The following is a 57,671-nucleotide window of genomic DNA, read 5'->3' on the forward strand; positions in this document are numbered from 1 at the left end:
CGGCCGGGGCCCTGCGGGAGGAGACCGCGCTGCTGCGCGCGTGGGGTGTCGGGCCCGGCGAGCGGGCGCGGATGCCGTACGACCGGCGGGCCCGGCTCGCCGAGCGGCTGCGCTCCGGCCGGCTCGCCCGGTGGGCCGAGCTGATCGGCCGCTTCCGGCTGATGGCCGACGGCGAACGCGCCCGGAAGGTGGCGGAGACCACCGGGGAACTGGTCGGCGTCACGCTCGGCGACGACCTCTCCCGCGTGCTCCCCTCCGAGCTGGCGGGCCTCGGCCTGCCCGCGCTGCGTGCGGTCTTCGCCGTGCGCTACGCCGCCGGGGAGCTGATGCTCCACGACAGCCAGGGGGAGCGGAGCACCGGGCAGGGCGCCGTCGTCGCGTGCGTCGACACCTCGCACTCCATGTACACGGAGGGGCCCGGCGGCATCACCCGGGAGGCGTGGGCCAAGGCGTGCGCCCTGGCGCTGCTGGACCAGGCCCGCCACGCGGGGCGTGACTTCGTCGGCATGCTGTTCTCCGCCGCCGACCGGCTCCAGGTCTTCCGGTTCCCGGCGGACCGGCCCGCCGGGACCGCCCAGGTGATCGACTTCGCGGAGAGCTTCCTCGGCGGCGGCACCGACTTCCAGCGGCCGCTGACGGCGGCCGCGGAACTGCTGGCGGAGGAGTTCGACGACGCCGCCCGCGGGCGCGGTGACATCGTCCTGATCACCGACGAGGAGTGCGACGTCACCGAGGAGTGGATGCGCGGCTGGAACGAGGCCAGGCACCGGCTGGACTTCCGCGTCTTCGGTGTGGCCGTCGGCATCCCGCGCGCCGCCGGGGCCGGGGCCGGCTCGGTCCTGGACGCCCTGTGCGACGACCTCCGCTTCGTCGAGGACCTCACCGACGTCCGGGCCGCCGCCGACCTCTTCCGCGTCATCTGACCCGACCCGCGCTCTCCGGCCCCGGACGGCGGACGGGACTACTGGGTGACCGCCCTGCGCATCCGCCGCCACAGGCCCGGCGCCGCGCTGATCACCAGCGTCAGCAGGACCGCCGCCAGCACGCCCTCCCAGGGCTCGTGGAACAGGGAGCCGCCGAGGATGCCGATGAGCTGGTAGGTGACGGCCCAGGCGAGACAGGCCGGGAGGTTGCCGCGGGCGAAGCGGCGCAGCGGCATCTCGGCCATCAGACAGGCCAGCATCACCGGGATGCGGCCGGCCGGCACCAGCCGGGACAGGACCAGGACGGCCACCCCGTGGTCGTGCAGCTTCCCGCGGGCCTGCTCCAGCCGGTCCTCCGGGGCCCGCCGGCGGATCGCCTGCAGCCAGCGCGAGCCGTTCTTCGAGTGCATCCCGCGCCGGCCCAGCCAGTACAGCGCCATGTCCCCGAGGAACGCGGCGCAGGACGCCACCCCGAAGAGCAGCAGCAGCGAGAACGGGGACGACTCGTGGAAGGCCACCACGGCGGCCGTGCTGACCAGCGCCCCGGTGGGCACCACCGGCAGCAGCGCCCCGACCAGCACCAGCAGGAACAGCGTCGGGTACCCGATCGCCTGGTGCGTGGCCACGACCGGGACGGCCGGGTCCGCGGCGGAGAGGAATATCACGCGGTGCCTCCCGCTGCGGTCACGGCCGGTGCGAGGGTCCGCCCCGGGGTGCGGCGCGGACGACGGCTCACCGCGTCACCTCCGGGCGTACGGACTCCCCGTGCGCCGGCCGGTACACCGTCACGCCGGGCGCGTACGCGGCGGCGTGCCGCACGAACTCGTCGCCCGGGGTGTGGAACTCGTGCGGGCGCACGGCGTCCATGCCGATCGGCCAGTACGTGCCGTAGTGCACGGGCACGGCGCTGCGCGGCTTCAGCAGGGCGAGCGCCTCGGCCGCGCGCCCCGCGTCCAGGTGCCCCTCGCCGAGGTGCGGTCCCCAGCCGCCGACCGGCAGCAGCGCCACGTCGACCGGGCCGACCTCCTCGGCCATCGACTCGAACAGTCCGGTGTCCCCGGCGAAGTACGTCCGCGCGGTGCCCTCGATCACGTAGCCGAGCGCGGGGGAGAGGTGCGGTCCGAGCGGCAGCCGGCGGCCGTCGTGCCGTGCGGACACGACCTGGACGAGCAGGTCACCCACCCGGAACTCGTCCCCGGGCGCCACCTCGGTGAGCCGCAGGTGCGCGAGTCTGCGCAGCCCGGGCACCTGGCGCGGCGCCCCTCGGGGCACGAGCAGCCGGGTGCCGGGGGCGAGCCGTGCCAGCGAGGGCACGTGCAGGTGATCGGCGTGCAGATGGGAGACGAGCGCCACATCCGCCACGGCCGCCTCGGGAGGCGGCGGCGCCCCCCGGCGCCTGCGCAGATGCGCGAGCCGGCGTGCGAAGAGCGGATCGGTGAGCACGCGCGTACCGGAGTCCTCGACGGTACAGGTGGCATGACCCCACCAAGTGATCTCCACCGGCACTACCTCCGCCTCCTTCGCGCGACTCCCCCAGAGCCTACGGGCAGGAGTAGGGTCTGCGGCGAAACCCGGAGGCGAGGGGGGTCCATGGGAGACGTGAGCGACGCCTCCGGCAGGCCGTGCGGCGCGGACGCGGGCGCGGTGCGGGTCGCGGCGATCGCCAGCCTGACCCCGCTGGAGGAGCTCGAGGCCGACCCCTTCCTGGTCGACTCCCGCAGCCAGCACGCCATGTGCGCCCGCTGGGCCGCCGAGCGCGGCTACGTGGTCACCCGCGAGCTCCTCGTCCGCGCCCTGCGCCCCGACCACACCGTGCTCTGGTCCGATGTCGAGGCGGGCTACGTCGACCTGTTCGTCGCGCCCAGCCGCCGGGTGCTGGAACGGGCGCTGGCCTCGGTCGAGGAGTTCACCGCCGAGTGCGTACGGCGCGGCGTACGGCTGGAGACGGTCGGATCGGCGGAGCCGGCGTACGACGCCCAGATGAAGGCCCGGGTGCACCGGCGGCTGTCCATGCCGACCGCCGGGTACGACGGCCGCTGAACCCTGCGACGGCCCCCGAGCCCCGGCACGGACGGTCCCGCCCGTTGTGACAGGCTGGGGCGAACCCGCAGATCGGGCGGGCCGGGACGTGAGGTGCATGGGGCGTGGGCGACGGACGATGGCGACGCGTGGTGAGCGGGGTGTGGCGGAGCGTCACCGTGTGGGCCGTGTCCACCGTGACCATGCTCCTGCTCGCCGGTGCCCTCCCCGACTTCCAGCTCCAGTCCGACAACGGTGACAGCGCCACCACGATCGCCGTCACCGCGGCCTTCGGCGCCGGCGCCTTCGGCCTGCTGTCCTCCCTGGTGTGGCCGCTGCTCGTCCGGCTGCTGCTCCTCGTCCCCGCGCTCGTCCTCGGCCTGCTGGTGTTCTTCCTGAACGGTTCGCTGCTGCTGCTCGCGCTGCGGCTCAACCCCTCCGGGCGCGGCGCGGTCGCCCCGGAGACCGCCGTCGTCGTGGCCGCCGTGATGTCCGCCGTCGCCTCCGCGACCGGCGCCGCCCTCGCCGTACGGGACGACGACGCCTACCGGAAGCGGCTGTACCGCCTCGCCGAACGGCGCCGCCGGCGCCCCGTCGGCGAGCGCTACCCGGCCGGGCCGGGCATGGTCTTCCTCCAGCTCGACGGCGTCGGCCACGACGTGCTCCGCTCGGCCGTGGCCAGGGGCCTGATGCCCACCGTGGCCGGCTGGCTGGGCCAGGGCTCCACGGCGGGGCTGCCCACCCACCGCCTCACCCCCTGGCGCACCGACTGGTCCAGCCAGACCGGCTCCAGCCAACTGGGCATCCTGCACGGCACCAACCACGACGTCCCGGCCTTCCGGTGGTACGAGAAGGACACCCAGGAGGTCATGGTCAGCAACCGGCCCTCCAGCGCCGCCGAACTGCAGCGCCGCGCCGTCGAGCGCACCGGCCACGAGGGCCTGCTCGCCGACGACGGCGCCAGCCGCGGCAACCTCTTCAGCGGCGGCGCCGAGCAGCTCGCCCTGGTGCTGTCCATCGCCGCGCGGCGCGACCGCAAGACCCGCTCCCGGGCCGGTTACTTCGCCTACTTCAGCGATCCCGCCAACGCCGTCCGCACCGCCATGTCCTTCGTCGCGGAGGTCTTCCGCGAGATCGGGCAGTCCCTGGGCGCCCGGATGCGCAAGGAGCGCCCGCGCGTGGGCCGCGGCGGCCTCTACCCGTTCATCCGCGCCTTCGCCACCGTCGTCGAGCGCGACGTCGTCGTCGCCGCCGTCATCGGCGACATGCTCGCGGGCCGCTCCGCGGTCTACGCCGACCTGGTGGCCTACGACGAGGTGGCCCACCACTCCGGCCCCCGCAGCCGGGACGCCGAGAAGGTCCTCGAACGGCTCGACCGCTCCCTCGCGCTGATCGCCCGGGTCACCGAGCACGCCCCGCGCGCGTACCGCGTCGTCCTCCTCTCCGACCACGGCCAGAGCCCCGGCGAGACCTTCCTCGGCCGCTACGGCCTCACCCTCGGCAACCTGGTCCGGGCCGGCTGCGGACTGCCCGTGCCGCGCCGGGCGCGCCGTACCCACAGCGGGGCCGAGGCCCGGGCGGCCGTCCGCGCCGCGCTGCGCCGGCCCGTCGAGGAGAGCGAGGGTGAGCACCGGCCCCCGCGCCACTCCGAACCCGTCGTGCTCGCCTCCGGGAACCTGGGACTCGTGTCCTTCCCCGACGTGCACCACCGCATGAGCAAGGAGGAGATCGACCGGCGCCACCCCGCCCTGCTCTCCACCCTCGCCAACCACCCCGGCATCGGCTTCCTCCTCGTCCGCAGCGAGGAGCACGGCGGGGTCGTCCTCGCCGCGCACGGCGTGGAGGTCCCGGTGGACGAACTGGACGACGACCACCCGGGCCCGCTCGCCGACTTCGGGCCGGGCGCCGCCGCGGCCGTACGGCGCACGCACGGCTTCCCGCACGTCGCCGACATCATGGTCAACTCCTACTACGACCCGGCCGACGGGGAGGTCCTCGCCTTCGAGGAGCAGATCGGCTCCCACGGCGGGCTCGGCGGCGCCCAGGGCCGCCCGTTCCTGCTGTCGCCCATGGCGCTGTCCGCGCCGGTGGAGGAGGGCGGGGAACTCGTCGGCGCGGAACACGTCCACCGTGTCCTGCGGCGCTGGCTCGGCGAGTCGGACGGCCCGCAGGTGCCCCGCGCCACGGTCCGCCGGCGGGACCAGCCCGCGGCCTGAGAGCCCGGGTCACGTCCCCGGCCGGGCGCGCGGGCCGCTGTTCCGCGTCCGGTACCCCCCTGTTGCGCGTACGGGCATCCGGGATGTGATCGGATGGGACATCCGGATACCCGACACCCGGGCAACGGACCCACACGCGAAAGGATCAACCGTGGCCACCACGCGCTCCGCACACACCGTCTGGGAAGGCAACCTGACCGAGGGCAAGGGCGTCGTCACCTTCGACTCCTCCGGCATCGGCGAGCAGCCGGTGTCCTGGCCCTCCCGCGCCGAGCAGGCGAACGGGAAGACCAGCCCCGAGGAGCTCATCGCCGCCGCCCACTCCAGCTGCTTCTCCATGGCCCTCTCCAACGGCCTCAACGGCGCCGGCACCCCGCCCACCAAGCTCGTCACCTCCGCCGACGTGACGTTCCAGCCGGGCGAGGGCATCACCGGCATCCACCTCACCGTCGAGGGCACGGTCGAGGGCCTCGACGAGGACGGCTTCGTGGCCGCCGCCGAGGACGCCAAGAAGAACTGCCCGGTGAGCCAGGCCCTGACCGGCACGACGATCACCCTGACGGCGAAGCTCGCCTGATCCGCCCCGTGCCTGCCGGTGCCGCGGTCCGTACGGGCCGCGGCACCGGCGCGTCAGGGACCGGCCGTCCGCGCGCCCCTCGGCTCATCGTGCGCCCTTGACAGACGGGCACTCAAGTTTTGTGCTGGGAGTCAGGAAGGGCACGGCGGACCGCAGGCGGAAGGGGACAGCGATGGCACGTGCGGTCGGGATCGACCTCGGTACGACGAACTCGGTGGTGGCCGTCCTGGAGGGCGGCGACCCCACCGTCGTCGCCAACGCGGAGGGGGCGCGGACCACACCGTCCGTCGTCGCCTTCGCCAAGAACGGCGAGGTCCTCGTCGGTGAGGTCGCCAAACGGCAGGCCGTGACGAACGTGGACCGCACCGCACGCTCCGTCAAACGCCACATGGGCGACGCCTCCTGGCGCTTTCCGGAGCAGGGCACGATCGACGGCACCCGGTACCGGGCGCAGGAGCTGTCGGCGCGGGTGCTGCAGAAGCTGAAGCGGGACGCCGAGGCCTACCTCGGTGAGGACGTGACGGACGCGGTGATCACCGTGCCCGCCTACTTCGACGACGCCCAGCGGCAGGCCACCAAGGAGGCCGGGGAGATCGCGGGCCTGAACGTCCTGCGCATCATCAACGAACCCACCGCGGCGGCCCTCGCCTACGGGCTCGATCGCGGCGACGAGCAGACCGTCCTCGTCTTCGACCTCGGCGGCGGCACCTTCGACGTGTCCCTGCTGGAGATCGGCGACGGCGTCATCGAGGTCAAGGCGACCAACGGCGACACCCGCCTCGGCGGCGACGACTGGGACCAGCGGATCGTCGAGCACCTCGTCAAGCGCTTCAAGGGACAGAACGGCATCGACCTCGGCAACGACAGGATGGCCCTCCAACGGCTGCGCGAGGGCGCCGAGAAGGCCAAGATCGAGCTGTCCAGCTCCTCCGAGACGACGATCAACCTGCCGTACATCACCGCCTCCGCCGAAGGCCCCCTCCACCTGGACGAGAAGCTGACCCGCGCCCAGTTCCAGGAGCTCACCGCCGACCTGCTCGACCGGTGCAAGAACCCCTTCCACCAGGCCGTCAAGGACGCGGGCGTCAAGCTGTCCGCCGTCGACCACGTGATCCTCGTCGGCGGCTCCACCCGGATGCCCGCCGTCACCGACCTGGTCAAGGAGCTCACCGGCAAGGACCCGCACAAGGGCGTCAACCCGGACGAGGTCGTGGCCCTGGGCGCCGCCCTCCAGGCCGGTGTCATCCGCGGCGACGTCAAGGACGTCCTCCTCCTCGACGTCACCCCGCTGTCCCTCGGCATCGAGACCAAGGGCGGCATCATGACCAGGCTGATCGAGCGCAACACCACGATCCCCACCCGGCGTTCGGAGATCTTCACCACCGCCGCCGACAACCAGCCCTCGGTCGGCATCCAGGTCTACCAGGGCGAGCGCGAGATCGCCGCGTACAACAAGAAGCTGGGCGTCTTCGACCTGACCGGGCTGCCGCCCGCGCCGCGCGGCGTGCCGCAGATCGAGGTGGCGTTCGACATCGACGCCGACGGGATCATGCACGTCTCGGCCAAGGACCTCGCGACGGGCCGCGAGCAGAAGATGACGGTGACCGGCGGCTCGGCGCTCCCCAAGGACGACATCGACCGCATGATGCGCGAGGCGGAGAAGTACGCCGAGGAGGACCGGGAGCGGCGCGAGGCGGCCGAGGCGCGCAACCAGGCCGAACAACTCGTGTACCGGACGGAGAAGTTCCTCGGCGAGAACGACGAGCGGGTGCCGGCGGAGACGAAGGGCGAGGTCGAGTCGGCGGTCGCCGAACTGAAGCGGCTGCTGGAGGAGGAGGCGGGCACCGCGCCGCTGCGCGCCGCGACCGACCGGCTCGCCACGGTGAGCCAGCGGATGGGGCAGGCGATGTACGCGCAGGACCGGCCGCCGTCCGGCTCCGGGACGCCCACCGGGGGCGCCCCGGAGGACGAGGGCGTGGTGGACGCGGAGATCGTCGACGAGGAGAAGGACGGGGAGAAGGGCGGGGACGAGCGCAAGGGGGGCGCCGCGTAGCGACGGCCCTCGGCTCAGTACCCGTCGCGGTACGCCCGCAGCACCTCCCTGGTGCGCTCGGCCGTCGCCGCGTGGGCGGCCATGTGGTCCAGCACCTCCAGGTGCGTGGCCACCTCCTGGCGCGAGTCGAGGTACAGCGCACCGGTCAGGTACTCGCTGTAGACCATGTCCGGCAGCTCGGGCTCCGCGAAGCGGAACAGGACGAACGGCGCGTACGTCCCTGGGTGCGGGCCCGCCGCGAACTCGGAGACCTGGAGGGTGACGTGGGCGCGGTCCGTCATGCCCAGCAGCTTGTCCATCTGGTCCCGCATCACCTCGGGGCCGACGCCCACCGGGCGCGCCAGTGCGGTCTCGTCCATGACGGCCCACAGGTGCGGCGGGTTCTCCCGGGTCAGCAGCTTCTGCCGGTCCATCCGCAGCGCGACGTGCCGCTCGATCGCCTCGGTGCCGTCCCGGCCGGCCGTCCCGGCCCGCAGGACGGCGCGCGCGTAGTCCTCGGTCTGCAGCATGCCGGGCACGTAGTGAGGCTCGTACTGCCGGATCACCCGCGCCGCGCCCTCCAGGCTGACGTACAGGCTGAACCAGTCGGGCAGCACGTCGTGGTACCGCTGCCACCAGCCGGGCTGGTTGGCCTCCTCGGCGAGCGCGACGAAGGCGGCGGTCTCCTCCTGCGGCACCCCGTACGTGGTCAGCAGTATCTGTATGTACGGGATGCGCAGCGCGACCTCGGCCGACTCCATGCGCCGGACGGTCGCCGGGGCCACCCGGAGCACCTCCGCCGCCTGCTCACGCCGCAGCCCCGCGGCCTCCCGCAGTTCCTGCAGCCGCTTCCCGAGTACCACCTGGCCCACGGTGGGGGCCAGCCGTCGCTGGCTCATGCCCCGCCTCCCCGCGTCCGCAGGTACGCGGCCGTCGCCGGGTCGGCCGGGAGGAAGGTCTCGACGGCCAGTTCGGCGACGGTGACGTCCATCGGGGTGTTGAAGGTGGCGATCGACGACACGAAGCTCAGCACCCGGCCGTCGTGTGCGAGGCGCAGGGGCAGCGCGAAGCCCGGCAGGTGCCCGCCGGACCCGCCGGGCCCCGCGCCGTCCGGGCCGGGATCCGGTTCCGTGTCCCCGTCCGGTACCGGATAGGCCGCGACCTCCTCGTACAGTCTCCGTACGGCCTCCGACCGCTGGAGGGCGAGCTGCCGGGTCAGCTGGGCGAGCAGGTGGTCCCGCCAGGCGCGGAGGTTCCGGATGCGCGGGGCCAGGCCCTGCGGGTGCAGCGACAGGCGCACGACGTTCAGCGGGGGCGTGAGCAGGGTGTCCGGGACGCCCTCCAGCAGCATCTCGACGCCCCGGTTCGCGGCGACCACGTCGTGCACGGCGTCGACGACCAGCGCCGGATACGGCTCGTAGCCGCGGATCAGGTGCTCCAGGCCCTCGCGCAGCGTGTCCATCGCCGGGTCGTCCAGCGGCGTCTGCGGATAGTGCGGAGCGTAACCGGCCGCCAGGAACAGCTCGTTGCGCTCCCGGACGGGGACGTCGAGGTGCTCGGCCAGGCGCAGCACCATCTCCGCGCTCGGCCGGGCGCGGCCCGTCTCCACGAAGCTGATGTGCCGGGCCGAGGAGCCGGCGCGCAGCGCGAGGTCCAGCTGGCTGACCCCGCGCCGCTCCCGCCAGGCCCGCAGCAGTGGACCGGCGCCGGCGTCGGTGCGGGCGGTGGGGAGCGGAGGGGAGGCGGGGGACATGGCGGCGGGAGGGGCGGAGGGGACGGAGGCCATGGCGATCACGGTAGTCGAGAGCGGCGCTCCGGTGCCGCCCTCCGTCCTTTTCGGGGCCCGGCCGCGACACGGCCGAAAAGCGTGCCCGGTGGGCGCCACGGCCCGTCCGACCACGTCTGACCAGGGACGACAACGGCATGCCCGTGGCACGCTGGGAACGGACGGCGACGGAACGACTCGAGGAGCGCGCTCATGCCCGTGGTACCCCTGTCACAGAAGGACGTCGAGGACCGGCTGGCGGAGCTGCCGGGCTGGTCGCTGGACGGGGACCGCATCGCCCGCTCCTACCGGCTGGGCTCCCACTTCGCGGCCACCGCGATGGTCGTCCACATCGCGCAGGTGCAGGAGGAGCTCGACCACCACTCCGACCTCACCCTCGGCTATGACACGGTCTCCCTCACGGTCCACACCCACAGCGTGGGCGGCGCCGTGACCGAGCGCGACTTCGAGCTGGCGCACCGGGTGGAGAGGCTGGCGCCCGGTCACGGCGCGGTCTGACCTGCCACAAGTACACGCGGCAACCTCCCGGCGAGCGGCGGCGACTGGGGGGGGAACGGAACCCCGTCCGTCCCCCTCTCCGTCCCCCAGGAGGTACCTCGTGCAGCACCCGCGCAAGCACCGCAGACGCCGGGCCGGCATCGCGGCCACGGCCGCCGTGGCGGCGCTGGCCGGTGCCGGGCTGACCACGCTCTCCACGGACACCGCGGAGGCGGCCACCGCGAGACAGGTCGAGAAGCTCGACCGCGGTGTCGTCAGCGTCCACACCGGCAGCGGCAACCTGGTCAGCTGGCGCTGGCTCGCCACCGACCCGGCCGACGTGTCGTTCAACGTCTACCGCGGCGACGGCAAGGTCAACGCGTCGCCCGTCACCGGCTCCACGAACTTCTACCACGCGGGCGCGCCCAACTCGGCCGACTACCGGGTCCGCGCCGTCGTGAACGGCGTGGAACAGGCCTTCTCCGAGCACGCCATCCAGTTCCGCACCGGCTACAAGGACGTCCCGATCTCCGCGCCGGCCGGCGGCACCACCCCCGACGGCGTCTCCTACACCTACGAGGCCAACGACGCCTCCGTCGGCGACCTCGACGGCGACGGCGCCCTGGAGTTCGTGCTCAAGTGGCAGCCCACCAACGCCAAGGACAACTCCCAGTCCGGCTACACCGGCAACACCATCGTCGACGGCATCGAGCTGGACGGCACCCGCCTGTGGCGCATCGACCTGGGCCGCAACATCCGCTCGGGCGCGCACTACACGCAGTTCCAGGTGTACGACTACGACGGCGACGGCAAGGCCGAGGTCGCCATGAAGACGTCCGACGGCACCAGAGACGGCACCGGCGCGGTCATCGGCAGCTCCTCCGCCGACCACCGCAACTCCGGCGGCTACGTGCTGTCCGGCCCCGAGTACCTGACCATGTTCAACGGCCAGACCGGCAAGGCCATGAGTTCCGTGGACTACGTGCCGGCCCGCGGTACCGTCTCCTCCTGGGGCGACAACTACGGCAACCGCGTGGACCGTTTCCTCGCGGGCACCGCGTACCTGGACGGTGCCCGCCCCTCCGTGATCATGGCGCGCGGCTACTACACGCGCAGCGTCATCGCCGCCTGGGACTGGCGCAACGGGCAGTTCACCCGCCGCTGGACCTTCGACACCAACTCCTCCACCAACAGCGGCAAGGGTTACGACGGCCAGGGCTCGCACAGCCTGTCCGTCGGTGACGTCGACAACGACGGCAGGGACGAGATCGTGTACGGCTCGATGGCCGTCGACGACAACGGCAACGGCCTGTGGACCACGAAGACCGGACACGGCGACGCCCAGCACCTCGGCGACCTCGACCCGTCCACCGGTGGCCTGGAGTACTTCAAGGTCTCCGAGTCCACCTCCCAGCCCTCCGAGCTCTACATCAACCCCGCCAACGGCTCGGTCCGCTGGAAGCTCGACGCCTGCTGCGACAACGGCCGCGGGGTGGCCGGCGACATCTACGCCGGCAACGACGGCGCCGAGGTGTGGTCGGCCTCCGACACGAACATCCGCGACGAGGCCGGCGCCACCAAGGGCCGCGAACCGTCCTCGGCCAACTTCCTGGCCTGGTGGGACGGCGACACCACCCGTGAACTCCTGGACCAGACCCGTATCGACAAGTACGGCACGTCCTCCGACACCCGGCTGCTGACCGGCTCCGGCGTCGCCTCCAACAACGGCACCAAGGCCACCCCGGCGATCTCCGGCGACATCCTCGGCGACTGGCGCGAGGAGGTCGTCTGGCGGACCAGCGACAACAAGAACCTGCGCATCTACTCCACCCCGCACGAGACCAGCACGAAGATCACCACCCTGCTCCACGACACGATGTACCGCACGGGTCTGGCCTGGCAGAACACCGCGTACAACCAGCCGCCGCACCCGAGCTTCTTCATCGGTAACAAGATGCCGACGGCTCCGCGCCCTTCGGTCTACACGCCGTGAGGTGCTGACACGGACGGAGGGCGCGTGCCGTACGCGGCACGCGCCCTCCTTCCGTGTCCCGCCCGGTGCGTCAGTTCACCGCGCAGGAGTGGTCACCCAGCTGGAAGGCCGCCGGTCTGCCGTTGCTCCCGGTCCAGCTTCCCGTGAACCCGAAGTTCACCGACGAGCCCGCCGCCACGCCCGCGTTCCAGGCCACGTTCTTCGCCGTGACCGATCCACCGGACTGCGCGTGCTCGGCGTTCCAGACCTGCGAGACGGTCTGGCCGTTCGGGAAGGCCCACTTCAGCGACCAGCCCGACCAGGCGCTCGTCCCCGTGTTCGTGAGCCGGACGTTCGCCTGGAAGCCGCCCGACCACTGGTTGGTGACCGTGTACGTCACCGCGCAGGCACCGGTCGGTTCCGGGTCGGGATCGGGGTCCGGGCCGCCCCCACCGGTGTCGGACGGGTCCCCGTAGACGATCCCGCGCCCGTTCGTCGCCACGTACACCCGCCCGTAGACGCGCGGGTCGCCGGTGATCGACGCGCCCGTCCAGCCCCACTGGTGGGCGTCGTCGTTGATGCGGGTCCAGGTCGCGCCCTGGTCCGTGGAGCGGAAGATGCCGCGCACGCCGCCGATCTTCGCGCTGGTGTAGAGCGTCTGGTACGAGGCGCCGGGCGCCGCCTTGCCGAAGCCGACCGCGTCGGCCTGCTCGACGTCGGACAGCTTGGTGAAGCTCGTGCCGCCGTTGGTCGAGTGCCACAGGCCGTACGCGCCGTCCGGGGCCCCGCCCGCGAGCCAGATGTCGCCCTTGGCGCCGGGCAGTGCCTTGAAGCGGACGCTGTCACCGGAGGGCAGTCCCGTGGCGTTCGAGGCCGTGAAGGTCGCGCCGCCGTCCGTGCTCACGTAGAACTTCCCCGACTTGAAACCGTAGAAGGTCCGCGGGTCCACCCGGTCCGACTCCACGATCGCGCCCGCCGGGATGCCGCTCGACGCCGACCAGGAGTTCCCGAAGCCCGTCGCGTGGTGCACCCCCGCACCCTCCGGGCTCCACACGAAGCGGCTGCCGTCCGCCGCCGCGGCGACCGTGCCGCCGCCGCTGACGCCCGAGGGGTCGGTGCCCGCGAACCAGTTGGCACCGTTGTCCGTCGAGAACGCGACGTGCGGACCCGAGTCCAGGTTGCCCACCCGGACGACCGTGTTCGGGTCGGTCTCCGCGTAGTCCAGGCTCGTCGTCGAGGTGAAATTGGGTGAGGTGAACATCATCGACGGGACCTTGGTCAGGTCCGTGTGCCGGAAGCCACCGATGTCACCGAGCGCGCTGAGCAGCGGGGCGCCCGACGGGGGCGAGACCAGGTCGTTGACCGCCGTCTCCTCCAGGCCCTGCACCATGGGCCGGATGGTGAACTTGCTCCCGGAGTCCCAGTTCCCGAGGTTCTCCGTGCCGTAGATCGTCGCACCCGTCCCGTACATCATCCGGTCCGGGTCGAACGGGTCGATCTCCAGCGCCTCGGTCATCCAGCCCAGCTTCGGGGTCTGCTCGGGCGGGGACGGGTTCACGCCCCAGGTCAGCCACGGCGAGGACGAGACGTCCATCGTGTAGCGGTTCTCGCGGTTCGGGTACGAGGTGTAGTCCCACGCCTGCGTCCAGCTCGCGCCGCTGTCCGTGGAGCGGAAGATCTGGGTGTCCGGCCACCAGGAGCTGTACGCCGTCGCCATCACCGTGCCCGGGTTCTGCCGGTCGACGGTCAGGCCGCTGAAGCCGAAGTAGGTGTCGGCCTCCGCGACGGGGCTGATGTCCGTCCAGGTGCCGGTGGCCGTCGCGTACCGCCACAGCGCGCCCTTGCCGCCGTCGTACGGGCCGCCCTTGTCGCTGTAGGCGAGGTACAGGTAGCCGTTCTCCGCGTCCAGGACGCCCTTGTGGGGGAGGTACCCGGTGGGCTGGCCGGCCAGCCGGGTCCAGGTCGCGCCCGCGTCCGTCGAGCGGTAGACAGCGTTGTCCTTGTCGGCGACCCCGACGTAGATCGTCCGCGTCGCGCTGCCGGCGGTGCCCGTCGACTCGTCGAAGGTGACCCAGGCGATGCCCTGGTTGTCGGCGGCGTACCCGCTGCTGTCGGTCGGGTCCTGCACGTAGTTGCCGGGGTTCGGGAAGCTCGTCACCTGCGACCACGACGCGCCGGAGTTCGTCGACCGCCACAGGCCCTTGCCACTGGGCGCGCCCAGGTACAGCACGCTGTTGCGGTGCGGGTCGACCGCGAGGCGCTCGCCCATGCCGCGCCCCGGCATGTTGCCGCCCAGCTTGAACGGCAGGTCCGCCTTCTGCCAGGTGGCGCCCCGGTCGGCGGACCGGAGCACGGCGCCGTTCCCCGGGTCCCAGTCGTTGGTGTACGTGCCGACCGCCGCGTACACCCGGTTCGGGTCGACGGAGTCGGAGGCGACGCTGATGACGCCCGTGTGCCCCCAGTCGTCCCAGCCGACGTGGTCGAGCAGCGGCGTCCAGGTCTTCGTCGACTGCTGCCAGCGGTAGGCACCGCCGATGTCGGTGCGGGCGTACGCGAGGTTCTTCTCGGTGCGGTTGAAGACGATGCCGGGGACGAAGCCGCCGCCGTCGATGCGGGCGTTCTTCCAGGTGTAGGTGTCGGCGGCGATCGACACCTTCGAGTCGGAGCCGACGGCGGTGTCGGCGGCGGCCAGGGCGGGCGGACTGCCCGCGAGCAGGCCGGCCGCGAGCGCGAGCACGACCGTGAGGATGCGGGTTCTTCGCACGGTGGGTCCTCTCCGTGACTGCGGGGGGAGGGAGGGGAGACGGGCGAGCAGGGGGAACGGAAGGAGCCGGGCGGGCCCGATGGGGGCGGGTCCGCCCGGCGTGGTCCCGCCGTCTCGTGGCCGGCGGGACCGGTGTACGCGGAGCCGTGGCGGGGACTTATTCGAGGAGCTCCGCGTACGCACCCATGGCGGTGGCGATGTCCACCTGGGCCCAGAACCGGTGGTACGTGAAGGTGGGCGCGGCACCGCCCGCCAGATAGGACTCGATCTTCGACCAGGCCGGGTCGTCCTGGTAGAAGGAGCGGATCGACTCGAAGGTGGACGAGGAGTTGATCACGTCACCGTTGGGCATGGTGCCGGTCCAGCCGCTGGGGACGTACACGGGGTCGTCGAAGCGGTTGTAGTCGGCGCGGGTCTCCGGGACGGAGATGCCGAGGTCGGTGCGGTGGTTCTCCCACATGCCGTCGAGCAGCGCCTTCGCCGTCCGGGCCGCCTCGGTGTCACCGGAGCGGTCGGCGTAGTACGTCAGTGTCTTGGCGTACGCGCCGGCCACGCCCACGTCGTTGGTGTAGTCGGCGACGGTGACGTGCAGGCCGCTGTTGGCGCCCGGGTTCGCCGCGTTCCAGGTGTCGGGGGCGCCCGACCACTGGAGCGTGGACGGGATCCGGAAGGTGCCGTCCGGGTTCACGGTCGTCTCCGACAGCGCCCAGTCCACCCACTTGTCGAGGACGGCCTTGGCGCTCGCGTTCCCCGACTGCTGGTAGTACTCGGCGACGCGCTCCATGGACCACGCCTGGAAGCCGAACCACTGGTTGGACGGCGGGTCGTGGTACACGGGCTTCTCGTCGTAGTACATGCCGTGGAAGGTCGGCTTGCCCGCCGGCGGGGTGGCGTACCGGCCCGCCCAGCTGTTGGTCGCGCCGCCCGCGATGCCGCCCTCGTCGGACTGGAGCCAGCGGTAGAACTCGATCTGCCGCTCCAGCGACTTCGCCCAGTCCGCCTGCCCGGTCGCCGACTTCGGCTTCAGCGCGGCGTACTGGCTGAGCGCGTACGCGGCGAAGGGGTTCTGGTAGCCGCTGTGCGCGTGGCTGGAGCCGATGCGCCAGGCCCAGCCCGCCGAGGTGTCGACGGCGCCGCCCCAGGCGTAGTACCAGGACAGCAGGTAGTGCGAGGAGTCCTTGCCGGTGCCGGCCGGGCAGGAGGTCGGGCCGACGCAGTTGCCGATCTTCTTGAAGTACTTGTCGAACATGGCGTAGCGCAGGTAGTCGCCCATCTTGGCCGCCTTGGAGACGGTCCCGGAGACCTCGCCGCCCTTGCCCTGCTGCTTGGCCCACACGTCCGCCCAGTACGCGGCCTGCACGGCGCGCGCGTCGGCGTCGGGCGCGTTGGTGTACTTCCACTGCTTGGCGTAGGACGCGTCACGGGTGAACAGGTCCTGGTAGCCGTTGGGGCCGCCGTACTTGAAGGCGTCGCAGGTCGGGTGCGGGATCGTCTCCCACACGGACTCCTGCGGGCCGCGCTGGAAGGTGTTGATGTACGACGGTCCGGTGTCCGCAGGGCCGGCCTCGCACTTGCCGGGCGAGTTGCCGTAGCCGTAGACGTTGTCGACGTCCTGCAGCCAGTGCATGCCGTACACGTCGTCCGTGCCGTACGCGCTCTTCAGCTCCGCCGCGATCGGGTCCGGACCGACCGGGACCGCGCCGTCGAGCGCCGACGGGTACTCGTTCGGGGTGTCGTACTCGGACGCGTACGTCGCGGGCTTCGAGGCGTTGTAGGCGGAGTTGGTCGGCTGGTCGGCGTGGGTGGGGATCATGTACTTCTCCATGAGTTCCCACGCGCCGTTGAACCGCGACCAGTCACCCGTCACCTTGCCGTACATGGCCTGGAGCCACAGCAGGTAGCTGTACGCCTCCGAGGTCGTCTCGTGGCCGTGGTCCGGCGCCTCGACGATCAGCGTCTCCACCGAGTGGTAGGGGATGCCCTCGGGGGAGAAGTAGCCGCTGGCCGGGTCGGTGATCTGCCCGTACAGCTCCAGGAAGCGGCCGTCGTACTCACCCTCCGCGCCGAGCTGCGTCACGGTCACCGAGGCCTTCGCGTGCCCGGTCGCCGTCGAGTCGAAGACGGCCGTACCGGTGCCGGACGAACTGGCCGCGACGGTCACCCGCTGCGCGGTGTTCCAGTTCGACGGGGTGAAGGTGAGGCTCCCGCCGCCACTGACCGTGAGGCCGGTGGTGCCGCTCGCACGGGCGGTGGTGACCGTCACGTTCGACGCCGGACGCGTCGAGAGTTTCACGTCGAAGGTGCCCGACTCGCCCTGCCGCACTCCGAGTTGGGACGGCGAGGCGACGATGGCGGGGCCCGAGGCGACCGTGATGCCGACCGGCGTCGAGTTCGCGGACGCGCCCAGGCTGTCGTACGCCTTCGCCGTCAGGGAATGACTGCCCACGGTCAAGTTGGAGACCGAGAGCGCGTAGGGCGCGCTGGTGTCCGTGCCGAGCAGCGTGGTGTCGTCGTAGAACTCGACCTTGGTGACGTTCGCCCCGTCCGCCGCCGCCGCGGTGGCGGCCAGCGGCACCGCGGCGCCCTGCGTGTAGACGGCGCCCGCGGCCGGGCTGGTCAGCACGGCGACCGGCGGCTGGTGCGCGCCGGCGCAGGTCGTGCCGTTGACCGCGAAGGCGGTGGGGGCGGCGTTGGAGCCGCTGTACGTGAACTGGGCGCCCGTCGTCACGGCGGCGCCCGTGGCGATCGTCCCGTTCCAGGAGGTGTTCCGCACGGTGACGGTCCGGCCGGACTGCGACCAGGTGCCGTTCCAGCCGTTGCTGAGCGTCTGGTTGCCCGCGTAGTCGTAGGTCAGGGTCCAGCCGGAGATCGCCTCCGTGCCCCGGTTGGTGAGCGTGAGCTCGGCGGTGAAGCCGGAGCCCCAGTCGTTGGTCCTGTAGTCGACGCTGCACTGGACCGCCGCCGCCTGTGCGGGGGGCGAGCCCGTGCCGAGCATCGTGAGGGGCAGGGCGAGGGCCGCCGCGACGGCGGTCCACCACCGTCGTACGGCGCTGTGTCTCCGTCTCCGTCCAGTACGCATGCGCTGGTCCTCCTTGCGGATCGGAGGGGGGGTGAGGGGGAGGAGCGACAAGCCTTGAACCAGTGGGAGCGCTCCCATATTGAAGAGGGGGGTGGGAGGGGTCAAGGCTTGTGGTGAGTCGAAAAGATTCGACGAACGCACGCCTGCAGCACCCCTGTTCTTTACCGTCACTTGGCGCTACCTTCGCCTGCACCAGTGGGAGCGGTTCCATCAGTCGGCGCGTCCGTCACGGCGCGCCCGAACTGCAAGGAGTCGCTCATGCGACACCCCCCGCGTTCAGGTCTTTTACGCGTTGCCGCCCCTGCCCCCTGCGCCTCGGGTGCGACCGGCGAGCACACCTGCGTCCGTTCCGTGATCAGCGCTTACGACGGTACGTCCCTGCCGTTCGGCACCGGGCCGCGCGAACTCCCGCGCGCCCTCTACGGATAAGGAACCCGCACCATGAGCCGTATCAAACCCGTGTCCCTGAGCCGCATGAGCCGTGCGCGGAGGAACAGAACCGCAGTGCTCGCCTCGCTCGCCCTGGTCGCCGGCAGCGCCGGGTCCGCGCTCGCGGCCGTCCCCGCCGACGACGTCGGCGTCGCGGCCGTCCCCTGCACCGTCGACTACAAGGTGCAGAACCAGTGGAGCACCGGCTTCACCGTCGCCGTCACGGTCACCAACAACAGCGCCGCCAAGTCCGCGTGGGCCGTGAAGTGGGCCTACGCCGGCAACCAGCAGGTCAGCAGCGGATGGAACGCACGCTTCGCGCAGAGCGGCGCCGACGTGACCGTCTCCAACGAGAGCTACAACGGCACCCTGTCGACCGGCGGCTCGGTCAGCTTCGGCTTCAACGGCAGCTACAGCGGCACGAACGCCATCCCCTCCTCCTTCACGCTCGACGGCGTGACCTGCAACGTCGACGGCGGTGGCGGCCCGGGCCCCGACCCGGACCCGGACCCGGGAACCGGCGCGAAGGTCAACAACCCGTACTCCGGCGCCAAGGTGTACGTGAACCCCGAGTGGTCCGCGAACGCCGCCGCCGAGCCGGGCGGCAGCCGGATCGCCAACCAGCCCACCGGTGTCTGGCTGGACCGGACCGCCGCCATCGCCGGCGCGAACGGCAAGATGGGCCTGCGTGCCCACCTCGATGAGGCCCTGCGCCAGAAGGGCTCCGGCGAGCTGGCGATCCAGCTCGTCATCTACAACCTGCCCGGTCGCGACTGCTCGGCCCTCGCCTCCAACGGCGAGCTCGGCCCGACGGAGATCGACAAGTACAAGACGCAGTACATCGACCCGATCGCCGCGATCCTCGCCGACTCCAAGTACGCGGGACTGCGGATCGTCACGACCGTCGAGATCGACTCGCTGCCGAACCTGGTCACCAACGTCACGCCGCGGCCGACGGCCACTCCGAACTGCGACGTGATGAAGGCGAACGGCAACTACCAGAAGGGCGTCGGCTACGCGCTGAACAAGCTCGGCGCGATCGGCAACGTCTACAACTACGTGGACGCCGGCCACCACGGCTGGCTCGGCTGGGACGACAACTTCGCCCCGTCGGCCGCCATGTTCAAGGAGGCCGCCACCACCGAGGGCGCGACCCTCAGCGACGTGCACGGCTTCATCGTCAACACGGCCAACTACAGCGCGCTGAAGGAGGACAACTTCACCGTCGACCAGACGATCAACGGCACCTCCGTGCGCCAGTCGTCGTGGGTGGACTGGAACCGGTACACCGACGAGCTGTCGTACGCCCAGGCCATGCGCAACCAGCTCGTCTCGATCGGCTTCGACTCCAACATCGGCATGCTGATCGACACCTCCCGCAACGGCTGGGGCGGCACCGCGCGGCCCACCGGGCCGGGCGCCACGACCAACGTCAACACCTATGTCGACGGCGGCCGCTACGACCGCCGCATCCACCTCGGCAACTGGTGCAACCAGTCCGGAGCCGGGCTCGGTGAGCGTCCGAAGGCCGCCCCGGCCGCCGGGATCGACGCGTACGTGTGGATCAAGCCCCCGGGCGAGTCGGACGGGTCCAGCTCGGCCATCCCGAACGACGAGGGCAAGGGTTTCGACCGCATGTGCGACCCGACCTACACGGGCAACCCGCGCAACAACAACAACATGTCCGGCGCCCTGCCGAACGCGCCGGTCTCCGGGCACTGGTTCTCGGCGCAGTTCCAGGAGCTGATGAAGAACGCGTACCCGGCGCTGTGAGCCCTGCCGGATGACGTGGAGGTGAACCACCCCGTGTGAGGTCCGCCGGGGGCCGGGCATGTGCGTGCCCCGCCCCCGGCGGACCGCGTCCGGCGGGAGAGCCACCGAATAGTTGCCGTAACGGCAAGGTGGCTTGCCGTTCCCGGATGCACCGGCGCACTCTGGCCCGGCAACCGGACGAGAGGCGCGCCATGGGACAGCACCAGCACACGCACACCGAGGTCGACTGGGCCGAGATGGCCGCGCACCTGGAGGCCGAGGCGGAACTCTTCTCCCCGCTGTACGCGCGGGCCGCGGCCTGGCTCGCGGAGCGGCGGCCCGACCCGGGACTGGTCGTCGACGCGGGCAGCGGACCCGGCGTGGTGACCGGTGTACTGGCCGACGCGTTCCCGGGCGCCCGCATCGTCGCCGCGGACGGTTCGGGACCCCTGCTGGAACGGGCCCGCGACCGTGCCGGGCGCCACGGGTACGCCGACCGCTTCGGCACCCTGGCGGCGGACCTCCCGGACGGGCTCGACGGCCTCGAGTACCCGGCGGACCTGCTGTGGGCGAGCCGGAGCGTGCACCACCTCGGCGATCAGCGGGCGGCCCTCGCCGGCTTCGCCGCGCACCTCGCCCCCGGCGGCACCCTGGCCGTCCTGGAGGGCGGTCTGCCCGCCCGCTACCTGCCCCGCGACCTCGGCTTCGGGCGCCCCGGCCTGCAGGAGCGCCTGGACGCCGTGCAGGCCGAGTGGTTCGGCGCCATGCGGGCCGCGCTGCCCGGCGCCGTCGAGGTGGCCGAGGACTGGCCCGGCCTGCTCTCCGCGGTGGGGCTGCGCGACACCACCAGCCGTACGTTCCTGCTCGACCTGCCCGCACCGCTGCCGGACGAGGCCCGCGCCTTCGTCGTCACGGTCTTCCGGCGCCTGCGGGAGTCCTTCGCCCCCTCCCTCGACGCCACCGACCTGTCCACCCTCGACCGGCTCCTGGACCCGGACGACGGGGCGAGCCTGTACCGCCGCCCCGACGTGTTCGTGCTGACGGCCCACACCCTGCACGTGGCACGGGCCAGGCCGTGAGCCCGCATGCCGGGTGCCGCCGCCCGCACGCGGCGGGCGGCGGCACCCGTCGTGGGGTCAGTCGTTGACGTCCGCCGGGTTCGGGCCGATGCGCCGGTCCTCGTTCAGGGCGGCGATGGCGGCCACGTCCTCGTCGTCCAGGGAGAAGTCGAAGACGTCGATGTTCTCCTTGATCCGGGACGGGGTCACGGACTTCGGGATCACCACGTTGCCGATCTGGAGGTGCCAGCGCAGCACCACCTGGGCCGGGGTGCGGCCGTGCTTCTGCGCGATGGCGACGATCGCCGGGACCTCCAGCAGCCCCTTGCCCTGGCCGAGCGGCGACCAGGCCTCGGTGGCGATGCCTCGCTGCGCGTGGTACTCGCGCGACTCCTGCTGCTGCAGGTGCGGGTGCAGCTCGATCTGGTTGACCGCGGGGACGACCGAGGTCGCGTCGATCAGGCGGTCCAGGTGCTCCGGCAGGAAGTTGGAGACGCCGATGGCCTTGGCGCGGCCGTCCGCGTACAGCTTCTCGAACGCCTTGTAGGTGTCCGTGTACGTGTCCTTGGCGGGCGTCGGCCAGTGGATCAGGTACAGGTCCACGTACTCCAGGCCGAGCTTCTCCAGCGAGGCGTCGAAGGCGCGCAGCGTGGAGTCGTACCCCTGCTCGGAGTTCCAGAGCTTGGTGGTGACGAAGAGCTCCTCGCGCGGCAGGCCGGAGGCGGCGAGTGCCTTGCCCGTGCCCCGCTCGTTGCCGTAGATCGCGGCTGTGTCGATGCTGCGGTACCCGGCCTCCAACGCGGTGGCGACGGCCTGCTCCGCCTCGTCGTCGGGCACCTGCCAGACGCCGAAGCCCAGCTGGGGCATCTCGACGCCGTTGTTCAGGGTGATCGGGGGGACCTTGCTGCTCACGAGCTCTCGATCCTTAGGTCGTAGGGTTGTGCTCACCATGGTCAACGAACACGGCACGCGCCGCATTCCTGACCGGTGAGTCGGGCCCCCGGAATCGTAGATCGGCCGGAGAGGGCCCCACTCACCCCTGCCGCATAACCAATCTCCGGGCCGGTGATGCCTGTGACGCCTGTGATTCCGGCGACGCCGCGGACGACCACCCGGAGACGCCCTATCCGGCCCGCCCCCGGTGCAGCCGGTCCCCGCCGGTCAGGATCGCCGCCGCCAGCGCGTCCGCGGGACCCTGCGCGGAAGGGCGCCGGCGGCCGTGGACCAGGACGAAGTCCACCTCGCCCAGCTCGGGCAGGCCCGCCCGGTCGGGCACCCGCACCAGACCCGGGGGCACCAGTCCGTGGGAGTGCGCCATCACGCCGAGACCGGCCCGGGCCGCCGCGACCAGTCCGCTCAGGCTGCCGCTCGTGCACGCCACGCGCCAGGCACGGCCCTCCCGCTCCAGCGCCTCCAGGGCCAGCGCGCGGGTGATCCCCGGCGGCGGGTAGACGATCAGCGGCACCGGACGGCCGGGGTCCAGGCGCAGCCGCTCCGCGCCGATCCACACCAGCCGGTCGTGCCAGACCAGCTCGCCGCGCGGGTCCTCCGGGCGCCGCTTCGCCAGCACCAGGTCGAGCTTGCCCGCCGCCAGCATCTCGTGCAGGGTCCCCGACAGCTCCACCGTCAGCTCCAGGTCCACCTCGGGGTGGTCGCTGCGGAAGCGCTCCAGGATCTCCGGGAGGCGGGTCAGCACGAAGTCCTCCGAGGCGCCGAAGCGCAGCCGGCCGCGGAGCCGGGTACCCGTGAAGAACGCCGTCGCCTGCTCGTGCACCTCCAGGAGCCGGCGCGCGAAACCGAGCATCGCCTCGCCGTCCTCCGTCAGCTCCACGGAGTGGGTGTCCCGGGAGAACAGCTGCCGGCCGGTGGCGTCCTCCAGGCGCCGCACGTGCTGGCTGACCGTGGACTGGCGCAGCCCCAGCCGGCGGGCGGCCTGGGTGAAGCTCAGCGTCTGCGAGACCGCGAGGAAGGTGCGCAGGTGGGAGGGGTCGTACACGCGGCCCAGGCTACCCGGCCATCGTGATCCGTGATGACAGTCAGAGCGGTGTACCGGATTCCCGATCAAGGCGGACGGGAGGACCATGGAGAGGGCACGTCCCGTCCGTCCACGGACGGGCCCCGCCCGACGAGTGACGAGCGACGAGCAAGTGGAGCACCGTGAAGCGCCTGCAGTGGCCGAGCCGGCTACCGATCGACCCGTACATCCTGTTGTTGCTCGGGACGGTGGGCCTCGCCGCCCTCCTCCCCGCGCGGGGTACGGCCGCGGACGTCACCTCCGGGGCGTCCACCGCGGCGATCGCCTTCCTCTTCTTCCTCTACGGGGCCCGGCTCTCCACCCGTGAGGCACTCGACGGGCTCAAGCACTGGCGGCTCCACGTCACCGTCCTCGCCTGCACCTTCGTCGTCTTCCCGCTGCTGGGCCTCGCCGCGCGCGGCCTGGAGCCGGCGTTCCTGACGCACTCCCTCGCCACCGGACTGCTCTTCCTCACCCTCGTCCCGTCGACCATCCAGTCGTCGATCGCCTTCACCGCCATCGCGCGCGGCAACGTGCCCGCCGCGATCTGCGCGGGCTCCTTCTCCTCCCTGGCCGGCATAGTGATCACCCCGCTGCTCGCGGCGGCCCTGCTGGGCGGCAGCGCGGGCGGCTTCTCCGCCGACTCGATCGTGGAGATCGTGCTGCAACTGCTGGTGCCGTTCGTCGCCGGGCAGGTCCTGCGGCGCTGGATCGGCTCTTTCGTCGCCCGGCACAAGAAGGTCCTCGGGCTCGTCGACCGCGGCTCGATCCTGCTCGTCGTCTACGTCGCGTTCAGCGAGGGCATGGTGCGGGGCATCTGGTCGCAGGTCAGTCCCGGACAGCTCGCGGGCCTGCTCGCCGTGGAGGTGGTGCTGCTCGCGGTGATGCTCGCGCTCACCTGGTACGGCGGGAAGGCGCTGCGGTTCGACCGCGCGGACCGGATCGCGATCCAGTTCGCCGGCTCCAAGAAGTCCCTCGCCGCCGGGCTGCCCATGGCGAGCGTGCTGTTCGGCGCGGACGCCTCGCTCGCCGTGCTGCCGCTGATGCTCTTCCACCAGATGCAGCTCATGGTGTGCGCGGTGATCGCCAAGCGCCGCTCCCGCGACCCGCTGGAGCCGGACGAGGTCACCCCGGAGCCAGCCGCAGCGACACGAACCGCGGTCGGTACAGGGACACGTTCCGGCTGAGGTGCGCCTGGGCCGCCGTGGCGTCGGCGTCCAGCCGGTTCACGTCGTAGCTGAGGACCAGCCGGCCGCCGGCGGGCGCCCCGTGGGCCTGCGGGTTGTACGCCGCCACCCCGCCCTCGGGCAGCGGCGGCCGGAAGCCCTCCGCGGGCCCGTGCCAGGGACCGGTGGGGGAGCAGGACCAGTACGAGGTGACCGTCGTCAGGCCCTCGGTGCCCGCGGCCATCGTGAACAGCACGAACGTCTCCCCGTCGCGCACGACCGTGAACGCGCTGCCCACCCCCGTGCGCCGGCCGTCCCCGAGCACCGGCTCCGGCCGGCCGCGCACCGTCCAGCGCGCGCCGTCCCAGTACTCCCACGCGGCCTCCTCGCCGAGCCGGCCGCGCGGCACCCGGGCCACGTACGCCTCGGCCACCGGGTGGGAGGCGGTCCGCGCGTCGTTCCCGCCGAACACGTACGTCCACCCGCCCGCGTCCACCGCCGTCGTGCCGAACAGCACCCGCCGCACCGGATCGGTCACCGGCCGCTGGTCTAGCACCGTCGTGACACCCTCCAGGCGCAGGTCCGGCAGGGAGAGCGTGGCGACCTCGGTGGCCGCGGGCAGCCCGTATATCCAGGGTGCCCCGCTCGTCGTGCGCGTCCACAGCAGCACCCGCACCACCTGCTCCGGCGAGCCCGGCGCGCGCGCCTCGACCCGGGCCGCGACCGGCCAGCGCCACTCCCCGGGACCCGGGTCGGGGAAGAGCGGCGCGGGCAGCGTGGACAGCAGCCGGCCCTCCTCGGACATCAGCACGGCCGTGTTGCGCACCAGCGGCGTCGCGGCGTCCCGCCAGGCCACGGACTCGCCGGCCGGGTTGGGCGGTGCGTGCACCCGGCCGAGGAAGGTGTCGGAGAACAGCCACAGCACCCGCCCGTCCGGCAGCCGCACCGAGTGGGTGCCGTCCCCGCCGGTCCAGTCGTCCGTGCGCGTGGCGTCGTCGCCGTAGCGTGCGAACTCGCCGGTCAGGGCGGTGTGCTCGGTCCACGACCGGACCGTACGGGGCGTGCAACGGCCGCCGCCCTCCCGGTCGTCCGGGAGGGCGGTGAGCAGCACGGCCGCGAGGACCAGGACGAGCAGGAGCCCGAGCCCGGTCCCCGTCCGCCGTCGTGCGCGTATGTCGTCGGGCACGGACGGGACGTTAACGGCCCCGGCGCGCACGGTCCATGGGCGGCCACGACCCGCCACGCGCCCACGGCCGAATGCGAGCAGTTCACGGGCTCGTCGATCCGGATTTCCGGTACGGACGGCCGACGCGGGCTAACGTTCCGTCATGACCGCACCGGACACCGAACCCCGCCTGGCGCTCGACCCCGCGCGCACCGCCCTCGTGCTCGTCGACCTGATGGACCGCATGGTCGGGCTGCCCCTGGTCCCCCGCACGGGCACGGACGTACTCGGCGCCGCCGAGCAGCTGGCGCGGGCCTTCCGCACGGCGGGCGCCCCCGTCGTGCTGATCCGTGTGGAGCGTTCCGGGGTGGCCGAGCAGCCGCCGGGCAGCGGCCTGGCCGCCGGTCTCGCCGCGGACGGCGACCTGGAGATCGTGAAGCGGACCATCGGCGGCTTCCAGGGCACCGGACTGGACGAGCGGCTGCGCGAGCGCGGCGTCACCACCCTCGTCCTCGGCGGCGTCGCCACCAACCTCGGCGTCGAGTCCACCGCCCGCGCCGCCGCCGACCTCGGGTACGACCTGGTCTTCGTCGAGGAGGCGATGTCCGCGTTCACGGCCGCCGAGCACGAGGCCTCGGTCCGGCTGGACTTCCCCCGGCTGGGGACGGTGGTGCGGGTGGCGGACGTGCGCTTCGTGGCGGGGTGAGCGGGGCGGCGCCCTGGGCCGGGCCCGGCCCGGCGCCGCACCGGGGCCGTGTCGAGGCGGGGCTCCTACGGCGCAGGGGGCGCTCCCCGCCGGTCGGAGCCCCGCCGCCGTGCAGCGGGGGAGCCTCAGCCCTGGGCGGCCGCGGCCCGCAGGGCGATGCGGTGCTCACCCGCGTACACGTTCATGGAGGCGCCCCGCAGGAAGCCCACCAGGGTCAGCCCCGTCTCGGCCGCCAGGTCGACGGCCAGGGAAGACGGCGCCGACACCGCGGCCAGCACCGGGATGCCCGCCATCACGGCCTTCTGGGCGAGCTCGAAGGAGGCGCGGCCCGAGACCAGCAGGACCGTGCGGGACAGCGGCAGCGCGCCGTTCTGCAGGGCGCGCCCCACCAGTTTGTCGACCGCGTTGTGGCGGCCCACGTCCTCGCGGACGTCGAGCAGCTCCCCGTCCTCGGAGAACAGGGCCGCCGCGTGCAGCCCCCCGGTCCGGTCGAAGACCCGCTGGGCCGCGCGGAGCCGGTCGGGGAGGTCCGCGAGCAGCCCGGGCTCCAGCAGGAGCGGGGCGAGCTCGCCGCCACGGGTGTCGTCGACGGTCCACCGGGCGGTCGTCCGGACCGCGTCCAGGCTCGCCTTGCCGCACAGGCCGCAGGACGAGGTGGTGTACACGTTGCGTTCCAGGGTGATGTCCGGGATCACGACGCCCGGCGCCGTCGACACGTCGACCACGTTGTAGGTGTTCGAGCCGTCGGCGGTGGCCCCGGCGCAGTAGACGATGTTCCGCAGCTCGTCCGCGCCGCCCAGCACCCCCTCGCTGACCAGGAAGCCCGCCGCCAGCGCGAAGTCGTCACCGGGGGTGCGCATGGTGATCGCCAGGGGCTTGCCGTTGAGCCGGATCTCCAGCGGTTCCTCCGCCACGAGGGTGTCCGGGCGGCTGGAGACCGCGCCGTCCCGGACGCGGATGACCTTGCGTCGTTCCGTGACTCTTCCCATGTCCCGATCAGCCCCGGTTCCTTGCGTGCTGCGGCCCTGACGGCCCTTGCTGTGCGTGCGATCGCCGCGGGGCACCGGAGCGTCGAGGGGCCCGGTGACCCACCCGGTCATTGTCCTGCACTCCCGGGGTGACTCGAGGGCTCGTACCCCTCGGACCGAGAGCCATGTAGCCGAAATACTGTGTACAGTATGGAAGTTGGGGCAGCAAGGTTCCGCGCACCATCTCGACGGCGCCCCCACCGGGGCCGCCGCAGTCGCGCTCGTCGCCGTGGACCTTCTGCCCAGTGATCCGCCAGGGTGAGCTGTCCCGGCCGAATCTCGCCCTCCTGCACGGGCACCTGCTGATGAAGGCGCAGCTGTGGAGGTGGGGGAGCGACCGCTCGTCGGCTGAGAACGACCGTTCGTCGCATCCTGCATACCGTTCACCGCATACGGTCGACCATTCGGACAAGCCGACTTCCCAACCGGGCAACCGGTTCCTATCGTCCGGATCATGAGTCCCCCCGTAGCGCCACCCGGCTGGAGCCGCTGGCTCGTCCCGCCCGCTGCCCTGTCGGTGCACCTCTCCATCGGACAGGCCTATGCCTGGTCCGTGTTCAAACCCGCCCTGGAGTCCGCCCTGGACCTCAGCGGCACCCAGAGCGCCCTGCCCTTCCAGCTCGCCATCGTGATGCTGGGCCTGTCCGCCGCGTTCGGCGGCACGTTCGTGGAACGCAACGGGCCGCGCTGGGCGATGACCGTGTCCCTGGTCTGCTTCTCCTCCGGCTTCCTGCTGTCCGCGCTGGGCGCCTTCACGGAGCAGTACTGGCTGATCGTGCTCGGCTACGGCTTCGTCGGCGGCATCGGTCTCGGCATCGGCTACATCTCGCCCGTGTCGACGCTGATGAAGTGGTTCCCGGACCGTCCCGGCATGGCCACCGGCATCGCCATCATGGGCTTCGGCGGCGGCGCGCTGATCGCCTCGCCGTGGTCCGCGCAGATGCTGGACTCCTTCGGTTCCGACAGCACCGGCATCGCGCAGGCCTTCCTCGTGCACGGCCTCGCGTACGCCGTCTTCATGTCGCTCGGTGTCTTCCTGGTCCGCGTGCCGCGGCCGAAGGAGTCCGCCGACGGCACTCCGGCACCGCTCCAGGGCGTCCAGGTCTCCGCCAACAGCGCGCTGCGCACCCCGCAGTTCTGGTTCCTGTGGATCGTGCTCTGCATGAACGTGACCGCGGGCATCGGCATCCTGGAGAAGGCCGCGCCGATGATCCGGGACTTCTTCGCGGACACCTCGACGCCGGTCTCGGTGTCGGCGGCGGCCGGGTTCGTGGCGCTGCTCTCGGCGGCCAACATGGCCGGCCGCCTCGGCTGGTCCTCGGCCTCGGACATCATCGGGCGCAAGAACATCTACCGCCTCTACCTGGGCGTGGGCGCGGTGATGTACGCGCTGATCGCGTTGTTCGGGGACAGCTCCAAGCCGGTGTTCATCGTCTGCGCGCTGGTCATCCTCTCCTTCTACGGCGGCGGTTTCGCGACCATCCCGGCGTACCTGAAGGACATGTTCGGCACCTACCAGGTGGGCGCCATCCACGGCCGGCTGCTCACCGCCTGGTCCACCGCGGGCGTCCTCGGGCCGCTGATCGTCAACTGGATCGCGGACCGGCAGGAGGCGGCGGGCAAGACCGGCGCCAACCTCTACGGCACCTCCATGTGGATCATGATCGGGCTGCTCGTGGTCGGCTTCGTCGCCAACGAGCTCGTCCGTCCCGTCCACGCCCGTCACCACGTCAGCGCCGAGAAGAAGAAGGAGGCCGTCGATGTCCAGCAGTGACACCAGCCCGCCCGACCGGCGGGGACTCGTCGTCCTCTCCTGGGTCTGGGTGGGGGCGCCGCTCGCGTACGGTCTGTACGAACTCGTCCGCAAGGTGACCCAGCTGTTCACCGGCTGACGACCGCCGTCACGGGCGGGCGGTCACGTACCGCGACGCCGCCCGGCACCGCCAGGACGTCGTCGGGTCTGACAGAAGCCCACAACCAGGGAGGTCCAATCCTGTCTCCCTGCACGCCCTCGTACCCGTGAGTCACTGATCAGACTGGGGGATCCCGTTACCCAGGCAACGAGGGGATCCCCCATGAACGGCTCGCGCATCGCCGCCGTCGGCCACTACCAGCCCGCCAAGGTCCTCACCAACGAGGACCTGGCGGGCCTGGTCGACACCAGTGACGAATGGATCCGGAGCCGGGTGGGCATCCGCACGCGCCACATCGCCGGACCGGACGAGCCGGTGGACGAGCTGGGCGCGCACGCCGCCGCCAAGGCCCTGGCGGCGGCCGGCCTCACCCCCGACGCCGTCGACCTCGTCGTCGTGGCCACCTCCACCGCCACCGACCGCTCCCCGAACACCGCCGCCCGCATCGCCGCGCGCCTCGGCATCCCCTCCCCGGCCGCCCTGGACGTCAACGTCGTCTGCGCCGGCTTCACCCACGCCCTCGCCACCGCCGACCACGCCGTGCGCGCGGGCGCCGCCACCCGGGCCCTGGTCGTCGGCGCCGAGAAGATGTCCGACGTCACCGACTGGAGCGACCGCACCACCTGCGTCCTCGTCGGCGACGGGGCGGGTGCCGCCGTCGTCGAGGCCGCCGACGAGCCCGGCATCGGGCCGGTGCTGTGGGGCTCGGTGCCCGAGATGGGGCACGCGGTACGGATCGAGGGGACGCCCCCGCGCTTCGCCCAGGAGGGCCAGAGCGTCTACCGCTGGGCGACCACGAAACTGCCCGCCATCGCCCGCCGGACGTGCGAGCGCGCCGGATACGCTCCCGAGGACCTCGCCGCGGTCGTGCTGCACCAGGCCAACCTGCGCATCATCGAGCCCCTCGCGGAACGGATCGGCGCGGTGAACGCCGTGGTGGCACGCGACGTCGTCGACTCCGGCAACACCTCCGCCGCGAGCATCCCGATGGCCTTCTCCAAGCTGGTCGAGCGCGGTGAGATCCGCAGCGGCGACCCTGTCCTGCTGTTCGGGTTCGGCGGCAACCTGTCGTACGGCGGGCAGGTCGTCCGCTGCCCCTGAACGAGCCTCCCTCCGTTCCTCCAGGGCCGGTGACGGAGTGATTGCGCACCGTAGACTGTAGACGAAAGACAATCCATACTGACCGGACCGCTTCGGCCGGCCACCGCGCCGCCGCTGCCCTGGAGGGGGACCGCGATGCTGTCGACAGGACTGCCGCAGGGGGCGGTGCCCAGGCTGGAACGCCCCGGTCCGTTGCGTGACCGCGTCTACGAGGCCCTGCTCGAACTCATCACCACCCGCGCCCTGCAGCCGGGCCAGCACCTGGTCGAGAGCGAGCTCGCCGGTCACCTCGGGGTCTCCCGGCAGCCGGTGCGCGAGGCGCTGCAGCGGCTGAACACCGAGGGGTGGGTCGATCTGCGGCCCGCCCAGGGCGCGTTCGTGCACGAGCCGACCGAGGAGGAGGCCGACCAGCTCCTCACGGTGCGCACGCTGCTGGAGGCCGAGGCGGCCCGGCTCGCCGCTGCTGCCGCGGGCACGGCGGGCATCGCGGCCCTGGAGGAGCTGTGCGCCGAGGGGGAGCGGGCGGTCGCCGCCGACGACGTGGACGGCGCGGTGGCGACCAACGCCCGCTTCCACGCCAAGGTGATGGAACTCGCGGGCAACGCGGTCCTCGCCGAGCTGGCGGGTCAGGTGGACCGCCGGGTCCGCTGGTACTACACCCCGGTCGCCCGGCAGCGCGGCAGGCAGTCCTGGATCGAGCACCGCGAACTCATCGCGGCGATCGCGTCCCGTGACGAGCAGCGCGCCACCGAGGTGATGCGCGACCACACGGAGCACACGCGGCGGACCTACCACGCGCGTTCGCGCACGTAGGGGCGGCGGCACGGCACCCGGACGCGCGGAAGGCGCCCACCGCTCCGGTGGGCGCCTTCCGCTTTCCGTCGTCCTCTCCCGCACCCGCCTTTGTCCTGCGAGTGGAAAAAGTCGCGAGCAATTCCTGTGCAACTTCTTCCCACTCACGGCACCCACTGCTACGTTCCCCTCGAAAGCAAGCCACACCGGAGTGTCTTGAACACGACACTCGCCGTACGCAGCCGATCGGGGCAGGGAGGGGCACGTGAGACGCATGACGGCCCGACCCGCCAACACCCACCAGGCCCGGCTGCTGCGGCTGCTCCGTGACGGCGGCCCCAGCTCCCGGGCCCAGCTGGGCGACCAGGTCGACCTCTCCCGGTCGAAGCTGGCCGTCGAGGTGGACCGGCTGCTGGAGACGGGCCTGGTCGTGGCCGACGGACTCGCCGCCTCGCGCGGCGGCCGCCGCTCCCACAACATCAGGCTCGCGCCCGGACTCCGCTTCCTCGGCATCGACATCGGCGCGACCTCCGTCGACGTCGCCGTCACCAACGCGGAGCTGGAGGTCCTCGGGCACATCAACCAGCCCATGGACGTCCGCGAGGGGCCGGTCGCCGTCTTCGAGCAGGCCCTGGCCATGGTGGCCAAGCTGCGGGCCTCCGGGCTGGCGGAGGGGTTCGACGGCGCCGGCATCGGCGTCCCCGGACCGGTCCGCTTCCCCGAGGGCGTCCCGGTGGCGCCGCCGATCATGCCGGGCTGGGACGGGTTCCCGGTCCGCGAGGCGCTCAGCCAGGAACTCGGCTGCCCGGTCATGGTCGACAACGACGTGAACCTGATGGCGATGGGGGAGCAGCACGCGGGCGTCGCCCGTTCCGTGGGCGACTTCCTCTGCGTCAAGATCGGCACCGGCATCGGCTGCGGCATCGTCGTCGGCGGTGAGGTCCACCGCGGTACGACGGGCAGCGCCGGCGACATCGGGCACATCCAGGCGGTACCGGAGGGGCGTCCCTGCCCCTGCGGCAACCGGGGCTGCCTGGAGGCCCACTTCAGCGGCGCCGCGCTGGCCCGCGACGCCACGGAGGCGGCCCAGCAGGGCCGTTCCGCGGAACTCGCCGCACGGCTCCGGGCGAGCGGTGCCCTGAGCGCCGTCGACGTCGCCGCCGCGGCCGCCGCGGGCGACGCCACCGCGCTCGACCTGATCCGCGCGGGCGGCGCCCACACCGGGCAGGTCATCGCCGGACTCGTCAGCTTCTTCAACCCCGGCCTCGTGGTGATCGGCGGCGGCGTCACCGGCCTGGGCCACAACCTGCTCGCCGCCATCCGCACCCAGGTCTACCGCCAGTCGCTCCCGCTCGCGACCGGCAACCTCCCCATCGTGCTCGGCGAACTGGGGCCCACCGCCGGCGTCATCGGCGCGGCCCGCCTCATCAGCGACCACCTGTTCTCACCCGCGTAAGACCGTCACCCCGCACGGCACCACCAGGTACGTCAGCTCGGCACCACCAGGTACGTCAGCCAGGCAACACGTGTAAGTCAGCCCGCGCACCGCCCTGCCCGACAGCAGCTCCTCCCTGACCGCACAGCAGCCCCGCCCCGCCTGAACAGCACCTCCGCCCCGCCCGACAGCGATTCCAGCCTGCCCGCACAGCATCCCGCCCTGCCCGCACGCAGCTCCGCCCTGCCCTGGAACCGGCCCGCACGCCCGCCGAGGGGAACGTCATGGCACCCGAACCACCCCTGCTCACCATGTCCGGCATCACCAAGTCCTTCCCCGGCGTCCGGGCCCTGGACGGCGTCGACCTCGACGTCCAGGCCGGCGAGGTGCACTGCCTGCTCGGCCAGAACGGAGCCGGGAAGTCCACCCTCATCAAGGTTCTCGCCGGCGCCCACCAGCCCGACGACGGCACCATCACCTGGCGCGGCGACCCCGTCACCCTGAAGTCCCCGATCGCCGCCATGCGCCTCGGCATCGCCACCATGTACCAGGAACTCGACCTGGTGGAGCACCTGTCGGTCGCCGAGAACGTGTACCTCGGCCACGAACCCACGGCCGCCGGCTTCGTCGTACGGGGCAGGGCGGCGAGGGAGTCGGCGGCGGCGCTGCTCCGGCGGCTCGGGCACCCCGAGGTCGACCCGGGCCGGCTCGTGGGCGACCTGTCCGCGGCCCAGCAGCAGATCGTCTCCATGGCGCGGGCGCTCTCCCACGACGTACGCCTCATCGTCATGGACGAGCCGACCGCCGCCCTCGACCCGGACGAGACCGACAACCTGTTCCGCATCGTCGGCGACCTGACCGCCGACGGGGTCGCCGTCATCTACATCTCGCACCGGCTGGAGGAGATCCGCCGCATCGGGGACCGGGTGACCGTGCTGAAGGACGGGCGCTCGGTGGCGGGCGGACTGCCCGCGGAGTCCACCCCGACCCGCGAGGTCGTGGCCCTGATGACCGGCCGCAACGTCGAGTACGTCTTCCCGCAACGGCCGTCCGCGCCCGCGGAACCGTCCACCGGCACCCCGTTGCTGGAGGTGCAGGGCCTCGCCCGAGACGGGGAGTTCGAGCCGTTCGACCTCACCGTGCACCCCGGCGAGATCGTCGGACTCGCCGGCCTGGTCGGCTCCGGTCGCTCGGAGATCCTGGAGACCGTCTACGGCGCCCGCAAGCCCAGCGCCGGCCGGGTCCTCGTCGACGGGAAGCCCCTGAAGCCCGGCAGCGTGCGCGCCGCCGTCGCCGCCGGGCTCGGACTCGCCCCCGAGGAGCGCAAGGCGCAGGCCCTGCTGATGCTGGAGTCCGTCACCAGAAACGTTTCCGTGTCGTCCATGTCCCGCTTCTCGCGCGGCGGCTGGATCGACCGGCGCGCCGAGTCCGGGGCCGCCCGCACCGCCGTACGGGAGCTGTCGCTGCGCCCCGACAACCCGGACGTACCCGTGCGCACCCTCTCCGGAGGCAACCAGCAGAAGGCGGTGCTCGCCCGCTGGCTGCTGCGCGGCTGCAAGGTCCTGCTGCTCGACGAGCCCACCCGCGGCGTCGACGTGGGCGCCCGCGCCGAGCTGTACGCGGTCGTCCGCCGCCTCGCCGACGAGGGCCTCGCCGTGCTGCTGGTCTCCAGCGAGGTGCCCGAGGTCCTCGGCCTCGCCGACCGCGTGCTCGTCCTGCGCGAGGGCCGCATCGTGCACCGGGCCCCCGCCCGCGCACTGGACGAACACCGCGTCCTCGACCTGGTCATGGAAGGAAGTTCCGTGGCCGCCCAGAGCCCCAGCTCCACCAGCCCCATCGGCACCACCGGCCCCATGGAAGGAAGCCCGGCGTCATGACGCAGCCCGTATCACCGCCCCGGGGCGGCACGGAGAAGGAAGTGCCGCAGGTGAGCGAGGGGCCCGGCCCGCGGGTCGCCTTCGCCCGCGCCGACGTCCGCACCCTCTCGCTGCTCGGTGTCCTCGCCGCCCTGGTCCTCATCGGCGGCATCACCGCCCCCGACGCGTTCCTGGACACCCGCAACCTGCAGCTCGTCCTCACCCAGGCGTCCGTCATCGGCGTCGTCACCGTCGGCATGACCTTCGTGATCATCTCCGGCGGCATCGACCTGTCGGTCGGCGCGATCGTCGCCCTCGCCTCGGTGTGGGCGACCACGGTCGCCACCCAGGAGTTCGGCTTCGCGGGCATCCTCTTCACCGCGGTGATCGTCGGCCTGGGCTGCGGCCTGGTGAACGGCGTGCTCATCGCGTACGGCGGGATGGTGCCCTTCATCGCCACCCTCGCCATGCTCGCCTCGGCCCGCGGCCTCGCCCTGCAGATCACCGACGGCTCCACCCAGGTCGTCACCGTCACCAGCGTCCTGGACCTCGGCAACCGCGACGCCTACGTGCTCGGCATCCCGCCGCTCGTCCTCGTCTTCGCCGCCGTCACCGTCATCGGCTGGCTGGTGCTCAACCGGACGACGTTCGGCCGGCGCTCGGTCGCCGTCGGCGGCAACGCGGAGGCGGCCCGGCTCGCCGGCATCGACGTACGCCGCCAGCGGCTGTACCTGTACCTGCTCTCCGGACTGTGCTGCGGCATCGCGGCCTTCCTGCTGATCGTGCTGGCCGGCTCCGGCCAGAACACCAACGGCAACCTCTACGAGCTCGACGCCATCGCCGCCGCGATCATCGGCGGCACCCTGCTCAGCGGCGGCCGCGGCACCATCGTCGGCTCCGTGCTCGGCGTCCTGATCTTCACCACCATCACCAACATCTTCGCGCTGAACAACCTGCAGACCGACGTCCAGCAGATCGCCAAGGGCGCGATCATCGTCGCCGCGGTCCTGGTCCAGCGACGCACCGCAAGCACCACCTGAACGGGCCGACACGGGAAGGGACCCCATCGTCATGTCACAGTTCACGAGCCGCAGGAGAATGCTCTTCGGGACCGCCGCGGTCGGCGCGGGCGTGGTCCTCGCGGGCTGCACCAGCAACGAGTCGAGCGACGAGCCCGCCGCCAACGACCAGCCGGCCGCCGCCGACGACAAGCCCGGCAAGGAGGTGACCATCGGCTACGCCGGGCCGCAGGCCGACCACGGCTGGCTCAACGCCGTCAACGTGCAGGCCAAGAACCGCGCGGAGAAGTACGAGGACGTCACCTTCGAGGTCACCGAGGGCTCCAACGACACCGCCACGCAGATCGGCCAGATCGAGACCCTCATCAACAAGAAGGTCGACGTCCTGGTCATCCTCCCCGCCGACGGCAAGGCCCTCACCCAGGTCGGCCTGCAGGCGATGCGCGCCGGCATCCCCGTGGTCAACCTCGACCGCGTCTTCAACTCCCCGCAGGCGTACCGCTCCTACGTCGGCGGCGACAACTACGGCATGGGCCTCAACGCCGGGCACTACATCGGCGAGAAGCTCAAGGACCAGGAGAACGCGCGCGTCGTCGAGCTCGCCGGGCTCGACAACCTGGAGCTGACCCAGCAGCGCACCCAGGGCTTCGACGACGCCCTGAAGAACTACCCCAACATCAAGAAGGTGGCCCGGCAGGCGGCCGACTTCACGGTCGAGTCGGGGCAGGCCAAGATGGCGCAGCTGCTCCAGGCGCAGTCGGACTTCCACGCGCTGTGGAACCACGACGACGACCAGGGCGTCGGCGCCCTGCGCGCCATCGAGCAGGCCGGACGCGACGACTTCCTGATGGTCGGCGGCGCGGGCGCGCTCTCCGCCATGCAGGCCATCCAGGCGGACGACGGCGTGCTGAAGGCGACCGTCCTCTACCCGCCCACCATGGCGGCGTCCGCGATCGACGTCGCCCGCGCCCTCGGCCAGGGCAAGGGCATCGGCGGACTCGCCGAGTTCGAGGTGCCGTCCGCGCTGACGCTGTACTCCGCGGTCGTCGACAAGGACAACGTCGACCAGTACATGTCCACCGGCTTCAAGTGACCGGCCGCGGTCGCCGCGCCGTACGGGTCCGGTCACCGGACCGGGCCCGTACCCCCACCGCGCCGGGACGAGCAGCCGACGAGTTCGAGAGTCCGAGGAGGACATCCTGATGACACAGCCGCACCAGGGCGACGAGGCCGGGAAGCCGCCGCTCGGCGTCGGCATGGTCGGGTACGCGTTCATGGGCGCCGCCCACTCGCAGGGCTGGCGCACCGCGGGCCGCGTCTTCGACCTGCCGATGGACCCGGTCCTCGCCGCGGTCTGCGGCCGGGACGCCGGGGCCGTGCGCGCCATGGCCGACCGGCACGGCTGGGCGGCGGCCGAGACCGACTGGCGGGCCCTGATCGAACGCGACGACGTCGACCTCGTCGACATCTGCACCCCCGGTGACAGCCACGCCGAGATCGCGCTGGCCGCCCTCGCCGCCGGCAAGCACGTGCTGTGCGAGAAGCCCCTCGCCAACACGGTCGAGGAGGCCGAGGCCATGACGGCGGCGGCCGCCGCGGCCCGGGAGCGCGGGCAGCTCGCCATGGTCGGCTTCAACTACCGCCGCGTCCCCGCCACCGCGCTGGCCCGCAGGATGGTCGCCGAGGACCGGCTCGGCGCGCTGCGCCACGTCCGCGTGACCTACCTCCAGGACTGGCTGGTCGACCCCGAGTTCCCGCTGACCTGGCGGCTGCGCAAGGAGTCGGCCGGCTCCGGGGCGCTCGGCGACCTGGGCGCGCACATCGTGGACCTCGCGCAGTACCTCGTGGGCGAGCCCGTCGTCGGCGTATCCGCGCTCACCGAGACCTTCGTACGGGAGCGGCCGCTGCCCGCCGGGGCGTCGAGCGGCCTCGGGCACGCGGGCGACGGCGGCGGGCGCGGCGCCGTCACCGTGGACGACGCGGCCCTGTTCACCGGACGGTTCGCCTCCGGGGCCATCGCCTCCTTCGAGGCCACCCGGTTCGCCACCGGCCGCAAGAACTCCCTGCGCATCGAACTCAACGGCGAACGCGGTTCGCTCGCCTTCGACCTGGAGCGGCTCAACGAGCTCTCCTACCACGACCACACCGAGCCGGGCGCCCACGCCGGCTTCCGCCGCATCCTCGTCACCGAGCCCGACCACCCCTACCTGGACGCGTGGTGGCCGCCGGGCCACGGCCTCGGCTACGAGCACACCTTCGTGCACCAGGCCCGCGACCTCGTGCACGCCATCGCCTCCGGCACCGCACCCGAGCCGTCCTTCGCCGACGGACTCCAGGTGCAGCGCGTGCTCGCGGCCGTGGAGGAGAGCGCCGGGGCGGACTCCGTCTACACCCCGGTCGCCCCGATGGACCCGCTCGCCCCGGCCGCACCCGCCGCCCCGGCCACGCCGATCGTGGCCTGAGGACTCCCGAGCACTCGAGCATTCGAAAGAGGAGGTCAGCACAGCCATGCCGCGCACCTTCACGCTGTTCACCGGCCAGTGGGCCGACCTGCCCCTGGAGGAGGTCTGCCGCCGGGCCCGCGACTTCGGGTACGACGGACTGGAGCTCGCCTGCTGGGGCGACCACTTCGAGGTCGACAAGGCCCTCGCCGACCCGGGCTACATCGAGTCCCGGCACCAGCTGCTCGACAAGTACGGCCTCAAGTGCTGGGCGATCTCCAACCACCTCGTCGGCCAGGCCGTCTGTGACGCCATCATCGACGAGCGCCACCAGGCCATCCTGCCGGCCCGCATCTGGGGCGACGGCGAGGCCGAGGGCGTACGGCAGCGGGCCGCCGCCGAGATCGCCGACACCGCGCGGGCCGCCGCCGCCTTCGGCGTCGACACCGTCATCGGCTTCACCGGCTCGGCCATCTGGCACCTGGTCGCCATGTTCCCGCCCGCCCCCGAGTCGATGATCGAACGCGGTTACGAGGACTTCGCCGCCCGCTGGAACCCGATCCTCGACGTGTTCGACACCGAGGGCGTACGGTTCGCGCACGAGGTCCACCCGAGCGAGATCGCCTACGACTACTGGACCACCCAGCGCGCCCTGGACGCGGTCGACCGGCGCCCGGCCTTCGGCCTCAACTTCGACCCCTCACACTTCGTGTGGCAGGACCTGGACCCGGTCGGCTTCCTGTGGGACTTCAAGGACCGCATCTACCACGTGGACTGCAAGGAGGCCCGCAAGCGCCTCGACGGCCGCAACGGGCGCCTCGGCTCCCACCTGCCGTGGGGCGACCCGCGCCGCGGCTGGGACTTCGTCTCCGCCGGCCACGGCGACGTGCCCTGGGAGGACGTCTTCCGGATGCTCCGCTCCATCGACTACCAGGGTCCCGTCTCCGTCGAGTGGGAGGACGCCGGCATGGACCGGCTTCAGGGCGCTCCCGAGGCCCTGGAGCGGCTGAAGGCCTTCGACTTCGAGCCGCCGTCGGCCTCGTTCGACGCGGCGTTCGGCGGCAGCGACTAGCCGCCGGCACGGTGCTCCCGGGGCGACGGCGCGCCCCGGGAGCACCGCCCACCTCCGGGGTGACGGCGCACCCCGGCGTACCGCACCACTCCGTACGACCGGCTCCTTACTGAGCACACCCCCGTACGACCGGCTCCTTACTGGAGGCATTCCGTGCACCCGTACGCAGACAACACAACCCCCACCAGTACCACCGGCCGCGCCAGACGCCCGAGACTCCGCGGGGCGGTCGCCCTGCTGAGCGGCCTGCTGCTCGCGGGCGGCTCGCTCTCCCTCACCGCGCCGGCCGCCGGCGCGGCCGACAGCGGCACCAGCCCCAAGGTGGAGGCAGCGGCCGCAGCCGAGGACTTCCAGCAGGTTCCCCTCGCCAAGGGCGAGGCGGAGGTCGGCGAACCCATGTCGCTGGCCGTGCTGCCGGACCGCTCGGTCCTGCACACCTCGCGCGACGGCGAGCTGCGCCTCACCGACGCGGGCGGCAACACCCGGCTCGCGGGCAAGCTCGACGTGTACGCGCACGACGAGGAGGGCCTGCAGGGCATAGGCATCGACCCCGCCTTCGAAGAGAACCGTTTCATCTACCTCTACTACGCGCCCCCGATGGACACCCCCGAGGGCGATGCCCCCGAGACCGGTACCGCCGCCGACTTCGCCCCCTTCGAGGGCGTCAACCGGCTGTCGCGCTTCGTGCTGAACACGGACGGCACGCTGGACACCGCCAGTGAGACGCAGATCCTCGACGTGCCCGCCACCCGAGGCATCTGCTGCCACGTCGGCGGCGACATCGACTTCGACGCGGACGGCAACCTCTACCTGTCGACGGGCGACGACTCCAACCCGTTCCAGTCGGACGGCTTCACGCCCATCGACGAGCGCCCGGACCGCAACCCGGTCTTCGACGCCCAGCGCACCTCCGGCAACACCAACGACCTGCGCGGCAAGATCCTGCGCATCAAGGTGAACGAGGACGGCTCCTACGACGTCCCCGAGGGCAACCTGTTCGCGCCCGGCACGGAGAAGACGCGGCCCGAGATCTACGCGATGGGCTTCCGTAACCCGTTCCGCTTCAGCGTCGACCAGGAGACCGGCATCCTCTACGTCGGTGACTACGGTCCCGACGCGGGCGCCGCGAACCCCAACCGCGGCCCGGCCGGCAAGGTCGAGTTCGCGCGCGTGACCGAGCCCGGCAACTTCGGCTGGCCCTACTGCGTCGGCGAGAACGAGCCGTACATCGACTACGACTTCGCCACCGGCACCTCGGGCGAGCCCTTCGACTGCGCCGCCCCGAAGAACACCTCGCCGAACAACACCGGCCTGACCGACCTGCCGCCCGCCGTGGGCGCCTGGATCCCGTACGACGGCGCGTCCGTGCCCGAGTTCGGCGACGGCTCCGAGTCCCCGATGGGCGGCCCGGTCTACCACTACGACCCCGACCTCGACTCGCCGGTGAAGTTCCCGGAGGAGTACGACGGCGATTTCTTCGCCGCCGAGTTCGGCCGCCAGTGGATCAAGCGGATCACCTCGGACGCCGACGGCACCGTGCAGGCCATCAACGACATCCCGTGGACCGGCACCCAGCCCATGGACATGGCCTTCGGCCCGGACGGCGCGCTGTACGTCCTCGACTACGGCCTCTCCTGGTTCGGCGGTGACGACAACTCCGCCCTGTACCGCATCGAGAACGCCACCGACGGACACTCGCCGATCGCCCAGGCCGCGGCCGACCGCACCTCCGGCCAGGCACCGCTGCGGGTGAACTTCTCCTCCGCCGGCTCCACCGACGCCGACGGCGACAAGCTCACCTACAGCTGGGACTTCGGCGACGGCGGCACCTCCACGTCCGCCGACCCGCGCCACACCTACCGGCAGAACGGCACCTACACCGCGACGGTGACCGCCACCGACCCGCAGGGCCGCACCGGCAGCGCCAGCGTGCAGATCGTGGTCGGCAACACCGCGCCCACGGTGACGCTGCAGCTCCCCGAGGACGGTCAGCTGTTCAGCTTCGGTGACGCCGTTCCGTTCAAGGTGAAGGTCACCGACCCCGAGGACGGCCGGAACATCGACTGCTCCAAGGTCACCGTCACCTTCATCCTCGGCCACGACAGCCACGGCCACCCGCTGACCTCAGCGAACGGCTGCTCCGGCACCATCCAGACCAGCGCCGACGGCGGCCACGACCCGAACGCCAACATCTTCGGTGTCTTCGACGCCGTCTACACCGACAACGGGGGCGGCGGCCAGGCCCCGCTGACCACCCATGACCAGAACGTCACCCAGCCCCGCCACCGCCAGGCCGAGCACTACGGCGACTCCTCCGGCGTGACGGTGCAGAACCGCGAGAGCGCCAACGGCGGCAAGACCGTCGGCGACATCTCCAACGGTGACTGGATCTCCTTCGAGCCGTACGTCCTCTCCAACGCCACGAAGATCACGGCGCGGGTCGCCGCCGAGGCCGCGGGCGGCAGGCTCGAGGTCCGCGCGGGCTCCCCGAAGGGCCGGCTGCTCGCCTCCGCGAAGGTCCCGGTGACCGGCGGCACGGAGACGTACCAGGACGTCAGCGCCAAGCTGTGGCTCCCGCCGCGTGGCACCACCACGCTGTACCTGGTCTTCAAGGGCAAGAAGGGCACCGCCCAGCTGTTCGAGGTGGACGACTTCACGTTCACGACGAAGAAGTGAGGTGGCTGCCGACATGCGAGTGACCGACACATCGAGGACGGCCAGGCTGGGCACGGTGGCCATCGGCGTGGCCCTCCTGATCGGGTGCGTGTCCGGGACGGCGGTGTCCTCCTCCGGGGGCGCCGGCGGCAAGGGCCCGGGGGCGCACGTCAAGGACCGGGTGCTGGTGTTCTCCAAGACGGCCGGCTTCCGGCACGACTCGATCCCCGAGGGCATCACGGCGATACGTGAGCTCGGCGCCGACCACGGCTTCAAGGTCGACACCACGGAGAACGCGGGCGAGTTCACCACGCGGAACCTCGCGCGGTACGACGCCGTGGTCTTCCTGTCGACCACGGGCGACGTCCTGAACCGCACCCAGCAGCGCGCCTTCGAGCGGTACATCGAGAAGGGCGGCGGCTACGTGGGCGTCCACGCCGCCGCCGACACCGAGTACGACTGGCCCTTCTACGGCGGGCTCGCCGGGGCGTACTTCCACTCCCACCCGGAGATCCAGCCCGCCACCGTCCACGTGGAGAACCACGCCCACCCGGGCACCGCGCACCTGGGCGAGAACTGGGAGCGCACCGACGAGTGGTACAACTACCGCTCCAACCCGCGCGAACGGGCGCACGTCCTCGCCACGCTCGACGAGGCCTCGTACACCGGCGGCACCATGAACGGCGACCACCCGATCGCCTGGTGCCAGGAGTACGAGGGCGGGCGCGCCTTCTACACCGGGGGCGGGCACACCAAGGAGTCGTACGAGGAGCCGGCCTTCCTGCAGCACCTGGCGGGCGGCATCAAGTGGGCGACCGGCGCGGCCCAGGCCGACTGCCGCCCGGAGAACGGCTACCGGTCCCTCTTCGACGGCACCGCGGAGTCGCTCGCCGACTGGAAGCAGGCGGGCCCGGGCACGTTCGACCTGAACACCGACGACGGCACGATCACGTCGTCGGGCGGGATGGGCATGCTCTGGTACGCCGGGTCGGAGTTCGCGTCGTACTCCCTGAAGCTGGACTGGAGGATGGCCGGCGACGACAACTCCGGTGTCTTCGTGGGCTTCCCCGCCTCCGACGACCCGTGGTCGGCCGTGAACAACGGCTACGAGGTCCAGATCGACGCGACCGACGCCCCCGACCGGACGACGGGCGCCGTGTACACGTTCCAGTCCGCCGACATCAAGAAGCGCGACCGCGCGCTGAACCCGCCGGGGGAGTGGAACACGTACGAGATCCGGATCGAGGGCGAACGCCTCCGCATCTGGCTCAACGGCGTGAAGATCAACGATTTCACCAACACCGATCCGGCGCGCAGCCTGCGGGACGGCCACTTCGGCATCCAGAACCACGGTGCCGATGACGAGGTCGCCTTCCGCGACATCCGGATCAAGGAACTGCCCGTGCGGAAGTCCGCCACCGCGGACTCCGCCGCGGTCACCACCGCACCGGGCAACTGAACGGCGGTGGGCGGGGGACGCCGGACCCCCGCCCGCCGTCTCCCGCCGTTCTCCGCAGCACAGGAGCAAGGCCGCACAGGAACGAGGAGGCTCGCCCATGTCCAACTCCGTGTCCCTTACCGATTCCCGGGCCCGGGTGGGGGTGTGGCTGATCGGAGCGCGCGGCTCCGTCGCCACGACCGCCGTCGCGGGCTGCGCGGCAGTGACAGCGGGCCTGCACGCCCCCGTCGGCATGGTCACCGAGACACCTCCCTTCGCCGGCTCCGGTCTTCCCGCACTCTCGTCCCTCGTCTTCGGCGGCCACGACACGCTCGACTGCCCGCTGCCCAAGCGCGCCGAGGCCCTCGCCGCCGGGGGCGTCCTGCCGCACGGCCTTCCGGAAGCGATCGGCGCCGAACTGGCGGCGGCCGACCGGGAGATCAGACCCGGTGGCCCCCTCCGGGGCGACACCCGTGAGCCCGAGGAACTGATCGACACCTTCGCTGCGGACATCCGCTACTTCGCCCAGCGCCACGACCTGACCCGGACCGTGGTGGTCAACGTCGCCTCCACGGAACCGGTGGCCTCCGGCTCGGACCTCCCCCCGAGCTCCCTCTACGCGGCGGCGGCGCTGCGCGCCGGCTGCCCGTACGTCAACTTCACCCCCTCCACGGGACTGCACCACCCGGCCCTCGCCGAGCCCGCCTCCTCCGCCGGCCTGCCGTACGCGGGCCGCGACGGCAAGACGGGCCAGACGCTGCTGCGGTCCGTGCTCGGCCCGATGTTCGCCCAGCGGGCACTGACCGTCCGGGCCTGGTCCGGCACCAACCTCCTCGGCGGGGGCGACGGCGCGGCCCTCGCCGACCCGGCCGCCGCGGCGGCCAAGAACGCGGGCAAGGAACGCGTCCTCACCGACACCCTCGGTACCACCCCCGAGGGCGAGACCCACATCGACGACGTCCCCGCCCTCGGCGACTGGAAGACCGCCTGGGACCACGTCACCTTCGACGGTTTCCTCGGCACCCGCATGACCCTCCAGACCACCTGGCAGGGCTGCGACTCCTCACTCGCCGCTCCCCTGGTCCTCGACCTGGCCCGCCTGACGGCCCGCGCCCACGAGGCCGGACTGACCGGTCCCCTCACCGAGCTCGCCTTCTACTTCAAGGACCCCGTGGGCGAGGCCCCGTCCTCCCTCGGAGCCCAGTACGAGGCCCTGACCGGCTTCGCACAACGACTGCGCACCACCCCCGAGGCCGACCGCGCGGAGGCAGCCCGATGACGTTGCTGGGCCGACTGTCCAACGGCGGACGGGGCAGGGGCAGGACGAGGACCGCGGAGTCGGACAGCCTTCGCGAGCCTGAGAACCATTGCGGGCCGGCGAACCATTGCGGGCCGAGCAACTGCCAGGAGCCGAAGAGCCACCCCGAGCCGAAGAGCCGCTCCGAGCCGCACAGCCACAGCGAGTCACAGAGCCACGGGGAGCCGCGGCGCCGCAAGGGGCCGGACCCGCGCGCCTGGGCCGAACTGCTGCGTCTGCCGGCCCTGTTCACCGTCCCCGGTGACGCCCTCGCGGGCGCGGCCGCGGCGGGCGCCCGGCCGAACGGCCGCACCCTGCTCGCCGTCGGCTCCTCCCTGTGCCTGTACGAGGCGGGCATGGCCCTCAACGACTGGGCCGACCGCGCCGAGGACGCCCGGGACCGACCGCACCGCCCCCTGCCCTCCGGCCGGGTACGCCCCGTCTCCGCGCTCGCCGCGGCGGGCGCCCTCACCGCCGCCGGCCTGGCCCTGGCCGCCCGTGCGGGCCGTCCCGGCCTCACCGTCGCCGTCCCCCTCGCCGCCACGGTGTGGTCGTACGACCTCGCCCTGAAGCACACCCGGGTCGGCCCCGCGGCCATGGCCGCGGCCCGCGGACTCGACCTCCTGCTGGGATCGGCCACCACCACCGGCACCGTCCGCCCCGCCCTCGGCCCCGCTCTGGCCCTGGGTGCCCACACGCTCGCGGTCACCACGGTCTCCCGCCGCGAAACGCAGGGCGGCTCGTCCGCGGCACCACTGGGCAGCCTGCTCACCACGGCGGCGCTGTCCTGGGCGCTGACACGGAGACACGGGACGGGGACCGCGGACACGGAGGGCGCGGCTCGCACGAACAGCCGGGCCACGGCGCCGGTCACCGCGCTGTTCGCCATGCCGGCCACCGCGCTGACCACCGTGCTCACGGCCACGTACACCGCCGCCACCGCCCGTCCGTACGTCCACGCCGCCCTCAACCCGTCACCGCCACTCACCCAACGCGCCGTCGGAGCCGGCATCCGCGCCATGATCCCGCTGCAGGCCGCTCTCACCGCCCGCGCGGGCGCACCCGGCACGGCCCTGCTCACCGCCGCCCTCGCCCCGGCAGCCCGCAGGTTCGCCAGGAAGGTGAGCGTGACATGAGCGACCGGACACCCCACGCGCCCACGCGGACACCTCCCACGCCCACGCGGCACACCCCGCCGACCGGCCCGAGCCACCGCGCGGCCCCGCTCCGCTTCGGCTACGGCACCAACGGCCTCGCCGACCTCCGCCTCGACGACGCCCTGACCCTCCTCGCCGACCTCGGTTACGACGGGGTCGGCCTGACCCTCGACCACATGCACCTCGACCCGCTCGCCCCCGACCTCGCGGCCCGCACCGACCGGGTGGCCCGCAGGCTGGACGCGCTCGGACTGGGCGTCACCGTCGAGACCGGTGCCCGCTACGTCCTCGACCCGCGCCGCAAACACGGCCCCTCCCTCCTCGACCCGGACCCCGACGACCGTGCCCGGCGCGTCGACCTGCTGCTGCGCGCGGTCCGGGTCGCCGCCGACCTCGGTGCCCACGCCGTGCACTGCTTCAGCGGCATCACCCCGGCCGGCACGGACGAGGCCACCGCCTGGAAGGTCCTGCCCGACGCCCTCGCCCCCGTCCTGGACGCGGCCGGCGACGCGGGCGTCCCCCTCGCCGTCGAACCCGAACCCGGTCACCTCCTCGCCTCCCTCTCCGACTTCCACCGGCTGCGCGAGGCGCTCGGCAGCCCGGACGCGCTGGGCCTCACCCTCGACATCGGCCACTGCCAGTGCCTCGAACCGCTGCCCCCCGCCGACTGCGTCCGTGCCGCCGCACCCTGGCTGCGGCACGTGCAGGTCGAGGACATGCGCCGCGGCGTCCACGAACACCTCCCCTTCGGGGACGGGGAGATCGACTTTCCGCCCGTGCTCCGTGCCCTCACCGAGAGCGGCTACCAGGGACTGACCGTCGTCGAACTGCCCCGCCACTCCCACGCCGGCCCCCACTTCGCCGAGCACTCCCTCACCGCCCTCCGTCAATACGCGGCCGTCCCCGAAGGGAGAACCCCGTGACCACTTCCGCCGGCACCCCGCTGGACGCCCTGCGCGTCCGCGTCACCGCCGCCCTCGACGACGCGGCCCGTACCTGGCTCGACCGTGCCCTGCGGGAGGCCACCGACCGACAGGGCGGCCGTGGTCCCGTCTCCGCCTGGGAGCTGCGCCTGGCGGAGGCGGGCCGGCGCTGCGGCCCCGAGCACGCCGACGCCGTCCGCGTCCTCCTCCTGCACGCGGCCGGCGCCGGCCCGGACACCCTGGCCCGCCTCTACCGCCAGGGCACCGCCGACGAACGCCGCGCCGTCCTGCACGCCCTGCCCCACCTCGTGCCGGGCCCCGAGGGCCTGCCGGTCGTCGAGGACGCCCTGCGCACCAACGACACCCGTCTGATCGCCGCCGCGCTCGGCCCGTACGCCGCCCGCCACCTGGACCCCCACAACTGGCGGCACGCCGTCCTCAAATGCCTCTTCACCGGTGTCCCCGTCGACGAGGTGACCGACCTGGAGCGCCGCGCCCGGGCCGACGCCGAACTCGCCCGCATGCTCACCGGCTTCGCCGACGAACGCACCGCCGCGGGCCGTCCCGTACCCGAGGACCTGTACCGCGTCCTGGCCCTGACCGACAGTGGCCCCGACGCACCCGGCAAGGAGTCCTGATGCGCATCTTCGACCCCCACATCCACATGACGTCACGGACCACCGACGACTACGAGGCCATGTACGCGGCGGGCGTCCGCGCCGTGGTCGAGCCGTCCTTCTGGCTGGGCCAGCCCCGCACCTCGCCCGCCACCTTCCTCGACTACTTCGACTCCCTCCTCGGCTGGGAACCGTTCCGCGCCGCCCAGTACGGCATCGCCCACCACTGCACGCTCGCCCTCAACCCCAAGGAGGCGAACGACCCCCGCTGCCTGCCCGTCCTCGACGAACTGCCGCGCTACCTCGTCAAGGACCACGTCGTGGCCGTCGGCGAGATCGGCTACGACTCGATGACACCCGCCGAGGACACCGTCCTCGCCACGCAGCTCCAGCTCGCCGCCGACCACGGCCTGCCCGCCCTCGTGCACACCCCGCACCGCGACAAGCTCGCCGGACTGCGCCGCACCCTGGACGTCGTCCGCGAGTCCGCGCTGCCCACCGACCGGGTACTGATCGACCACCTCAACGAGACCACCGTCAAGGAGGCCAAGGACGGCGGCTGCTGGCTCGGCTTCTCGGTCTATCCCGACACCAAGATGGACGAGGACCGGATGGTCGCGATCCTCAAGGCGTACGGACCGGACAAAGTGCTCGTGAACTCGGCCGCGGACTGGGGGAGGAGCGACCCCCTCAAGACCCGCCGTGTCGGTGACGCCATGCTGGCCGCCGGCTTCACCGACGACGACGTGGACCTGGTCCTGTGGCGCAACCCCGTCGCCTTCTACGGGCTGAGCGGGCGCCTCGACCTCGGCGTCGCGGCCCCCGACGCCACCCACGAGGGCAACTCCATCCTCCGCGGCGGTGAGTGACCGATGCGCTTCCGGCACCCCGACGGCTCCACCGTCCACCTCGCCTACTGCACCAACGTCCACCCGGCCGAGACCCTCGACGGCGTCCTCGCCCAGCTGCGCGACCACTGCGAACCGGTCCGCCGCCGCCTGGGCCGCGACCGCCTCGGCATCGGACTGTGGCTCGCCAAGGACGCCGCCCACGCCCTCGTCACCGACCCGTCCGCGCTGCGCGGCCTGCGCGCCGAGCTCGACCGCCGCGGCCTCGAGGTCGTCACCCTGAACGGCTTTCCCTACGAGGGCTTCGGCGCCGAGGAGGTCAAGTACCGCGTCTACAAGCCGGACTGGGCCGACCCGGAGCGATTGGAGTACACCACCTCCCTGGCCCGCGTCCTCGCCGGCCTCCTCCCCGACGACGTCACCGAGGGCACCATCTCCACCCTGCCCCTGGCCTGGCGCACCGCGTACGACGACACCCGCGCCGCCGCGGCCACCGCGGCCCTCACCACCCTCGCCGAACGCCTCGACGCCCTCGCCGAGCTGACCGGCCGATCCCTGCGCGTCGGCCTGGAACCCGAACCCGGCTGCACCGTCGAGACCACCGGCGACGCCATCGCCCCGCTCACCGCGATCGGCCACGACCGCCTCGGTGTCTGCGTCGACACCTGCCACCTCGCCACCTCCTTCGAAGACCCGCACTCCGCACTGGACGCGCTGGCCCACGCCGGCGTCCCCGTGATCAAGTCCCAGCTCTCGGCCGCCCTGCACGCCGAGCACCCCCACCTCCCCGGCGTCCGCGAGGCCCTCGGCGCGTTCGACGAGCCCCGCTTCCTGCACCAGACCCGCGTCGACACCTCGGCCGGACTCCGGGGCACCGACGACCTCGGCGAGGCGCTCAAGGGCGAGGCCCTGCCCGACGCGACCCCGTGGCGCGCCCACTTCCACGTCCCGCTGCACGCCGCCCCCGCCGCGCCCCTCACCTCCACCCTCCCCGTACTCAAGGCGGCACTGACCCGCCTGGTCGGCGGCCCCCGCCCGCTGACCCACCACCTGGAGGTCGAGACCTACACCTGGCAGGCCCTGCCCCCCGAACTGCGCCCCCGCGGCCGCTCCCAGCTGGCCCACGGCATAGCCGCCGAACTCACCCTCGCCCGCGACCTGCTGACCGACCTCGGCCTGAAGGAGCTGCCGTGACCTCTCCCGAAGCGGCGGACACCGCCCCACCGCCCACGGCGACGGGCCCCACCCCGCTCCTCGTCCTGGACGTCGTCGGCCTCACCCCCCGTCTCCTCGACCACATGCCCCACCTCAAGGCCCTCGGTCAGTCCGGCTCACAGGCCCACCTGGGCACCGTCCTGCCCGCCGTCACCTGCGCCGCCCAGTCCACCTTCCTGACCGGCACACTCCCCGCCGAGCACGGCATCGTCGGCAACGGCTGGTACTTCCGCGAACTCGGCGACGTCCTGCTGTGGCGCCAGCACAACGGCCTCGTCTCCGGCGACAGGCTCTGGGACGCCGCCCGCCGCGCCCACCCCGGCTACACGGTCGCCAACATCTGCTGGTGGTACGCCATGGGCGCCGACACCGACATCACCGTCACCCCCCGTCCCGTCTACTACGCCGACGGCCGCAAGGAACCCGACTGCTACACCAGGCCCCCGGATCTGCACGACGAACTCACCGAGAAACTCGGCACCTTCCCGCTGTTCCACTTCTGGGGCCCCGGCGCCGACCTCGTCTCCAGCCGGTGGATCATCGACGCCACCCGTCACATCATGCGCACCCGGCACCCCGACCTGACCCTGTGCTACCTCCCTCACCTCGACTACGACCTGCAACGCTTCGGTCCCGACGACCCGCGCTCACTGCAGGCGGCGACCGACCTCGACACCGCCCTCGCCCCGCTCCTCGACGACGCTCGCGCGCAGGGCCGTACCGTCGTCGCGCTGTCCGAGTACGGCATCACCCGCGTCAACCGGTCCGTCGACATCAACCGCGCCCTGCGCCGCGCGGGACTCCTGGAAGTCCACACGCAGGACGGCATGGAGTACCTCGACACGATGGCCTCCCGCGCCTTCGCGGTCGCCGACCACCAGATCGCCCACGTCTACGTACGCCGTCCCGAGGACCTGGAAGCCACCCGGGCCGCACTCGCCGACCTCCCCGGCATCGAGCAGCTCCTCGACGACGAGGGCAAGAAGGCCCACCACCTCGACCATCCGCGCGCCGGCGAGCTCGTCGCCGTGGCGGAGCCGGACGCCTGGTTCACGTACTACTACTGGCTCGACGACGACCGCGCGCCCGACTTCGCGCAGCTCGTCGAGATCCACCGCAAACCCGGCTACGACCCGGTCGAACTGTTCATGGACCCGCTCGACCCCTATGTGAAGGTCAAGGCGGCCACGGCGGTCGCCCGCAAGAAACTGGGCATGCGCTACCGCATGGCGGTCGTACCGCTGGACGCCTCACCTATCCGAGGCAGCCACGGCCGCCTTCCCGCGAGCGACGACGACGGTCCGCTCCTCATCTGCTCCACCCCCCGCGCGGTCACCGGCCGCGTCGCGGCCACCGACGTGAAATCCCTGCTGCTCGCCCTGGCCGGCCTGACCTGACGGAGACCGGTTGAGCGACTACGGAAAGTGAAGCACGCGCCACTGACAACGCGTCCCGTACGCGTCCGACCTGCCCTTTCCCCGGCACCCGCCACAGCTGACCACCTCAGCTGACCACTGCGGCTGATCACCGCAGCTGAACACCGACGAGAAAGAGAGACACCGTGACCGTGTTCAAGGAAGAATCCGGGACCGGCGACGCGCTGCGTCGCGCTCTCGGCGTCGACCGCCGCCGCTTCCTCAGCACCTGCACCGCCGCCGTGGCGACCGCGGCGATCGCCGCACCCGTCATCGGCGCCTCACCGGCCCTGGCGCACGGCCGGGGCAGAGACGACGACCACGACCGTGGCCACGGCCACGGTGGTGACGCCCTCGTCCCGCCGGGCAAGCGCGGCATCATCCTCTACACCGTCCGCGACGCGACGGGTCGCGACCCGCTCACCTCGAACCTGCCCTCCGGCTTCCGTGAGGTCTTCAAGCAGCTCGCGCGCTACGGCTACCGGCAGGTGGAGTTCGCCGGTTACAGCCAGCACGCCAACGCTCCGGGCGGCGCCGACCTGGCCACCGTCAAGGGTGCTCGGCTGCTGCGTTCCTGGCTCGACGACTACGGGCTCAGGGCGCAGGGCAACCACGGCTTCATCCCGTCCTCCTGGCCGCTGACCGCCGCGGACCTGGACACCTTCAAGAAGCACCTGGAGATCGCCAACATCCTGGGCCTGGACCACATGGGCACCGGTGGCGACCCCACGGGCAGCTCCTACCGGGCCGACTGGGACGTCGCGGCCGACAAGTGGAACGCGATGGGCGCCATAGCCCGCCGTGCGGGCATCAAGCTGTACACCCACAACCACGACGCCGCGTACGGCTTCCTGCTCGACGGGGGTCCGCGGGACGACCAGGGCCGGCCCACCCGCAGCTCCGGCATCCGCAAGCTCGAGTACTTCCTGAAGGTCACCGACCCGAAGTCCGTCTGGCTGGAGATGGACATCTTCTGGGCGCACGTGGCCCAGTACAAGTTCCACACCTACACGGCCCACGACGGTTCGACCCGCAGGAACGTGTTCGACCCGGCGGCGCTCGTGGCCCGCAACAACAAGCGCTACCCGCTGTTCCACGCCAAGGACGGCACCGTCAACACGACCAATGGCCAGGGCTACGACATGGTGCCCTTCGGCACCGGCGTCATCGACTACCGGACGTTCTTCTCCCGGGTGGGGGAGAGGAACTACCACAACCCGATGGTCGAGCAGGACGACGCCCCCAGCACCACCGACCTCGGCCAGTCCCTGCGGTACGCGAAGATCGGTTACGACAACCTCGCGGCCCTCCGCGGGAAGCGCCGCTGACACCGGACGCAGGAGCATGAGACGGCCCTCCCCACGTGGCGTCGTGGGGAGGGCCGTCCCCTGGAGAGCGGCATCGGAGTGCCCTCAGGCGGTCTCCTCGCCCAGGGGCTGCGGGTTGGGCACCACCCGTTTGACCTGTGGCCTGCCCGGTGCCTTCAGGAACAGCGCCAGGACGGCGGACGCCAGCCCGATGCAGCCGGCCAGCACGAAGGCGCCCTCGTAGTCCCAGGCGCCGACGACGACCGCGCCCATGCCGGAGCCCACGAGACCGGAGACCAGCTTGGAGCTGTAGACCATGCCGTAGTTGGTGGCGTTGTTGTTCTCACCGAAGTAGTCGGCCGTCATGGCCGCGAACAGCGGGAAGATCGCGCCGCCGCCGAAGCCGGAGACCATCGAGCAGAACAGGAAGAACGGCATGCTGCCCATCTGGCCCGAGACGAGGACGCCGAACTGGGCCGTACCCAGCACGATGCACACGATGATCAGCGTGTTGCGCCGCCCGTAGCGGTCGGAGATCCAGCCGATCACCCCGCGGCCCGTGCCGTTGACGATCGCTTTCAGGGACATCGCCGTGGCCACGATCCCGCCCGCGAAGCCCATGTCCTTGCCGAACGGCACCTGGAAGGCGATGCCGAAGATGTTGATGCCGGCCGTGCACAGCAGGCAGAACCACATCATCCACAGGACGGGTGTCCGCGCGGCCTCCTTCGGCGTGTACTGCTTCACCGCGGGCGGGTTCTTCTCCAGTGCCCGGCGGATCTTCGGGTCGTCGGTCTGCCGCAGCGGGTCCACGTGCGGGGGCCACCAGTTCTTCGGCGGGTCCTTGAAGAACCAGCCCGCGAACGCCACCACCGCGCAGCAGATGAGACCCACCATGACCAGGACGCCCTGGTAGTTGCTGAGGTCCATGTACGAGGTGAACAGGAACACGAAGGGCACCGAGCCGTAGGCGAAACCGCCGTTGACCAGGCCGGTCTTGCCGCCCTTGCGCTCCGGGTACCACTTGCCGACCATGTTCACGCAGGTCGCGTAGACGAGGCCGGCACCGATGCCGCTGAACATGCCGAAGCCGATGTACGCGACGATGACGTGCGGCGCGTACGCCAGCGAGACGTACCCCAGGATCGTGCCGACCGCGCCCAGCATCATCGCGTACCGCGCGGGCAGCTTCCCGCTCTCCCGTAACTGTCCGGCCGGGAAGGCGACGGCGGCCTGGAAGAACACCCAGACACCCATCAGCCAGAAGATGTGCCCGCTGTCCCACAGATGCGCCTGGTGCAGTGTGTCCTCGGCGGAGGTGAACGCGTATTCGGACGAACTGATGCCTAGCATCCCCATCCAGGGGAAGAGGACCATGGTCCAGCGGGGTCGCCCCATGATGTCCCGGTCGGTCTCACCGATCCGGTACAGGCGGCCGTTGCGGTCCGTCACCTCCCTGGGGGAGACGGACGTCGTCAGGTCGGTGGTCGTCATTGGCTCATGCACCCCTAGCGTTCGAAAGTCTGGCCAGCGCCCCCTGTCCAATGCCTTCCGTGCGCGCACGGGTCCTGGGGGCGGCCGACGCGCACCGCCGGCCGCCCCCGCCCTCACTCACCTCATGTACCGCCCCCCGACGACCCCGTTGACGTCACCCCGCGCGTGCCCCTCACAGCAGCCCCGCCGCCCGCGCCCACCGATACTTGGCCCCGAGCACCGCCACCGGCTTCTCGGTCGTGTAGGGATACGCCACGACCCCCCGCTCGAAGAGGTACTGGCACGCCTCCTCGACCTCCACGTCGCCCGCGAGCGATGCCACCACGGGCTTCTCGATGCCGCGGTCCCGGTATTCGGCGACCACGCGCGCGGTGAGCTCGGCGAAGACCATGGGAGGGGTGACGATGGTGTGCCAGTAGCCGAGGACGAGCGCGTGGATGCGCGGGTCCGTAAGGCCCAGGCGGATCGTCGCCTCGTACGTCGACGGCGGCTCGCCCCCGGTGATGTCCACCGGGTTGCCCGCGGCCCCGAAGGGCGGGATGTACTCCCGGAAGGACGCGTCCAGGTCCGGCGGGATCTCCATCAGCGACAGCCCGTTGTCGGTCACCGCGTCGGACAGCAGCACACCGCTGCCGCCGGCCCCCGTGATGATGACGACGTTGTCACCGGTGGGGACCGGAAGCACCGGCAACGCGCGCGCGTACTCCAGCATCTCGTTCAGTCCAGGCGCACGGATGACGCCGGCCTGCCGCAGGATGTCGTCGTACACGGCGTCGTCCCCGGCGAGCGCGCCCGTGTGGGACCCGGCCGCCTTGGCACCCGCCGCCGTGCGTCCGGCCTTCAGGACCACCACCGGCTTCTTCGGTACGGTCGCCCGCGCCGCCGCCACGAAGGCGCGCCCGTCCTTGAGGTCCTCCAGGTGCATGGCGATGCAGTCGGTGTGCGGGTCCTCGCCGAACCAGGTCAGCAGGTCGTCCTCGTCCAGGTCGGACTTGTTGCCGAGCCCGACGATCGCCGACACCCCCGTCTTCGTGGTCCGCGCGAACCCCAGGATGGCCATCCCGATGCCACCGGACTGCGAGGTCAGCGCGACCCCGCCCTTGACGTCGTACGGCGTGCAGAACGTGGCGCACAGGTCCTGCCACGTCGAGTAGTAGCCGTAGATGTTCGGCCCCAGCAGCCGGACGCCGTGCCGCTCGGCGATCGCCACGATCCCGGCCTGCAGCTCGTGCTCGCCGGTCTCCGCGAACCCGGAGGGGATCAGCACGGCGTTCGGGATCTTCTTCCGCCCCACCTCCTCCAGCGCCGCGGCCACGAACTTGGCGGGGATCGCGAAGACCGCCACGTCCACCTCACCGGGAACGTCCGTGACACTCTTGTACGCCTTGCGGCCCAGGATGTCATCGGCCTTGGGGTTCACCGGGTGGATCTCCCCGGCGAAGCCCCCGTCGACGAGGTTGCGCATCACCGAGTTGCCGATCTTGCCCTGCTCGTTCGACGCGCCGATCACGGCGACCGACGACGGCTGCATCAGCCGCCGCATCGAGGTGAGGATCTCCGCGCGCGTGTACGTGCGGCGGGGCTCGGGCACCGAGTCGGCGAGGATCACGCGGATGTCCGCCGCGACCGCCCCCTGTGGGGTGGCGATCACGGGGTTGAGGTCCACCTCGGCGATCTCCGGGAAGTCCGCGACGAGCTGTGAGACCCGGCGGATCTGCTCGGCGACCGCCCACCGGTCCACGGCCGGCGCGCCGCGCACCCCGCGCAGCACCTCGGCCGCACGGATGGAGTCCAGCATGGACACGGCCTCGTCGGCGGAGACGGGCGCCAGCCGGAAGGTGACGTCCTTGAGGACCTCCACCAGCACCCCGCCGAGCCCGAACGCCACCACCTTCCCGAAGGTCGGATCGGTCACCGCACCGACGATCACCTCCTGCCCGCTCGGCAGCAGCTCCTGTATCTGCACGCCCTCGATACGCGCTTCGGGGTCGTACGCGCGCGCGTTGTCGACGATCCGGTGGAACACGGCCCGTACGTCCGCCGCGCCCTCCACACCGACGACCACACCGCCCGCGTCGGTCTTGTGCAGGATGTCGGGGGAGACGATCTTCATCACGACGGGACCGCCGAAGCGCGCCGCGCACGCCACCGCCTCGTCCACGTCCGTCGCCAGCTCCTCGCCGGGCACGGCGATCCCGTACGCGTCGGCGATCACCTTGCCCTCCGGCGCGGTCAGCGCGGCGCGCCCCTCGGCGCGCACGCTGTCGAGCAGCGCGCGCACCCTCAGCACCCGGTCCTCCGCCATCACGTCAGATCACCCCGTTCGACTTGAGCAGGCGCAGTTCCTCGTCGCCGAGGCCGAGCTCGCCGACGTAGACCTCTTCGTTGTGCTCGCCGAGCAGCGGCGAACTGGTCACCTCCACCGGTGAGTCGGACAGCTTCAGCGGGCTGCCCACGGTGGTGAACTCACCCCGCTCGGGGTGCGGCACCGTCACGACCATCTCGTTGGCGACCAGCGAACGGTCCTCGACGATCTCCTTGGTGGACAGGATCGGCCCGCACGGGATGTTGTGGGCGTTCAGCCGCTCCAACACCTCCCACTTGGGCAGGGTCGAGGACCACTCCTCGATGAGCTGGAACATCTTGTTCAGCCTGGGCAGCCGGGCCTCGGGCGTCGCCCACTCCGGGTCGTCCGCCAGCTCCGGCCGGCCGATGAGGTCGGTGAGCGGCTTCCAGCCCACGGGCTGCACGATCACGTACACGTAGTCGTTCGGGCCGCCCGGCGCGCACTGGACCGCCCAGCCTGGCTGACCGCCGCCGGACGCGTTTCCCGAACGGGGAACCTCCGTGCCGAAGTCGTCGTTGGGATATTCAGCGAGCGGGCCATGGGCCAGGCGCTGCTGATCGCGCAACTTCACCCGGCAGAGGTTGAGCACGGCATGCTGCATGGCCACGTTGACCCGCTGACCGCGCCCGGTGTTCTCCCGCTGGTACAGCGCCGCGAGAATCCCCGCCACGGCATGGACACCCGTGCCCGAGTCCCCGATCTGGGCCCCCGTCGCCAGCGGCGGCCCGTCCTCGAAGCCCGTGGTGGACATCGACCCGCCCATGGCCTGCGCGACGACCTCGTACGCCTTGAAGTTGGTGTACGGGCCGTCCCCGAACCCCTTGATGGAGGCATAGACGATCCGCGGATTGATCTCCTGGATGCGGTCCCAGGTGAAGCCCATGCGGTCGACCGCGCCCGGCCCGAAGTTCTCGACCATGACGTCGGAGCGCCGGATCAGCTCGGTGAGCAGCTCCTTGCCGCGTTCGGTCTTGGTGTTGAGGGTGATGCTCCGCTTGTTGCAGTTGAGCATCGTGAAGTAGAGGGAGTCGACGTCCGGGAGGTCCCGCAGCTGCTTGCGGGTGATGTCCCCGGTCGGCGCCTCCAACTTGACGACGTCAGCGCCGAGCCAGGCGAGGAGCTGGGTCGCGGAGGGCCCGGACTGGACGTGCGTCATGTCCAGGACGCGGATGCCTTCGAGGGCCTTGGTCATGGCAAGCGCTCCTCACTTGTACATGGTCTGGTTCATGGTCCCGGGGGCGTACGCGTCCGGGTCGACCCAGACGTTGATCAGCGAGGGCTTCCCGGACTCGCGGGCGCGCCGCAGTGCCGGGCCGATGTCGGCGGGGTCGCGGACCTCCTCGCCGTGACCGCCCAGCATCCGCGCGAACTCGTCGTAGCGGACGTCACCGAGGGTGTTGCCGACCCGCTCGCGCTCCTTGCCGTACTTGGCGGCCTGGCCGTAGCGGATCTGGTTCATGGAGGAGTTGTTGCCGACGATGCCGACGAACGGGAGGTCGTAACGGACGAGGGTCTCGAAGTCCCAGCCGGTCAGGGAGAACGCGCCGTCGCCGAAGAGGGCCACCACCTCCTTGTCGGGCCGCGCCTGCTTGGCCGCGAGCACGAAGGGGACGCCGACACCGAGCGTGCCGAGCGGACCCGGGTCCATCCAGTGCCCGGGTGACTTGGGCTGCACGACCTGCCCGGAGAAGGTGACGATGTCGCCGCCGTCGCCGATGTAGACCGAGTCCTCGGTGAGGAAGTCGTTGATCTCGCTGACCAGCCGGTACGGATGGATGGGGGAGGCGTCGGACCTCAGGCTCGGCAGTCGCTTCTCGATCGCCTTCTGCTCGGCGGCTCGCAGCTCGTCGAGCCATTCCTTGCGCTTCGACGCGCCCCCGTTGACGCGCCCGGAAGCGGCCTCGGTCACGGCCTTCAGCACCATGCCCGCGTCGCCGACGATCCCCAGGTCGACGTCGCGGTTCTTGCCGACGGTCCGGTAGTCGAGGTCGATCTGCACGACGGTCGCGTCCGGCGACAGCCGCTTGCCGTACCCCATGCGGAAGTCGAAGGGCGTGCCGACGATGACGATGACGTCGGCGTTGCTGAAGGCGTACCGGCGGGAGAGCTGGAAGTGGTGCGGGTCCCCGGGTGGCAGCGTGCCGCGCCCGGCGCCGTTCATGTACG

The 57,671-nt window shown here is 72.0% G+C and carries 45 protein-coding genes (1 of these 45 running past the window's edge); 31 read left to right on the forward strand and 14 right to left on the reverse strand.

Annotated features, from left to right (window positions below):
- Positions 1–923, forward strand: a 923-nt coding sequence (locus tag UW392_RS18185; RefSeq protein WP_320776070.1) for a VWA domain-containing protein, incomplete at its 5' end; no start/stop codon positions are given.
- A 38-nt stretch (positions 924–961) separates the two neighbouring features.
- Here UW392_RS18185 and UW392_RS18190 read toward each other — a convergent pair.
- A complete protein-coding gene (locus UW392_RS18190) occupies positions 962–1,588 on the reverse strand; it encodes a DedA family protein (RefSeq protein ID WP_320776071.1) in 627 nt (208 codons plus the stop codon).
- Between the two features lie 67 nt (positions 1,589–1,655).
- Complete coding sequence (locus UW392_RS18195) at positions 1,656–2,429, reverse strand: MBL fold metallo-hydrolase (protein WP_320776072.1); 774 nt, start codon at positions 2,427–2,429, stop codon at positions 1,656–1,658.
- An 84-nt stretch (positions 2,430–2,513) separates the two neighbouring features.
- On the opposite strand from UW392_RS18195, the gene UW392_RS18200 reads away from it, so the two are divergent.
- The 4 genes from UW392_RS18200 to dnaK all read left to right on the forward strand — a co-directional run bounded on the left by UW392_RS18200 (position 2,514) and on the right by dnaK (position 7,788).
- Positions 2,514–2,963: a hypothetical protein gene (locus tag UW392_RS18200; RefSeq protein ID WP_320776073.1), complete on the forward strand. Its 450-nt coding sequence runs from the start codon at positions 2,514–2,516 to the stop codon at positions 2,961–2,963.
- A 128-nt stretch (positions 2,964–3,091) separates the two neighbouring features.
- Positions 3,092–5,158, forward strand: a complete 2,067-nt coding sequence (locus UW392_RS18205) for a phage holin family protein (RefSeq protein ID WP_414496354.1) — start codon at positions 3,092–3,094, stop codon at positions 5,156–5,158.
- A 151-nt stretch (positions 5,159–5,309) separates the two neighbouring features.
- Positions 5,310–5,735 carry an OsmC family protein gene (locus UW392_RS18210; RefSeq protein WP_320776074.1) on the forward strand — a complete coding sequence of 142 codons (426 nt, stop codon included), beginning with the start codon at positions 5,310–5,312 and terminating at the stop codon, positions 5,733–5,735.
- A 172-nt stretch (positions 5,736–5,907) separates the two neighbouring features.
- Positions 5,908–7,788: a molecular chaperone DnaK gene (gene dnaK, locus UW392_RS18215; protein WP_320776075.1), complete on the forward strand. Its 1,881-nt coding sequence runs from the start codon at positions 5,908–5,910 to the stop codon at positions 7,786–7,788.
- Between the two features lie 14 nt (positions 7,789–7,802).
- On the opposite strand, the gene UW392_RS18220 is transcribed toward dnaK, so the two are convergent.
- Together UW392_RS18220 and UW392_RS18225 are read right to left on the reverse strand one after the other, a co-directional pair.
- Complete coding sequence (locus tag UW392_RS18220; protein ID WP_320776076.1) at positions 7,803–8,666, reverse strand: helix-turn-helix transcriptional regulator; 864 nt, start codon at positions 8,664–8,666, stop codon at positions 7,803–7,805.
- Positions 8,663–9,520 carry a helix-turn-helix domain-containing protein gene (locus UW392_RS18225; protein ID WP_320776126.1) on the reverse strand — a complete coding sequence of 286 codons (858 nt, stop codon included), beginning with the start codon at positions 9,518–9,520 and terminating at the stop codon, positions 8,663–8,665. Before UW392_RS18225 ends, UW392_RS18220 begins: the two co-directional genes overlap by 4 nt.
- 225 nt (positions 9,521–9,745) lie before the next feature.
- On the opposite strand from UW392_RS18225, the gene UW392_RS18230 reads away from it, so the two are divergent.
- Both UW392_RS18230 and UW392_RS18235 read left to right on the forward strand, forming a co-directional pair.
- The gene (locus UW392_RS18230) at positions 9,746–10,051 is read left to right on the forward strand and encodes a 4a-hydroxytetrahydrobiopterin dehydratase (protein WP_320776077.1); all 306 of its coding nucleotides are present in this window, start codon (positions 9,746–9,748) and stop codon (positions 10,049–10,051) included.
- A 100-nt stretch (positions 10,052–10,151) separates the two neighbouring features.
- Entirely contained in the window at positions 10,152–12,023 is a 1,872-nt protein-coding gene (locus UW392_RS18235; RefSeq protein WP_320776078.1) for a rhamnogalacturonan lyase, read from the forward strand.
- Between the two features lie 70 nt (positions 12,024–12,093).
- On the opposite strand, the gene UW392_RS18240 is transcribed toward UW392_RS18235, so the two are convergent.
- Both UW392_RS18240 and UW392_RS18245 read right to left on the reverse strand, forming a co-directional pair.
- Complete coding sequence (locus tag UW392_RS18240) at positions 12,094–14,766, reverse strand: cellulose binding domain-containing protein (protein ID WP_320776079.1); 2,673 nt, start codon at positions 14,764–14,766, stop codon at positions 12,094–12,096.
- Between the two features lie 157 nt (positions 14,767–14,923).
- Positions 14,924–17,845 (reverse strand): glycoside hydrolase family 48 protein, encoded by a 2,922-nt coding sequence (locus UW392_RS18245; protein WP_320776080.1) that lies wholly within the window; start codon positions 17,843–17,845, stop codon positions 14,924–14,926.
- A 441-nt stretch (positions 17,846–18,286) separates the two neighbouring features.
- Between UW392_RS18245 and UW392_RS18250 the strand changes: the two genes are divergently transcribed.
- Entirely contained in the window at positions 18,287–20,047 is a 1,761-nt protein-coding gene (locus tag UW392_RS18250; protein ID WP_320776081.1) for a glycoside hydrolase family 6 protein, read from the forward strand.
- Between the two features lie 191 nt (positions 20,048–20,238).
- Positions 20,239–21,105 (forward strand): class I SAM-dependent methyltransferase, encoded by an 867-nt coding sequence (locus UW392_RS18255; protein WP_320776082.1) that lies wholly within the window; start codon positions 20,239–20,241, stop codon positions 21,103–21,105.
- A 57-nt stretch (positions 21,106–21,162) separates the two neighbouring features.
- On the opposite strand, the gene UW392_RS18260 is transcribed toward UW392_RS18255, so the two are convergent.
- Both UW392_RS18260 and UW392_RS18265 read right to left on the reverse strand, forming a co-directional pair.
- On the reverse strand, positions 21,163–21,996 hold the full coding sequence (locus tag UW392_RS18260) for an aldo/keto reductase (RefSeq protein WP_320776083.1): 834 nt from the start codon (positions 21,994–21,996) through the stop codon (positions 21,163–21,165).
- A gap of 211 nt (positions 21,997–22,207) precedes the next feature.
- Positions 22,208–23,080, reverse strand: a complete 873-nt coding sequence (locus tag UW392_RS18265) for a LysR substrate-binding domain-containing protein (protein ID WP_320776084.1) — start codon at positions 23,078–23,080, stop codon at positions 22,208–22,210.
- Between the two features lie 161 nt (positions 23,081–23,241).
- Between UW392_RS18265 and UW392_RS18270 the strand changes: the two genes are divergently transcribed.
- The gene (locus UW392_RS18270) at positions 23,242–24,285 is read left to right on the forward strand and encodes a bile acid:sodium symporter family protein (protein ID WP_320776085.1); all 1,044 of its coding nucleotides are present in this window, start codon (positions 23,242–23,244) and stop codon (positions 24,283–24,285) included.
- On the opposite strand, the gene UW392_RS18275 is transcribed toward UW392_RS18270, so the two are convergent.
- Complete coding sequence (locus UW392_RS18275; protein ID WP_320776086.1) at positions 24,224–25,450, reverse strand: hypothetical protein; 1,227 nt, start codon at positions 25,448–25,450, stop codon at positions 24,224–24,226. The two genes, UW392_RS18270 and UW392_RS18275, sit on opposite strands and share 62 nt — an antisense overlap.
- Before the next feature lie 142 nt (positions 25,451–25,592).
- Between UW392_RS18275 and UW392_RS18280 the strand changes: the two genes are divergently transcribed.
- Entirely contained in the window at positions 25,593–26,135 is a 543-nt protein-coding gene (locus UW392_RS18280; protein ID WP_320776087.1) for an isochorismatase family protein, read from the forward strand.
- Positions 26,136–26,260: 125 nt separating this feature from the next.
- On the opposite strand, the gene fdhD is transcribed toward UW392_RS18280, so the two are convergent.
- Positions 26,261–27,124 carry a formate dehydrogenase accessory sulfurtransferase FdhD gene (fdhD, locus tag UW392_RS18285; RefSeq protein ID WP_320776088.1) on the reverse strand — a complete coding sequence of 288 codons (864 nt, stop codon included), beginning with the start codon at positions 27,122–27,124 and terminating at the stop codon, positions 26,261–26,263.
- Positions 27,125–27,617: 493 nt separating this feature from the next.
- Here fdhD and UW392_RS18290 point away from each other — a divergent pair, with 493 nt between their 5' ends.
- From UW392_RS18290 to UW392_RS18385, 20 genes are all read left to right on the forward strand, one after another.
- On the forward strand, positions 27,618–28,937 hold the full coding sequence (locus UW392_RS18290; RefSeq protein WP_320776089.1) for an OFA family MFS transporter: 1,320 nt from the start codon (positions 27,618–27,620) through the stop codon (positions 28,935–28,937).
- Entirely contained in the window at positions 28,924–29,055 is a 132-nt protein-coding gene (locus tag UW392_RS18295) for an MFS transporter small subunit (protein ID WP_320776090.1), read from the forward strand. The genes UW392_RS18290 and UW392_RS18295 overlap by 14 nt, the downstream gene beginning before the upstream one ends.
- Positions 29,056–29,238: 183 nt before the next feature.
- Positions 29,239–30,177, forward strand: coding sequence for a beta-ketoacyl-ACP synthase III (locus tag UW392_RS18300; protein WP_320776091.1), 939 nt, complete (start codon positions 29,239–29,241; stop codon positions 30,175–30,177).
- Positions 30,178–30,312: 135 nt separating this feature from the next.
- Complete coding sequence (locus tag UW392_RS18305; RefSeq protein ID WP_320776092.1) at positions 30,313–30,990, forward strand: GntR family transcriptional regulator; 678 nt, start codon at positions 30,313–30,315, stop codon at positions 30,988–30,990.
- Between the two features lie 253 nt (positions 30,991–31,243).
- A complete protein-coding gene (locus tag UW392_RS18310; RefSeq protein WP_320776127.1) occupies positions 31,244–32,425 on the forward strand; it encodes an ROK family transcriptional regulator in 1,182 nt (393 codons plus the stop codon).
- 263 nt (positions 32,426–32,688) lie between these two features.
- Positions 32,689–34,281: a sugar ABC transporter ATP-binding protein gene (locus UW392_RS18315; RefSeq protein ID WP_320776093.1), complete on the forward strand. Its 1,593-nt coding sequence runs from the start codon at positions 32,689–32,691 to the stop codon at positions 34,279–34,281.
- The gene (locus tag UW392_RS18320) at positions 34,278–35,300 is read left to right on the forward strand and encodes an ABC transporter permease (RefSeq protein ID WP_320776094.1); all 1,023 of its coding nucleotides are present in this window, start codon (positions 34,278–34,280) and stop codon (positions 35,298–35,300) included. Before UW392_RS18315 ends, UW392_RS18320 begins: the two co-directional genes overlap by 4 nt.
- Positions 35,301–35,331: 31 nt before the next feature.
- Positions 35,332–36,372: a substrate-binding domain-containing protein gene (locus tag UW392_RS18325; protein WP_320776095.1), complete on the forward strand. Its 1,041-nt coding sequence runs from the start codon at positions 35,332–35,334 to the stop codon at positions 36,370–36,372.
- A 109-nt stretch (positions 36,373–36,481) separates the two neighbouring features.
- A complete protein-coding gene (locus UW392_RS18330; RefSeq protein WP_320776096.1) occupies positions 36,482–37,741 on the forward strand; it encodes a Gfo/Idh/MocA family oxidoreductase in 1,260 nt (419 codons plus the stop codon).
- Between the two features lie 46 nt (positions 37,742–37,787).
- Positions 37,788–38,792, forward strand: coding sequence for a sugar phosphate isomerase/epimerase family protein (locus UW392_RS18335; protein ID WP_320776097.1), 1,005 nt, complete (start codon positions 37,788–37,790; stop codon positions 38,790–38,792).
- Positions 38,793–38,945: 153 nt separating this feature from the next.
- The gene (locus UW392_RS18340; protein ID WP_320776098.1) at positions 38,946–41,468 is read left to right on the forward strand and encodes a PQQ-dependent sugar dehydrogenase; all 2,523 of its coding nucleotides are present in this window, start codon (positions 38,946–38,948) and stop codon (positions 41,466–41,468) included.
- Positions 41,469–41,481: 13 nt separating this feature from the next.
- Positions 41,482–42,906: a ThuA domain-containing protein gene (locus tag UW392_RS18345; protein ID WP_320776099.1), complete on the forward strand. Its 1,425-nt coding sequence runs from the start codon at positions 41,482–41,484 to the stop codon at positions 42,904–42,906.
- 97 nt (positions 42,907–43,003) lie between these two features.
- Complete coding sequence (locus UW392_RS18350) at positions 43,004–44,164, forward strand: inositol-3-phosphate synthase (protein ID WP_320776100.1); 1,161 nt, start codon at positions 43,004–43,006, stop codon at positions 44,162–44,164.
- Positions 44,161–45,318, forward strand: a complete 1,158-nt coding sequence (locus tag UW392_RS18355; RefSeq protein ID WP_320776101.1) for an SCO3242 family prenyltransferase — start codon at positions 44,161–44,163, stop codon at positions 45,316–45,318. Before UW392_RS18350 ends, UW392_RS18355 begins: the two co-directional genes overlap by 4 nt.
- On the forward strand, positions 45,315–46,262 hold the full coding sequence (locus UW392_RS18360) for a sugar phosphate isomerase/epimerase family protein (RefSeq protein WP_320776102.1): 948 nt from the start codon (positions 45,315–45,317) through the stop codon (positions 46,260–46,262). The genes UW392_RS18355 and UW392_RS18360 overlap by 4 nt, the downstream gene beginning before the upstream one ends.
- The gene (locus UW392_RS18365; RefSeq protein WP_320776103.1) at positions 46,259–46,900 is read left to right on the forward strand and encodes an EboA domain-containing protein; all 642 of its coding nucleotides are present in this window, start codon (positions 46,259–46,261) and stop codon (positions 46,898–46,900) included. The genes UW392_RS18360 and UW392_RS18365 overlap by 4 nt, the downstream gene beginning before the upstream one ends.
- Entirely contained in the window at positions 46,900–47,748 is an 849-nt protein-coding gene (locus UW392_RS18370; RefSeq protein ID WP_320776104.1) for a TatD family hydrolase, read from the forward strand. The genes UW392_RS18365 and UW392_RS18370 overlap by 1 nt, the downstream gene beginning before the upstream one ends.
- A 3-nt stretch (positions 47,749–47,751) precedes the next feature.
- Positions 47,752–48,921 carry a metabolite traffic protein EboE gene (gene eboE / locus UW392_RS18375; RefSeq protein WP_320776105.1) on the forward strand — a complete coding sequence of 390 codons (1,170 nt, stop codon included), beginning with the start codon at positions 47,752–47,754 and terminating at the stop codon, positions 48,919–48,921.
- Complete coding sequence (locus UW392_RS18380; protein ID WP_320776106.1) at positions 48,918–50,339, forward strand: alkaline phosphatase family protein; 1,422 nt, start codon at positions 48,918–48,920, stop codon at positions 50,337–50,339. The genes eboE and UW392_RS18380 overlap by 4 nt, the downstream gene beginning before the upstream one ends.
- A 164-nt stretch (positions 50,340–50,503) precedes the next feature.
- Positions 50,504–51,685, forward strand: coding sequence for a sugar phosphate isomerase/epimerase family protein (locus UW392_RS18385; protein ID WP_320776107.1), 1,182 nt, complete (start codon positions 50,504–50,506; stop codon positions 51,683–51,685).
- Positions 51,686–51,769: 84 nt separating this feature from the next.
- Here UW392_RS18385 and UW392_RS18390 read toward each other — a convergent pair whose 3' ends face one another.
- From UW392_RS18390 to UW392_RS18405, 4 genes are all read right to left on the reverse strand, one after another.
- The gene (locus UW392_RS18390) at positions 51,770–53,158 is read right to left on the reverse strand and encodes an OFA family MFS transporter (protein ID WP_320776108.1); all 1,389 of its coding nucleotides are present in this window, start codon (positions 53,156–53,158) and stop codon (positions 51,770–51,772) included.
- Positions 53,159–53,330: 172 nt separating this feature from the next.
- Positions 53,331–55,463 carry an acetate--CoA ligase family protein gene (locus UW392_RS18395; protein WP_320776109.1) on the reverse strand — a complete coding sequence of 711 codons (2,133 nt, stop codon included), beginning with the start codon at positions 55,461–55,463 and terminating at the stop codon, positions 53,331–53,333.
- Positions 55,464–55,467: 4 nt separating this feature from the next.
- Entirely contained in the window at positions 55,468–56,697 is a 1,230-nt protein-coding gene (gene frc, locus UW392_RS18400) for a formyl-CoA transferase (RefSeq protein WP_320776110.1), read from the reverse strand.
- A gap of 12 nt (positions 56,698–56,709) precedes the next feature.
- Positions 56,710–57,671 carry the 3' portion of a thiamine pyrophosphate-binding protein gene (locus UW392_RS18405; RefSeq protein WP_320776111.1) on the reverse strand. Its footprint extends 724 nt past the window's final position, so the window shows 962 of its 1,686 coding nt (coding positions 725–1,686); its start codon lies off the right edge, out of view; the stop codon is at positions 56,710–56,712.

It is taken from the genome of Streptomyces sp. CRN 30, assembly GCF_034105845.1.

Coding starts and splice junctions, on each gene's coding strand:
- UW392_RS18350 (WP_320776100.1), top strand. CDS start 43,004: ATGTCCAACTCCGTGTCCCTTACCGATTCCCGGGCCCGGGTGGGGGTG.
- UW392_RS18310 (WP_320776127.1), top strand. CDS start 31,244: ATGACGGCCCGACCCGCCAACACCCACCAGGCCCGGCTGCTGCGGCTG.
- fdhD (WP_320776088.1), bottom strand. CDS start 27,124: ATGGGAAGAGTCACGGAACGACGCAAGGTCATCCGCGTCCGGGACGGC.
- UW392_RS18225 (WP_320776126.1), bottom strand. CDS start 9,520: ATGTCCCCCGCCTCCCCTCCGCTCCCCACCGCCCGCACCGACGCCGGC.
- UW392_RS18370 (WP_320776104.1), top strand. CDS start 46,900: ATGCGCATCTTCGACCCCCACATCCACATGACGTCACGGACCACCGAC.
- UW392_RS18315 (WP_320776093.1), top strand. CDS start 32,689: ATGGCACCCGAACCACCCCTGCTCACCATGTCCGGCATCACCAAGTCC.
- UW392_RS18250 (WP_320776081.1), top strand. CDS start 18,287: ATGAGCCGTATCAAACCCGTGTCCCTGAGCCGCATGAGCCGTGCGCGG.
- UW392_RS18335 (WP_320776097.1), top strand. CDS start 37,788: ATGCCGCGCACCTTCACGCTGTTCACCGGCCAGTGGGCCGACCTGCCC.
- UW392_RS18280 (WP_320776087.1), top strand. CDS start 25,593: ATGACCGCACCGGACACCGAACCCCGCCTGGCGCTCGACCCCGCGCGC.
- UW392_RS18305 (WP_320776092.1), top strand. CDS start 30,313: ATGCTGTCGACAGGACTGCCGCAGGGGGCGGTGCCCAGGCTGGAACGC.
- UW392_RS18220 (WP_320776076.1), bottom strand. CDS start 8,666: ATGAGCCAGCGACGGCTGGCCCCCACCGTGGGCCAGGTGGTACTCGGG.
- UW392_RS18290 (WP_320776089.1), top strand. CDS start 27,618: ATGAGTCCCCCCGTAGCGCCACCCGGCTGGAGCCGCTGGCTCGTCCCG.
- UW392_RS18325 (WP_320776095.1), top strand. CDS start 35,332: ATGTCACAGTTCACGAGCCGCAGGAGAATGCTCTTCGGGACCGCCGCG.
- UW392_RS18245 (WP_320776080.1), bottom strand. CDS start 17,845: ATGCGTACTGGACGGAGACGGAGACACAGCGCCGTACGACGGTGGTGG.
- UW392_RS18390 (WP_320776108.1), bottom strand. CDS start 53,158: ATGACGACCACCGACCTGACGACGTCCGTCTCCCCCAGGGAGGTGACG.
- UW392_RS18255 (WP_320776082.1), top strand. CDS start 20,239: ATGGGACAGCACCAGCACACGCACACCGAGGTCGACTGGGCCGAGATG.
- UW392_RS18295 (WP_320776090.1), top strand. CDS start 28,924: ATGTCCAGCAGTGACACCAGCCCGCCCGACCGGCGGGGACTCGTCGTC.
- eboE (WP_320776105.1), top strand. CDS start 47,752: ATGCGCTTCCGGCACCCCGACGGCTCCACCGTCCACCTCGCCTACTGC.
- UW392_RS18345 (WP_320776099.1), top strand. CDS start 41,482: ATGCGAGTGACCGACACATCGAGGACGGCCAGGCTGGGCACGGTGGCC.
- UW392_RS18360 (WP_320776102.1), top strand. CDS start 45,315: ATGAGCGACCGGACACCCCACGCGCCCACGCGGACACCTCCCACGCCC.
- UW392_RS18230 (WP_320776077.1), top strand. CDS start 9,746: ATGCCCGTGGTACCCCTGTCACAGAAGGACGTCGAGGACCGGCTGGCG.
- UW392_RS18320 (WP_320776094.1), top strand. CDS start 34,278: ATGACGCAGCCCGTATCACCGCCCCGGGGCGGCACGGAGAAGGAAGTG.
- dnaK (WP_320776075.1), top strand. CDS start 5,908: ATGGCACGTGCGGTCGGGATCGACCTCGGTACGACGAACTCGGTGGTG.
- UW392_RS18395 (WP_320776109.1), bottom strand. CDS start 55,463: ATGGCGGAGGACCGGGTGCTGAGGGTGCGCGCGCTGCTCGACAGCGTG.
- frc (WP_320776110.1), bottom strand. CDS start 56,697: ATGACCAAGGCCCTCGAAGGCATCCGCGTCCTGGACATGACGCACGTC.
- UW392_RS18330 (WP_320776096.1), top strand. CDS start 36,482: ATGACACAGCCGCACCAGGGCGACGAGGCCGGGAAGCCGCCGCTCGGC.
- UW392_RS18355 (WP_320776101.1), top strand. CDS start 44,161: ATGACGTTGCTGGGCCGACTGTCCAACGGCGGACGGGGCAGGGGCAGG.
- UW392_RS18200 (WP_320776073.1), top strand. CDS start 2,514: ATGGGAGACGTGAGCGACGCCTCCGGCAGGCCGTGCGGCGCGGACGCG.
- UW392_RS18300 (WP_320776091.1), top strand. CDS start 29,239: ATGAACGGCTCGCGCATCGCCGCCGTCGGCCACTACCAGCCCGCCAAG.